This window comes from Pseudomonas sp. LAP_36 (assembly GCF_019456785.1).
GTDB lineage: Bacteria > Pseudomonadota > Gammaproteobacteria > Pseudomonadales > Pseudomonadaceae > Aquipseudomonas > Aquipseudomonas tritici.
In genome coordinates this window covers 113,127-169,574 of the sequence record NZ_JAHZMS010000007.1, presented here as the reverse complement: position 1 = coordinate 169,574, position 56,448 = coordinate 113,127, and the positions used below count along the sequence as shown (strand labels likewise).

Annotated in this window: 50 protein-coding genes and 2 riboswitches (2 of these 52 running past the window's edge); of the genes, 28 read left to right on the top strand and 22 right to left on the bottom strand. The window is 60.6% G+C overall.

Annotated elements, in window-relative coordinates:
- Positions 1–77, top strand: partial view of a transporter substrate-binding domain-containing protein gene (locus JBO08_RS21640; RefSeq protein ID WP_220074930.1) — the 3' end only. 637 nt of this gene lie to the left of the window's left edge; the window shows 77 of its 714 coding nt (coding positions 638–714); its start codon lies beyond the left edge, outside the window; the stop codon is at positions 75–77.
- Here the strand turns inward: JBO08_RS21640 and JBO08_RS21635 are convergent.
- Positions 63–425: an NUDIX hydrolase gene (locus tag JBO08_RS21635; protein WP_065876121.1), complete on the bottom strand. Its 363-nt coding sequence runs from the start codon at positions 423–425 to the stop codon at positions 63–65. The genes JBO08_RS21640 and JBO08_RS21635 overlap by 15 nt on opposite strands.
- Positions 426–550: 125 nt before the next feature.
- Between JBO08_RS21635 and JBO08_RS21630 the strand changes: the two genes are divergently transcribed.
- Together JBO08_RS21630 and JBO08_RS21625 are read left to right on the top strand one after the other, a co-directional pair.
- Entirely contained in the window at positions 551–1,531 is a 981-nt protein-coding gene (locus JBO08_RS21630) for a Gfo/Idh/MocA family protein (RefSeq protein WP_065876122.1), read from the top strand.
- Between the two features lie 36 nt (positions 1,532–1,567).
- Positions 1,568–2,197 (top strand): ribonuclease T2 family protein, encoded by a 630-nt coding sequence (locus tag JBO08_RS21625; RefSeq protein ID WP_220074929.1) that lies wholly within the window; start codon positions 1,568–1,570, stop codon positions 2,195–2,197.
- Here JBO08_RS21625 and JBO08_RS21620 read toward each other — a convergent pair.
- Positions 2,194–2,631, bottom strand: a complete 438-nt coding sequence (locus JBO08_RS21620; RefSeq protein ID WP_049708692.1) for an Rrf2 family transcriptional regulator — start codon at positions 2,629–2,631, stop codon at positions 2,194–2,196. The two genes, JBO08_RS21625 and JBO08_RS21620, sit on opposite strands and share 4 nt — an antisense overlap.
- A 142-nt stretch (positions 2,632–2,773) precedes the next feature.
- On the opposite strand from JBO08_RS21620, the gene JBO08_RS21615 reads away from it, so the two are divergent.
- Complete coding sequence (locus JBO08_RS21615) at positions 2,774–3,658, top strand: NAD(P)/FAD-dependent oxidoreductase (RefSeq protein ID WP_065891246.1); 885 nt, start codon at positions 2,774–2,776, stop codon at positions 3,656–3,658.
- 159 nt (positions 3,659–3,817) lie between these two features.
- The gene (locus JBO08_RS21610) at positions 3,818–4,405 is read left to right on the top strand and encodes a LysE family translocator (protein ID WP_049708689.1); all 588 of its coding nucleotides are present in this window, start codon (positions 3,818–3,820) and stop codon (positions 4,403–4,405) included.
- On the opposite strand, the gene JBO08_RS21605 is transcribed toward JBO08_RS21610, so the two are convergent.
- From JBO08_RS21605 to gloB, 8 genes are all read right to left on the bottom strand, one after another.
- Positions 4,347–5,240, bottom strand: coding sequence for an AraC family transcriptional regulator (locus JBO08_RS21605; protein WP_065891247.1), 894 nt, complete (start codon positions 5,238–5,240; stop codon positions 4,347–4,349). The genes JBO08_RS21610 and JBO08_RS21605 overlap by 59 nt on opposite strands.
- 201 nt (positions 5,241–5,441) lie before the next feature.
- Positions 5,442–7,043, bottom strand: a complete 1,602-nt coding sequence (locus JBO08_RS21600) for an ABC transporter ATP-binding protein (protein WP_220074928.1) — start codon at positions 7,041–7,043, stop codon at positions 5,442–5,444.
- 1 nt (position 7,044) lies between these two features.
- On the bottom strand, positions 7,045–8,064 hold the full coding sequence (locus JBO08_RS21595; protein ID WP_049708686.1) for an ABC transporter permease: 1,020 nt from the start codon (positions 8,062–8,064) through the stop codon (positions 7,045–7,047).
- Position 8,065: 1 nt separating this feature from the next.
- On the bottom strand, positions 8,066–9,142 hold the full coding sequence (locus tag JBO08_RS21590) for a microcin C ABC transporter permease YejB (RefSeq protein WP_049708685.1): 1,077 nt from the start codon (positions 9,140–9,142) through the stop codon (positions 8,066–8,068).
- Positions 9,143–10,987 carry an extracellular solute-binding protein gene (locus JBO08_RS21585; protein WP_065881667.1) on the bottom strand — a complete coding sequence of 615 codons (1,845 nt, stop codon included), beginning with the start codon at positions 10,985–10,987 and terminating at the stop codon, positions 9,143–9,145.
- The gene (locus JBO08_RS21580) at positions 10,984–12,813 is read right to left on the bottom strand and encodes an extracellular solute-binding protein (RefSeq protein WP_220074927.1); all 1,830 of its coding nucleotides are present in this window, start codon (positions 12,811–12,813) and stop codon (positions 10,984–10,986) included. Before JBO08_RS21580 ends, JBO08_RS21585 begins: the two co-directional genes overlap by 4 nt.
- Positions 12,814–13,047: 234 nt before the next feature.
- Entirely contained in the window at positions 13,048–14,457 is a 1,410-nt protein-coding gene (locus JBO08_RS21575; RefSeq protein WP_065876130.1) for a lytic transglycosylase domain-containing protein, read from the bottom strand.
- A gap of 98 nt (positions 14,458–14,555) precedes the next feature.
- Positions 14,556–15,323, bottom strand: coding sequence for a hydroxyacylglutathione hydrolase (gloB, locus tag JBO08_RS21570; RefSeq protein ID WP_065876131.1), 768 nt, complete (start codon positions 15,321–15,323; stop codon positions 14,556–14,558).
- Between the two features lie 65 nt (positions 15,324–15,388).
- On the opposite strand from gloB, the gene JBO08_RS21565 reads away from it, so the two are divergent.
- The 5 genes from JBO08_RS21565 (at position 15,389) to JBO08_RS21545 (ending at position 20,652) form a co-directional block, all read left to right on the top strand.
- Positions 15,389–16,147 carry a class I SAM-dependent methyltransferase gene (locus JBO08_RS21565; protein WP_065876132.1) on the top strand — a complete coding sequence of 253 codons (759 nt, stop codon included), beginning with the start codon at positions 15,389–15,391 and terminating at the stop codon, positions 16,145–16,147.
- Between the two features lie 30 nt (positions 16,148–16,177).
- Positions 16,178–16,630 (top strand): ribonuclease HI, encoded by a 453-nt coding sequence (gene rnhA / locus JBO08_RS21560; protein WP_010210917.1) that lies wholly within the window; start codon positions 16,178–16,180, stop codon positions 16,628–16,630.
- A 70-nt stretch (positions 16,631–16,700) separates the two neighbouring features.
- The gene (gene dnaQ, locus JBO08_RS21555) at positions 16,701–17,441 is read left to right on the top strand and encodes a DNA polymerase III subunit epsilon (RefSeq protein WP_175403081.1); all 741 of its coding nucleotides are present in this window, start codon (positions 16,701–16,703) and stop codon (positions 17,439–17,441) included.
- A gap of 371 nt (positions 17,442–17,812) precedes the next feature.
- Positions 17,813–20,068: an Orn/Lys/Arg decarboxylase N-terminal domain-containing protein gene (locus tag JBO08_RS21550; protein WP_065946421.1), complete on the top strand. Its 2,256-nt coding sequence runs from the start codon at positions 17,813–17,815 to the stop codon at positions 20,066–20,068.
- 8 nt (positions 20,069–20,076) lie between these two features.
- On the top strand, positions 20,077–20,652 hold the full coding sequence (locus JBO08_RS21545) for a GNAT family N-acetyltransferase (RefSeq protein WP_065876146.1): 576 nt from the start codon (positions 20,077–20,079) through the stop codon (positions 20,650–20,652).
- Between the two features lie 2 nt (positions 20,653–20,654).
- Here the strand turns inward: JBO08_RS21545 and JBO08_RS21540 are convergent, their stop codons facing one another.
- Positions 20,655–21,548, bottom strand: coding sequence for a LysR substrate-binding domain-containing protein (locus JBO08_RS21540; protein WP_220074926.1), 894 nt, complete (start codon positions 21,546–21,548; stop codon positions 20,655–20,657).
- Positions 21,549–21,657: 109 nt separating this feature from the next.
- Here JBO08_RS21540 and JBO08_RS21535 point away from each other — a divergent pair, with 109 nt between their 5' ends.
- Positions 21,658–22,002 (top strand): hypothetical protein, encoded by a 345-nt coding sequence (locus tag JBO08_RS21535; RefSeq protein ID WP_065876136.1) that lies wholly within the window; start codon positions 21,658–21,660, stop codon positions 22,000–22,002.
- 61 nt (positions 22,003–22,063) lie between these two features.
- Here JBO08_RS21535 and JBO08_RS21530 read toward each other — a convergent pair whose 3' ends face one another.
- Positions 22,064–22,300 carry a hypothetical protein gene (locus JBO08_RS21530; RefSeq protein ID WP_016979714.1) on the bottom strand — a complete coding sequence of 79 codons (237 nt, stop codon included), beginning with the start codon at positions 22,298–22,300 and terminating at the stop codon, positions 22,064–22,066.
- A gap of 227 nt (positions 22,301–22,527) precedes the next feature.
- On the opposite strand from JBO08_RS21530, the gene JBO08_RS21525 reads away from it, so the two are divergent.
- A complete protein-coding gene (locus tag JBO08_RS21525; protein WP_049708674.1) occupies positions 22,528–23,085 on the top strand; it encodes an NADPH-dependent FMN reductase in 558 nt (185 codons plus the stop codon).
- A gap of 128 nt (positions 23,086–23,213) precedes the next feature.
- On the opposite strand, the gene poxB is transcribed toward JBO08_RS21525, so the two are convergent.
- The 3 genes from poxB to JBO08_RS21510 all read right to left on the bottom strand — a co-directional run bounded on the left by poxB (position 23,214) and on the right by JBO08_RS21510 (position 27,327).
- Positions 23,214–24,938, bottom strand: a complete 1,725-nt coding sequence (gene poxB, locus JBO08_RS21520; RefSeq protein ID WP_065876137.1) for a ubiquinone-dependent pyruvate dehydrogenase — start codon at positions 24,936–24,938, stop codon at positions 23,214–23,216.
- A gap of 252 nt (positions 24,939–25,190) precedes the next feature.
- Positions 25,191–25,685, bottom strand: a complete 495-nt coding sequence (locus JBO08_RS21515; protein ID WP_048727764.1) for a DUF934 domain-containing protein — start codon at positions 25,683–25,685, stop codon at positions 25,191–25,193.
- Positions 25,669–27,327 carry a nitrite/sulfite reductase gene (locus JBO08_RS21510; protein WP_065881088.1) on the bottom strand — a complete coding sequence of 553 codons (1,659 nt, stop codon included), beginning with the start codon at positions 27,325–27,327 and terminating at the stop codon, positions 25,669–25,671. Before JBO08_RS21510 ends, JBO08_RS21515 begins: the two co-directional genes overlap by 17 nt.
- Before the next feature lie 410 nt (positions 27,328–27,737).
- Here JBO08_RS21510 and JBO08_RS21505 point away from each other — a divergent pair, with 410 nt between their 5' ends.
- Positions 27,738–28,799 (top strand): ABC transporter substrate-binding protein, encoded by a 1,062-nt coding sequence (locus JBO08_RS21505; RefSeq protein WP_065881086.1) that lies wholly within the window; start codon positions 27,738–27,740, stop codon positions 28,797–28,799.
- On the opposite strand, the gene JBO08_RS21500 is transcribed toward JBO08_RS21505, so the two are convergent.
- Together JBO08_RS21500 and metH are read right to left on the bottom strand one after the other, a co-directional pair.
- Positions 28,796–29,014, bottom strand: coding sequence for a DUF2970 domain-containing protein (locus JBO08_RS21500; RefSeq protein ID WP_065876141.1), 219 nt, complete (start codon positions 29,012–29,014; stop codon positions 28,796–28,798). The genes JBO08_RS21505 and JBO08_RS21500 overlap by 4 nt on opposite strands.
- Positions 29,015–29,220: 206 nt before the next feature.
- A complete protein-coding gene (gene metH, locus JBO08_RS21495; RefSeq protein ID WP_220074925.1) occupies positions 29,221–32,931 on the bottom strand; it encodes a methionine synthase in 3,711 nt (1,236 codons plus the stop codon).
- Between the two features lie 166 nt (positions 32,932–33,097).
- On the opposite strand from metH, the gene JBO08_RS21490 reads away from it, so the two are divergent.
- The 3 genes from JBO08_RS21490 (at position 33,098) to nfuA (ending at position 37,146) form a co-directional block, all read left to right on the top strand.
- Positions 33,098–35,389 (top strand): fatty acid cis/trans isomerase, encoded by a 2,292-nt coding sequence (locus JBO08_RS21490; protein ID WP_065910629.1) that lies wholly within the window; start codon positions 33,098–33,100, stop codon positions 35,387–35,389.
- 87 nt (positions 35,390–35,476) lie between these two features.
- A complete protein-coding gene (locus JBO08_RS21485; protein WP_220074951.1) occupies positions 35,477–36,502 on the top strand; it encodes an acyltransferase in 1,026 nt (341 codons plus the stop codon).
- 59 nt (positions 36,503–36,561) lie between these two features.
- A complete protein-coding gene (gene nfuA, locus JBO08_RS21480) occupies positions 36,562–37,146 on the top strand; it encodes a Fe-S biogenesis protein NfuA (RefSeq protein WP_065876144.1) in 585 nt (194 codons plus the stop codon).
- A gap of 252 nt (positions 37,147–37,398) precedes the next feature.
- Here nfuA and cobM read toward each other — a convergent pair whose 3' ends face one another.
- From cobM to JBO08_RS21460, 4 genes are all read right to left on the bottom strand, one after another.
- Positions 37,399–38,145 (bottom strand): precorrin-4 C(11)-methyltransferase, encoded by a 747-nt coding sequence (gene cobM, locus JBO08_RS21475; RefSeq protein WP_065876396.1) that lies wholly within the window; start codon positions 38,143–38,145, stop codon positions 37,399–37,401.
- 70 nt (positions 38,146–38,215) lie between these two features.
- On the bottom strand, positions 38,216–38,608 hold the full coding sequence (locus JBO08_RS21470) for a cobalamin biosynthesis protein (RefSeq protein WP_065876395.1): 393 nt from the start codon (positions 38,606–38,608) through the stop codon (positions 38,216–38,218).
- A complete protein-coding gene (locus tag JBO08_RS21465; RefSeq protein WP_065876394.1) occupies positions 38,605–39,309 on the bottom strand; it encodes a CbtA family protein in 705 nt (234 codons plus the stop codon). The genes JBO08_RS21470 and JBO08_RS21465 overlap by 4 nt, the downstream gene beginning before the upstream one ends.
- Before the next feature lie 11 nt (positions 39,310–39,320).
- The gene (locus JBO08_RS21460) at positions 39,321–39,509 is read right to left on the bottom strand and encodes a CbtB-domain containing protein (RefSeq protein ID WP_012723860.1); all 189 of its coding nucleotides are present in this window, start codon (positions 39,507–39,509) and stop codon (positions 39,321–39,323) included.
- A 95-nt stretch (positions 39,510–39,604) separates the two neighbouring features.
- Positions 39,605–39,819, bottom strand: a riboswitch (cobalamin riboswitch).
- Positions 39,820–40,203: 384 nt separating this feature from the next.
- Between JBO08_RS21460 and JBO08_RS21455 the strand changes: the two genes are divergently transcribed.
- The 5 genes from JBO08_RS21455 to JBO08_RS21435 all read left to right on the top strand — a co-directional run bounded on the left by JBO08_RS21455 (position 40,204) and on the right by JBO08_RS21435 (position 48,536).
- Positions 40,204–41,595 carry a M10 family metallopeptidase C-terminal domain-containing protein gene (locus JBO08_RS21455; protein WP_175406729.1) on the top strand — a complete coding sequence of 464 codons (1,392 nt, stop codon included), beginning with the start codon at positions 40,204–40,206 and terminating at the stop codon, positions 41,593–41,595.
- Positions 41,596–41,763: 168 nt separating this feature from the next.
- Positions 41,764–41,964: riboswitch (cobalamin riboswitch) on the top strand.
- 91 nt (positions 41,965–42,055) lie between these two features.
- On the top strand, positions 42,056–43,117 hold the full coding sequence (gene cobW, locus JBO08_RS21450; protein ID WP_065876393.1) for a cobalamin biosynthesis protein CobW: 1,062 nt from the start codon (positions 42,056–42,058) through the stop codon (positions 43,115–43,117).
- A 3-nt stretch (positions 43,118–43,120) separates the two neighbouring features.
- A complete protein-coding gene (gene cobN / locus JBO08_RS21445; RefSeq protein ID WP_065876392.1) occupies positions 43,121–46,882 on the top strand; it encodes a cobaltochelatase subunit CobN in 3,762 nt (1,253 codons plus the stop codon).
- Positions 46,882–47,880 (top strand): ATP-binding protein, encoded by a 999-nt coding sequence (locus JBO08_RS21440; RefSeq protein WP_065889697.1) that lies wholly within the window; start codon positions 46,882–46,884, stop codon positions 47,878–47,880. The genes cobN and JBO08_RS21440 overlap by 1 nt, the downstream gene beginning before the upstream one ends.
- Positions 47,881–47,933: 53 nt before the next feature.
- The gene (locus JBO08_RS21435; protein WP_065889699.1) at positions 47,934–48,536 is read left to right on the top strand and encodes a VWA domain-containing protein; all 603 of its coding nucleotides are present in this window, start codon (positions 47,934–47,936) and stop codon (positions 48,534–48,536) included.
- A 135-nt stretch (positions 48,537–48,671) separates the two neighbouring features.
- Here JBO08_RS21435 and JBO08_RS21430 read toward each other — a convergent pair whose 3' ends face one another.
- Entirely contained in the window at positions 48,672–49,619 is a 948-nt protein-coding gene (locus JBO08_RS21430; RefSeq protein WP_065876389.1) for a DUF1853 family protein, read from the bottom strand.
- 145 nt (positions 49,620–49,764) lie between these two features.
- Here JBO08_RS21430 and JBO08_RS21425 point away from each other — a divergent pair, with 145 nt between their 5' ends.
- From JBO08_RS21425 to zapE, 7 genes are all read left to right on the top strand, one after another.
- Positions 49,765–50,655, top strand: a complete 891-nt coding sequence (locus tag JBO08_RS21425; RefSeq protein ID WP_003217892.1) for an NAD(+) kinase — start codon at positions 49,765–49,767, stop codon at positions 50,653–50,655.
- Positions 50,652–51,626, top strand: coding sequence for a metallophosphoesterase (locus JBO08_RS21420; RefSeq protein ID WP_371913935.1), 975 nt, complete (start codon positions 50,652–50,654; stop codon positions 51,624–51,626). Before JBO08_RS21425 ends, JBO08_RS21420 begins: the two co-directional genes overlap by 4 nt.
- On the top strand, positions 51,623–52,492 hold the full coding sequence (locus JBO08_RS21415) for a rhomboid family intramembrane serine protease (RefSeq protein ID WP_065881589.1): 870 nt from the start codon (positions 51,623–51,625) through the stop codon (positions 52,490–52,492). Before JBO08_RS21420 ends, JBO08_RS21415 begins: the two co-directional genes overlap by 4 nt.
- A 14-nt stretch (positions 52,493–52,506) precedes the next feature.
- Complete coding sequence (locus JBO08_RS21410) at positions 52,507–52,767, top strand: YeaC family protein (RefSeq protein WP_049708657.1); 261 nt, start codon at positions 52,507–52,509, stop codon at positions 52,765–52,767.
- A complete protein-coding gene (locus JBO08_RS21405) occupies positions 52,764–53,594 on the top strand; it encodes a DUF2797 domain-containing protein (RefSeq protein WP_065876386.1) in 831 nt (276 codons plus the stop codon). Before JBO08_RS21410 ends, JBO08_RS21405 begins: the two co-directional genes overlap by 4 nt.
- A 14-nt stretch (positions 53,595–53,608) precedes the next feature.
- Positions 53,609–56,266 (top strand): aminopeptidase N, encoded by a 2,658-nt coding sequence (pepN, locus tag JBO08_RS21400; protein WP_065889701.1) that lies wholly within the window; start codon positions 53,609–53,611, stop codon positions 56,264–56,266.
- Between the two features lie 80 nt (positions 56,267–56,346).
- Positions 56,347–56,448 carry the 5' end (the start) of a cell division protein ZapE gene (zapE, locus tag JBO08_RS21395; RefSeq protein WP_065876384.1) on the top strand. It continues 1,002 nt past the right edge of the window, so only the first 102 of its 1,104 coding nucleotides appear in the window; its start codon is at positions 56,347–56,349; its stop codon lies beyond the right edge, outside the window.

Sequence of the window (56,448 nt, the reverse complement as noted above, 5' to 3'; positions counted from 1 at the left end):
AACGGCAAAAAGAGAATGGCAGGGTGAAGCGAGGATTGGTCGCCAGCGGGCAGAGCGCTGAACTACAGGCGACGTAGGAAGGATTTAACGATGTGCCGGGTGGCGTCGGTGGTGTCGAGTTCTTCCATCGCGCCGTAGGGATGCCACTGGCAATCGATTATTTCGTTGCAAGGTTTTGCATCGGCGATGTTCACAACGGATGCTTCGAAAACGTGGTGAACGGTGTCGCGGGCTTTCAGCTCCTGCAAGTAGAGCAAGCCGTCCACGTTCAATCCGGTTTCTTCTTGCAGCTCGCGTTCGGCGGCGCCGACCGGGCGCTCGTTGCGTTCTACCTTGCCGCCCGGCAAGGCCCATTTTGATCTGGCCTTACGCACGAAGAGGATATGCCCCTCGTGTTCGCAGATGACCGTGGCGCGTATTTTCATCGTTTAGCCCCGCAGCGCAATGGATGTCATAAAAGTGTAATGCAATTGTCATGCTAAGTGGTTATGGCGCTGACGTGTGGGGATGTGGATACTGCCCGATTGATCAAAACGGACGAGGAGAGCAGATGAGCACCGTACGCTGGGGCATGATCGGCTGTGGCAGTGTCACTGAATTGAAGAGTGGACCGGCTTTCTACAAAGCGCCAGGTTCTGCGCTGGTGGCCGTGATGGGGCGCCGTGAAGCTGCTGTGCGTGATTATGCGGCACGCCACGGTATTGCACGCTTTTATACCGACGCCCAGGCACTGATCAACGACCCCGACGTTGACGCGGTCTACATCGCCACGCCGCCCGACAGCCACCTCGAATACAGCCTGATGGTGGCCGCAGCCGGCAAACATTGCTGCGTCGAGAAGCCCATGTCGCTGAATGCCGAGCAGAGCGCATTGATGCAGCGCACCTTCGAACGCGCCGGTTTGCATCTGTTTGTCTCCTACTACCGCCGCTCGCTGCCGCGCTTCCAGCGAGTGCGTGACTGGCTGCGGGACGGACGCATCGGTGAGCTGCGTCACCTGAGCTGGACCTTGTGCAAACCTGCGGGGGCCGACGACGCCAGCGCCGCCAACTGGCGTACCGACCCGACGATTGCCGGTGGCGGCTATTTCGCCGACCTGGCCAGCCATGGCTTCGACCTGTTCCAGTACCTGGCCGGGGACATCATCGAAGTCTCGGGCTTCACCGCGCGCCAGGCCGGGCGCTATGCGGCCGAGGATGCAGTGACGGCGTGCTGGACCTTCAGCTCCGGCGCGTTGGGCATGGGCTGCTGGAACTTCGTCGCGGACCGGCGTGAAGATGTGGTCGAGATGATCGGCAGTCGTGGGCGCATCCGGTTCTCGGTGTTCGAGGACCAGCCCCTGCACCTTGAGGGCGAGACCCATGAGGTGCTGGAAATACCCTGCCACGCGCATATCCAGTGGCATCACGTATTGGCCATGAATGCGCATATCCGTGGCGAAGCCGAGCATCCGTCATTGGCCATCGAAGCGTTGAAGACCGATCGGATCCTGGACAAGGTGCTACAACGTAACCCCCATCATCCTGGGTAGTCGCGATAGGGTTTTCTTTTTCCAAGGAACAGACCGATGAAATATTGGATGATGGTGTGGCTGGTACTCGCCACAAGTGCAGTGGCGTCCCCGCGTAGTCAAGGCACGCCGGGGGAGTTTGATTTCTACGTGTTGTCGTTGTCATGGTCGCCAACCTTCTGCCTCACGCACCCGGACAATGAACAGTGTTCGGGCAAGGGCTACGGCTTTGTGCTGCATGGCTTGTGGCCGCAGTACGCACGGGGAGGGTGGCCGGCTTCGTGCTCAGCGCAATCGCAGTTGAGTCGCGAAGAAATCGAAAAGGGTGCTGCACTGTTCCCGACCCGTTCACTGCTCAAACACGAATGGGCCAAGCATGGCACCTGCAGCGGGCTGGAGCCGCTGGCGTATCTGGAAAAAACCGACGACGCGCTGGGTGTGGTGACGATTCCGCAGCAACTGCAGCCGTTCAATACGCCGCCATCGCTGCAAGCCCGTGAGATCGAGGCGCTGTTTCGCGAGAGCAACCCGCGCATGGGCAACCATGGGCTGGCGGTGATCTGCAAAGGCAAGGTGTTGTCGGAAGTGCGCGTGTGCCTGACCAAGGACCTGGCTTTCGCCGGCTGCCCGCGCAGCGTCAAAACCCAGTGCCGCGCCGGCGATATCCGCATTCCCGCGCAGCGCTAGGGCAGCATCGCGACGCGGTAGCGCTCGTCAAAATCCTCGGCCAACTGCGCCAGCGTGACCTTGCCCAGGCGTTCCAGCAGCAACGCCTGGGCTTGCTCGAAAGCCCCCGTGAGTGCCGCATTGACGGCCTGTTCCACCAGGCACTCCGGATGATCGGTGGACAGGCCGATAGCAAACAGCGACGGCGTGCCCAGGGCGTTGTGAATATCCAGCAGGGTGATTTCACTCAAGGGCTTGCCCAGGCACCAGCCGCCCTGGTGGCCTTTTTCCGAGCGTACGTAACCCTTTTCCTTGAGCAGCCCGAGCGTGCGCCGCACCACCACCGGGTTGGTGCCGAGCATCTGCGCGATGGTCTCCGAGGTGGCGCGCTCTTCATGGCGGCCCATATGGATCAACACGTGGAGCATGCGCGAGAGGCGGGTGTCGTTTCTCATCAAGGGATCTCTGATCAATTCGGCGGAAAGTATCGTTTGTAACCTGAAAAGTTGCGAGACCCTTGACGGGGTATTTTCACGTAACTTATGGTGTGTCGTGAAAGCGCTCGGATAACCGAGGGCACCACCTGGGGTTACTTTCATGATGTACGACGTGATTATCGTGGGCGGCAGCTATGCCGGGCTGTCGGCGGGCCTGCAATTGGCGCGGGCGCGACGCCAGGTGCTGGTGATTGATGCAGGGCAGCGGCGCAATCGCTTTGCGGCCACGTCCCACGGTTTTCTCAGCCAGGACGGCCAGGCGCCGGCGGTCATCGCCGCGCAAGGGCGCAGCCAATTAATGGCGTATTCGACCGTCACCTGGGTGCAGGGCAATGCGGTGCAGGCGGTGGCGCAGCCGGAAGGTTTCAGTGTGCGCACCGAACATCACGCTACGTTTCACAGTAAGCGCCTGATCCTTGCCACCGGCGTGGTCGACGACTTGCCTGACATCGAAGGCCTCGAAGAGCGTTGGGGCAAGCACGTGTTCCACTGCCCTTACTGCCATGGCTATGAGCTGGACCAAGGCCGCATCGGCGTACTGGCCACATCACCCCTGGCCATGCACCACGCGCTGATGCTGCCCGACTGGGGCACCACCACCTTGTTCACCAATGCTGTGTTTACCCCAGATGCCGAGCAGCAAGCGCAGTTGGATCGACGTAGGGTCAGCGTCGAACACGGCGCTGTACGGCGCATCCGCGGTGAGCGCGCCGACCTGGAATTGGATGATGGCCGGGTGTTCGCCCTCGATGGCATCTTCACCATGGCGCGCACTCGCATCAGCCCATTGGCGGAGCAACTGGGCTGTGAGCGCGTCGATGGCCCGACCGGCCGTTATCTGCACACCAATGAAATGCGCCAGACCTCCGTGCCCGGTGTGTTTGCCGGTGGTGATGTCTCCCTTGCCGCCGGTTCCGTCGCGCTGGCCGTGGCCGAGGGCGTGCGTGCCGGCGTGGGCGCGCACTTCTCGTTGATCGACGGTTGAGGCGCCCAGACGGCACTGGCACCGCGCCGGGCACGTGAAAGCCCGGGATCGGGAGTTGTTTGTCAAATAAGCCGGCGGGGGGCATTTTCTTCAATACCGCCGCTGTTTTGCCCTTTACCGTGATGCCATCTGCACCCATCACCCTAAAAGGGAACCTCCATGAGCTTGATCATTTCCATGGCTGCCTTCGCCCTGGCGACCTCCATCACACCGGGGCCGGTGAATGTCGTCGCGCTTAGTACAGGCGCACGCTTCGGTTTTGCCGCCAGCCAGAAACACGTGCTTGGCGCCGCCGTGGGCTTTACGTTGCTGTTGGTGTTGATTGGCCTCGGCTTGCATCAAGTGCTGCTGCGTTGGCCGATCCTGACCCAGTTGATCCAGTGGGGAGGGGTGGCGTTTTTGCTGTACATGGCCTGGAAACTGGCGGTGGACGACGGCCGGCTGGACGCCGACGGCACGGCCACTGCGCCGTCGATGCTCTATGGCGCGATCATGCAGTGGCTCAATCCCAAGGCCTGGCTGGCCTGCGTGGCGGGGATGGGCTTGTTTGTGGCGGATGGCGATACCGCACAGGTCTGGCTGTTTGCGGCGATTTACCTGGTGATCTGTTACCTGTCGGTCGCTTGCTGGGCCTACGCCGGCACGTTCCTGCGTCGCTACCTCAGCAACCCCCAGGGCGTGCGGCTGTTCAACCGCTCGATGGCCGCGTTGCTGGTGGCCAGTGTGGGTTATTTGCTGATGGCTTGAGGCGGTCACGGTACTGCCCCGGCGTGGCGGCGAAATGCTGTTTGAACGCGCGCTGGAAATGCGCCTGGTCGGCAAAACCTGCGGCCAGGGCCACATCGGCGATCAGCTCGCCCTGGCGCAATTGCGTACGGGCGAACTGGATACGCTGGTTGACCAGGAAGGCATGGGGCGTCAGCCCGTAATACTGCTTGAAGGCGCGGATCAGGTAAGACGGCGACAACTCGGCCGCCGCGCAGATATCTTCCAGTTTCAACGCCAGGGTGCAGTGTTCGCGGATGTACTCGGCGGCGCGCTCCAGCTTGTGGTTGACCTCGCGTACCGGGGTGTCGGAGGGGTTGAGGCGCTGTTGCACCTCGGTGAAGTAACTCACCAGCGCGCTCTGTTTTTGCAGGTGTTCAGCCTGTTCGTCCACCAGTATTCGATACAACGCCAGCAGGCCGTTGTACAGCAGCGAGTCACGCGTGTAAGGCGTATCAAAGGGCCGGTAACCCTGGTCCGTGCTGAAACCCAGTTGGTGCTGCAGGTCGGTCAGCCAAGGCGTGTCGAGGTACACCATCTGGTAGGACCACGGTTCATTCTCGATGGGATTGCACGCGTGGACATCACCGGGGTTCATCAACACCACGGTGCCGGCGCTGATCTCAAAGGTTTGCGCGCCGTAGTGGTAGTAGCTCCTTCCGGTGGTGATCGCACCAATGGAAAAGTGCTCATGAGCATGACGGGTGTAGGTGACCTTGCGCCCGTCGTCGATGGTCCGCGCTTCAATGAACGGCAAGCGCTCATCACGCCAAAAGCGTGGTGCGTGTGCGGGGTGAGCGGTGGTGTTCAGCGACATGGCGGTGGTTCCATCCCTTGAAATCGAGGCAAGATCATTGCACAGACCGCCAGGGTCGTCAGCCCGCAAATCGGTCAAAAATGTGGGAGCGGGCTTGCTCGCGAATGCGTTCGATCAGTGAATACATCGTTGGCTGACACACCGAGTTCGCGAGCAAGTCGAAGCGTCGAACCGCCGCTCCCACATGTCTATCTGTGTGCGTCAGGTGGGTACGAGGAAGGCGGCTTCCAACAGTTGTCGAGTATAGGCATGCTGCGGATCGGCAAAAATCGCCCGCGCATCGCCTTGCTCCACCACCTGCCCGTGCTTGACCACCATCAACTGGTGACTCAACGCCTTCACCACCGCCAGGTCATGGCTGATAAACAGGTAGGTCAGGTTGTACTTGGCCTGCAAACTGCGCAGCAGTTCCACCACTTGGCGTTGCACCGTGCGGTCCAGCGCGGAGGTGGGTTCGTCAAGCAGGATCAGGCGAGGCTTGAGCACCAGCGCGCGGGCGATGGCAATGCGCTGGCGCTGGCCGCCGGAGAACTCGTGGGGGTAGCGGTGCCGGGAATCCGGGTCGAGGCCCACTTCCTTGAGCGCTGCGATGATCGCCGCTTCCTGCTCGGCGGCTGTGCCCATCTTGTGGATGCGCAGGCCTTCGCCGACGATCTCGCTGACGCACATGCGTGGGCTCAGGCTGCCGAATGGGTCCTGAAACACCACCTGCATTTCCCGGCGCAACGGGCGCACCTGTTGCTGGGTCAGTTGATCCAGTTGCTGGCCTTCGAAGCGAATCCCGCCCTTGCTGGCGATCAACCGCAGAATCGCCAGGCCCAGGGTGGATTTGCCCGAGCCACTTTCGCCGACGATGCCCAGGGTTTGCCCCTGGGGCAGGCTGAAGTTAATGCCGTCCACCGCCTTGACGTAATCGACGGTGTTGCGCAAAAAGCCCTTCTTGATCGGGAACCACACTTTCAGGTCATCGACTTCCAGCAACGGCGGGCCGACTTCATTGGTCGCCGGCCCGCCGCTGGGTTCAGCCGCGAGCAGTTCCTGGGTGTACGGATGCTGAGGTGATTGGAACAGCGTCTCGCAATCGGCCTGCTCAACGATGCAACCCTTTTGCATCACGCACACGCGATGGGCGATACGCCGCACCAGGTTCAAGTCATGGCTGATCAGCAACAGCGCCATGCCCAGGCGTGCCTGCAACGCTTTGAGCAATTCGAGGATCTTCAATTGCACCGTGACGTCGAGGGCGGTGGTCGGCTCGTCCGCGATCAGCAACTCCGGCTCGTTGGCCAGGGCCATGGCGATCATCACCCGCTGGCGCTGGCCGCCAGACAGCTCGTGGGGCAGGGCCTTGAGGCGCTTGTGCGGTTCGGGAATACCCACCAGCTCCAGCAGTTCCAGGGTGCGCAGGGTGGCGGCCTTGCCGGTGAGCCCCTTGTGCAGGCCGAGCACTTCGTTGATCTGCTTTTCGATGTTGTGCAGCGGGTTCAACGAGGTCATTGGCTCCTGGAAGATCATCGCAATGCGGTTGCCGCGAATGTGCCGCAGGCTTTTTTCCTGGAGCGTCAGCAGGTCTTGCCCGGCGTAGTTGATGGTGCCGGATGGGTGCCGCGCCAGCGGGTAGGGCAGCAAGCGCAGGATCGAGTGGGCGGTCACCGATTTGCCCGAGCCACTTTCGCCGACCAGGGCCAGGGTTTCGCCGCGCTTGATATCAAAGCTGACGTTGTTCACCACACGGTGGTGATGTTCGCCCGTGACGAACTCGACAGAGAGGTCGCGGATTTCGATCAGATTGTCCTGATTCATCTCATTTCCTCGGGTCGAAGGCATCGCGAGCAGACTCGCCGATAAACACCAGCAAACTCAACATGATCGCCAGCACGGCAAAGGCACTCATGCCCAGCCACGGCGCTTGCAGGTTGGATTTGCCCTGGGCCACCAGTTCACCCAGCGACGGCGAACCGGCCGGCAAGCCAAAGCCAAGGAAGTCCAGCGCGGTGAGGGTGCCGATGGCGCCGGTAAGAATGAACGGCATGAAGGTCATGGTCGACACCATGGCGTTGGGCAGGATATGCCGGAACATGATCGCGCCGTTCTGCATGCCCAAGGCCCTGGCCGCGCGCACGTATTCCAGGTTGCGTCCGCGCAGGAACTCGGCGCGCACCACGTCCACCAGGCTCATCCAGGAAAACAGCAGCATGATCCCCAGCAACCACCAGAAGTTGGGCTGCACGAAACTGGCGAGGATGATCAACAGGTACAGCACCGGCAACCCGGACCAGATCTCCAGGAAGCGTTGCCCGGCCAGGTCGACCCAGCCGCCGTAGAAGCCCTGCAACGCGCCGGCGATCACGCCGATGATCGAGCTGAGCACGGTGAGTGTCAGGGCAAACAGCACCGACACACGAAAGCCGTAGATCACCCGCGCCAACACATCGCGGCCCTGGTCGTCGGTGCCGAGCAGGTTGACGCTAGAGGGTGGCGCCGGAGCTGGCACTTTCAGGTCGTAGTTGATGCTCTGGTAGCTGAACGGGATCGGCGCCCACAAGGTCCAGGCATCCTTGGCCTTGAGCAGTTCCTGGATGTACGGGCTCTTGTAGTTGGCCTCCAGCGGGAATTCACCGCCGAACGTCGTTTCCGGGTAACGCTTGAGCGCCGGGAAGTACCAGCCGCCGTCATAGTGCACGGCCAGCGGCTTGTCGTTGGCAATCAGCTCCGCGCCCAGACTCAGCACGAACAGCACCAGGAACAGCCACAGCGACCACCAGCCACGCTTGTTGGCCTTGAACCGCTCGAACCGGCGGCGATTGAGGGGGGACAGGTTCATCTCAATGCTCCCGGCTGGCAAAGTCGATACGCGGATCGACCAGGGTGTAGGTGAGGTCGCCGATCAGTTTCACGATCAGCCCCAGCAAGGTGAAGATAAACAGCGTGCCGAACACCACCGGGTAGTCGCGGTTGATCGCCGCTTCAAAGCTCATCAGGCCCAGGCCGTCGAGGGAGAAGATCACCTCCACGAGCAAGGATCCGGTAAAGAAAATGCCGATAAACGCCGACGGGAAACCGGCGATCACCAGCAACATTGCGTTGCGGAATACATGGCCGTACAGCACGCGGTGGTTGGTCAGGCCCTTGGCTTTGGCGGTGACCACGTACTGCTTGTTGATTTCGTCGAGAAAGCTGTTCTTGGTCAGCAGGGTCATGGTGGCGAAGTTGCCGATCACCAGTGCGGTAATCGGCAGCGCCAGGTGCCAGAAGTAATCGAGGATCTTGCCGCCCCAGCTCAGTTCGTCGAAGTTGTTCGACGTGAGCCCGCGCAACGGGAACCAGTCGAAATAACTGCCCCCGGCAAACACCACGATCAACAGGATTGCAAACAGGAACGCCGGGATTGCATAGCCAACGATGATTGCCGAACTGGTCCATACGTCAAAATGGCTGCCGTGCCGTGTGGCCTTGGCGATCCCCAGGGGGATCGACACCAGGTACATGATCAGCGTGCTCCATAACCCAAGGGAAATCGACACCGGCATCTTTTCCTTGATCAGGTCGATGACCTTGGCGTCACGGAAGAAACTATCGCCAAAATCCAGCGTGGCGTAGTTCTTGACCATGATCCACAAGCGTTCCGGCGCCGATTTGTCGAAGCCGTACATCTTTTCGATTTCCTTGATCAGCGCTGGGTCCAGGCCCTGCGCGCCGCGGTAGCTGCTGGAGCCGGCCACCGAGACCTCGGCGCCGCCACCGGCTATGCGGCTGGTGGCGCCTTCAAAGCCTTCAAGCTTGGCGATCATCTGTTCCACCGGCCCACCGGGAGCGGCCTGGATGATGACGAAGTTGATCAGCAGAATTCCGAACAGCGTGGGGATGATCAGCAACAGGCGACGAAAGATATAGGCCAGCATTTAATCGCCTCCGCTCGCCGAATCGGCGCTCGTGTTTGTGCTTGTGTCTAGGGTGACAGCCGGTTTGACGTCGGGTTTTGCCCACCAGGTGGCGGTGCCGACGTCGTAGCGCGGCGGGACTTTGGGGTGACCCAGATGGTCCCAGTACGCCACGCGGAAGGTCTTGATGTGCCAGTTGGGAATCACGTAGTAGCCGAACTGCAGTACGCGGTCCAGGGCCTTGGCATGGGCCACCAGGCTTTTGCGCGAATCGGCGTCGATCAGCTCTTCCACCAGTTGGTCGACGGCCGGGTCCTTGAGGCCCATGTAGTTACGGCTGCCGGGTTTGTCGGCGCTTGAAGACTTCCAGAATTCCCGTTGTTCGTTACCCGGCGAGGTGGATTGCGGAAAGCTGCCCACCAGCATGTCGAAGTCCCGCGAGCGAATGCGGTTGACGAATTGCGAGACGTCAACCCGGCGGATCACCAGGTCGATGCCCAGGTCGGCCAGGTTGCGCTTGAACGGCAGCAGGATACGTTCGAACTCGGTCTGCGCAAGCAGGAACTCAATGGTCACCGGTTTGCCGGTGGTGTCGACCATCTTGTCATCGACAATGCGCCAGCCGGCTTCCTGCAACAGTTGGTAGGCTTCGCGCTGCTGTGTACGGATCATGCCGCTGCCGTCGGTTTTGGACGGTTCAAACGCCTGGGTGAAAACTTCGGGCGGGATCTTATCGCGCAGGGGCTCGAGGATTTTCAGCTCATCCGGGCCGGGCAGGCCGGTGGCCGCCATCTCCGAGTTTTCAAAGTAGCTGCGGGTGCGCGTGTAGGCGCCGTTGAACAGCTGTTTGTTGCTCCACTCGAAATCCAGCAGCAGGCTGATGGCCTTGCGCACGCGCACGTCCTGGAACATCGGCTTGCGCATGTTGAACACAAAACCTTGCATGCCGGTAGGGTTGCCGTTGGGGATCTCTTCCTTGATCAAACGGCCTTCTTTGACTGCCGGGATGTTGTAGGCGTTGGCCCAGTTCTTCGCGCTGAATTCCAGCCAGTAGTCGAACTGCCCGGCCTTCAAGGCCTCCAGGGACACGGTGCTGTCGCGGTAGTAGTCGGTGATGCGGTTATCGAAGTTGTAGAAACCTTTGGCGACCGGCAGGTCCTTGGCCCAGTAGTCTTTGACCCGCTCGTAGCGGATCATGCGCCCGGCCTTGACCTCGGCCACTTTGTACGGCCCGCTGCCCAGTGGTATCTCGAGGTTGCCCTTGGCAAAGTCGCGGGTCGCCCACCAATGCTTGGGCAATACCGGCAATTGCCCGAGGATCAGCGGCAACTCGCGGTTGTTGGTGCGCTTGAACTTGAACAACACCTTCAGTGGGTCTTCGGCGATCACTTCGTCGACGTCGGCGTAATAGGTGCGGTAGATCGGCGAGCCGTCCTTGATCAACTCCTGAAAGGTAAACACCACGTCTTCGGCGCGGATCGGGTGGCCGTCGTGGAAGCGTGCCTCGGGGCGCAGGTAGAAACGCACCCAGCTGTTGTCCGGGGCTTTTTCGATCTTGCCGGCGACCAGTCCATATTCGGTGATCGGCTCATCCAGGCTTTGCATGGCCAGGGTGTCGTAGATCAGGCCCAGGTTGTCGGCCGGCACGCCCTTGCTGATGTAGGGGTTGAGGCTGTCGAAACCGCCCATTGCCGACTCGCGGAACGTGCCGCCCTTGGGCGCTTGCGGGTTGACGTAGTCGAAGTGCTTGAAGTCGGCCGGGTACTTCGGCGGTTCGTTGTAAAGCGTCAGTGCATGTTGCGGAGCGGCATGGGCGGCGGTGCACAGCAGCAGGCTGCCGAGCAGTGCGTTGCGCAAATACATCATTGGGCTTTCTCCGAAGCTTTCAGCCACCATGCGCTCAGGCCCAGGGTATAGGGCGGCGTGGTGACAAAGGCGAACCGGTTGCGGTAGGCCAGGCGATGATAGTTGAGGTACCAATTGGGAATGCTGTAGTGCTGCCACAGCAACACGCGGTCCAGGGCACGGCCGGCGGCCAGTTGCTCTTCGCGGGTCTGCGCCGCCAGCAGTTGTTCCAGCAAGTGATCGACAATGGGGTTGTTGATGCCGGCGTAATTCTTGCTGCCCTTGATCGCGGCCTGGCTGGAATGGAAGTACTGCCACTGCTCAAGGCCCGGGCTCAGGGTCTGGTTGAGGGTGATCAGGATCATGTCGAAGTCGAATTGATCCAGGCGCTGCTTGTACTGGGCGCGGTCGACGGTGCGCAGGCGCGCGTCGATGCCAATGCTGATCAGGTTCTCGACATAGGGCTGCAGGATGCGCTCAAGGTTCGGGTTGACCAGCAGGATTTCGAAGCGCAGCGGTTGCCCATCCTTGTTCAGCAGGCGCTGACCCGATAGCTTCCAGCCGGCTTCACCGAGCAGGGTGAGCGCATGGCGCATCGTCTCGCGGGGGATGCCGCGACCATCGGTCTGCGGCAGGCTGAACGGCTGGGTAAGCAGGCTGGCCGGCAACTGCTCGCGGTACGGTGAGAGCATCAGCCACTCACGGCCGGTTGGAACACCGGTAGCGGCGAATTCGCTGTTGGGGTAGTAGCTCAAGGTGCGTTTATAGGCATTGCTGAAGAGGGTGCGGTTGGTCCATTCAAAGTCGAACATCAGCCCCAGTGCTTCGCGCACCTTGGTCTGGCTGAAGGTTGGCCGACGGGTGTTCATGAACAGGCCCTGGCTCTGGGTCGGGATCTGGTGGGCAATCTGCGCTTTGATCACATCGCCACGGTTCACCGCCGGGAAGTTGTAGCCATTGGCCCAGTTCTTGGCCTGGTGTTCGATATAGATATCGAATTCGCCGGCCTTGAAGGCTTCGAAGGCCACATCGCTGTCGCGATAGAACTCCACTTCGACCTTGTCGTAGTTATAGAAGCCCTGGTTGACCGGCAGGTCTTTGCCCCAGTAATCCTTGACCCGTTCGAACACCAGTTGCCGGCCTGGGCTGACTTTGCTGATGCGGTATGGCCCGCTGCCCAACGGCGGTTCGAAGGTGGTGGCCTTGAAATCGCGATTTTTCCAGTAGTGCTGGGGCAATACCGGCAACTCGCCCAGGCGCAGGATCAGCAGCGGGTTGCCGGCGCGCTTGAACACAAAGCGGATGCGGTGACGATTGAGGATGTCCACCCGCGCCACTTCCTGCAGGTTGGTGCGGTATTGCGGGTGGCCTTCGGTGAGCAGGGTGCGATAGGAAAACGCCACATCATAGGCGGTGATCGGCTTGCCATCGTGGAAGCGTGCTTCCGGGCGCAGGTTGAACACCACCCAACTGCGGTCCTCGCTGTACTCCACCGACTGGGCGATCAGCCCGTAGCTGGAGGTGGGTTCGTCGCCGGAGGGCGCGTACTGGCCGGTACCGACCATCAACGGCTCGTTCAGCTCATTTATGCCGTATTGCAGGAAATTGGGGGTGGAAACCGGGCTGGAGCCCTTGAAGGTATAGGGGTTGAGCGTATCGAAGGTGCCAAAGGCCATTACCCGCAATGTCCCGCCTTTCGGCGCTGCAGGGTTTACCCAGTCGAAGTGGGTGAATTTGGCCGGGTACTTGAGCCTGCCGAACTGCGTATACCCGTGGCTCTCGGTAATCGTCGCGTTCGCACCAAAGCTCAAGGCCAGACTTATTAGTAGAAGGAGGGGACGCTTCAAGTCAGAGATCCGATCCAGGCGGCTTGGGCTTTATGATCGGTACAGTAACAGCTTGTTCCGGTTGGAAAAAGGCCGTTGGGAAGGCCCTTTGAGGGCTGGCGCGGTATTGAATGGTGTGAAGATCAAATGTGGGAGCTGGCTCGCCTGCGATAACATCACCTGGGTGTCATTGATACACCGCGGTGTCTGCATCGCAGGCAAGCCAGCTCCCACACAAGCCAGCTCTCATGCGGCTTATCTTGGTCCGGAAACCACCAGCATCTGCCCCGGCTTGAGCGCCTGGCCAGTGCGTGGGTTCCAACGCTTGAGATGTTGCATCTCGACGTTGAAGCGCTTGGCGACGATATACAGCGAGTCGCCTTTCTTGACCTTGTATTGCACCGGCTTCTTGCTACTGGCTACCGCGCGGCGGGTGTCCTGCATCACCAGGGTCTGGCCGACCTTGAGGGCCTGGCCGTTGAGCTGGTTCCAACGTTGCAGGTCATGCACGTCGACCTTGTTGGCCTTGGCAATCAGCGTCAGATTGTCACCCGTACGCACCTTGTAGCTGCGGGTACGCCCGGCAACCCGTGCGGTCTCAACTTCGTCGAACACCTGCTTTTTCGGACGCATCGCCAGTAATTCTTCCGGCTTCATCGTCGAAAGGGTGCTGGTGAGCAGTTGCGCCTTGGAACTTGGCACCAGCAGATGCTGCGGGCCGTCCAGGGTGGTGCGCTGTTTCAGGGCCGGGTTGAGCTGGAACAATTCGTCTTCGTCGATCTCGGCCAGCGCGGCAACCCGTGACAGGTCCATGCTTTGTTTGACTTCAACCACTTCGAAGTACGGTGTGTTGGCAATCGGGTTCAGGTTGACGCCGTAGGCTTCCGGCGCCAACACTACCTGGGACAGCGCCAGGAACTTGGGCACGTAGTCCTTGGTTTCCTGGGGCAGCGGCAAGTTCCAGTAGTCGGTCGGCAGGCCGAGCTTCTCGTTGCGCTCGATCGCCCGGCTCACCGTACCTTCGCCGGCGTTATAGGCAGCCAGGGCCAGCAACCAGTCACCGTTGAACATGTCGTGAAGGCGGGTCAGGTAGTCCAGGGCGGCGGTGGTGGAAGCAGTGATATCGCGGCGGCCGTCGTAGGCGCGGGTCTGGCGCAGGTTGAAGTAGCGCCCGGTGGAGGGAATGAACTGCCACAGGCCGACCGCATCGCTGCGCGAGTAGGCCATTGGGTTATAGGCACTTTCAATCACTGGCAGCAGCGCCAGCTCCAGGGGCATGTTGCGTTCTTCAAGGCGTTCGACGATGTAATGAATGTAGAGGCTGCCGCGTTCGCCGGCGTTTTCCAGGAAGGAGGGGTTGCTGGCGAACCACAGGCGCTGTTGCTCGATGCGCGGGTTGACGCCTACGCCGTCCTGCAATTGAAAGCCGCGTCGCATGCGTTCCCAGACGTCTTGTGGGACTTCGGGAGCAGGCTTCTCTGAAAGCCAGATGACGGGTTTCTGTTTGATCTTGGCGGTAAGGTTTGGCTTGGGTTGCACGGTGGATTGTGCGGTGAAATTGTTTGATTGGCAGCCCGCCAGCGTGGCGGACACAGCCACCGCCACAGCTTGAGCCAGGCGGGTCAATGCGTCTGAATGGTTGGATTTACGAATAGATGACGACATTGGCTGGAAGTAAGTTCCGGGCAAAAATGTCGGGCGATTCTAGAAAGCGCTTTGGTTCCGGTCAACCATTCAGAAATTACGTATCAGATTGCTTCCTGTTAGAACTTATCTTTCCAGGCCCTCAAGCTAGCAAACACCTCGGCCCCAGAGCGGTTGTCGCGCCCATTCCGTTCGTCCGCTTTTTGTTTAACGGATGTTTCAGAGGTGCGCAGAAAGGGGTTGGTGCGCCTTTCCAGGGCCAGGTTGGAAGGCAACGTGATCTCGCCGCGGGCCCGCAGTTGAAGGACGTTTTCCACGCGTTCGGCGATATCGGCGTTGTGGGGTTCCACCGCCTGGGCAAACTTGAGGTTACTTTGTGTGTATTCGTGGGTGCAGTACACCAAGGTATCGGCAGGCAGCGCGGCCAGACGCTCAAGAGAGGTATACATCTGTTCTGGCGTGCCTTCGAACAGGCGCCCGCAACCGGCGGCGAACAGGGTGTCGCCACAAAACAGCACGCCTGGGTGATAAAAGGCGATATGGCCCAGCGTATGGCCAGGCACTGTATAAATGTCGAAGTCCCAGCCGAGCACCGTGATGCGGTCATTGTCGTTCAACGCTACGTCCCGCGCCGGGATCATCTCGTTGGCCGGGCCGTAGACCTTGGCGTCGGTAGCACCTTTGAGCTGTTCGACACCGCCGACATGATCATGGTGATGATGGGTAATCAGGATGTCGCTGAGGGCCCAGCCAGGGTTTTGCTCGAGCCAGGCCAGTACGGGCGCGGCGTCGCCGGGGTCGACCACGGCGCAGCGCTGGGTGCGGGGGTCTTGTAACAACCAGATGTAGTTATCGGTGAAGGCGGGCAGGGCAGTGATCTGTATCATTCTTCGATTCGCCAAGCTGAACACATTGGTGCATCTTAGAACGTCTAGGCGAGTTGGAGAATGCAATGACTGATAAAGCGTTCGCCCAGGCCGATCCTGAGTGGCTGGCCCTGATCAGCGCAGCCCGTGAATGGCTGTCCGGACCCATCGGGCAATTTCTGCTGGACGAAGAACGGCGCATGCTCGAAGACGAGTTGGGCCGGTTCTTTGGTGGCTACCTGGTGCATTACGGACCATCAGCCGAAACGCCACCCACCGCGCCCCAGGTGCAACGCAATGTGCGCCTGGGCGCACCGCTGCCGGGGGTGGAGATTGTGTGCGAGGAACAGGCCTGGCCGTTGAGCGAGCACGCCGCCGACGTGGTGGTGTTGCAGCATGGCCTGGATTTCTGCCTGTCACCCCACGGTTTGTTGCGCGAAGCAGCGAGCAGTGTGCGCCCCGGTGGCCATTTGCTGATTGTGGGCATCAACCCCTGGAGCAGTTGGGGCCTGCGCCATGTGTTTGCCCATGACGGCCTGCGCCAGGCGCGCTGCATCTCGCCGCAACGGGTGGGGGACTGGCTGAACCTGCTGGGCTTCGCGCTGGAGAAACGCCGCTTCGGGTGCTATCGTCCGCCGCTTGCTTCGACCAAGTGGCAAGGCCGCCTGGCTGGCTGGGAGCGCCGCGCAGGTGCCTGGCAGCTGTCGGGCGGCGGCTTCTATTTATTGGTCGCACGCAAGATCGTGGTCGGGCTGCGGCCGGTGCGTCAGGTACGTCGCGAGCCTATCGGCAAGCTGGTGCCGATGCCGCTGGCCAAGGTCAGCCGTGAGCAAAGCGATACGTAACTTCTTTTTTGAATTCAGACCGAGCAACCGATGACCGATAGCGTAGAACTCTTCACCGATGGCGCCTGCAAGGGCAACCCGGGCCCTGGCGGCTGGGGCGCACTGCTGGTGTGCAAGGGCGTGGAGAAGGAATTGTGGGGCGGTGAACCCAACACCACCAACAACCGCATGGAGCTGATGGGCGCCATTCGTGGCCTGGAAGAACTCAAGCGCCGCTGCAACGTGCTGCTGGTGACCGACTCGCAGTACGTGATGAAGGGCATCAACGAGTGGATGGTCAACTGGAAGAAGCGTGGTTGGAAGACCGCGGCCAAGGAACCGGTTAAAAATGCTGACCTGTGGCAACTGCTCGATGAGCAATGCAATCGCCACGACATCACCTGGAAGTGGGTGCGTGGTCACATTGGCCACCCTGGCAACGAACGTGCCGACCAACTGGCCAACCGTGGCGTGGACGAAGTGCGCGGCTACAAGCAGAGCTGATGCCGGCTCACGTGTTAACATCGCGCCCTTTGATTCACACCACACCGTTGAGAGCTGAACCCTGATGGCCATCCGATCTGTTGTACTCGATACCGAAACCACCGGCATGCCGGTGACTGACGGCCACCGGATCATTGAAATCGGCTGTGTCGAACTGATGGGCCGCCGCCTCACCGGGCGTCACTTCCACGTCTACCTGCAACCGGACCGGGACAGTGACGAAGGCGCGATCGGCGTCCACGGCATCACTGACGAATTCCTCAAGGGCAAGCCGCGCTTTGCCGAAGTCGCCGATGAGTTTTTCGATTTCATCAATGGCGCCCAGCTGATCATCCATAACGCAGCGTTCGACGTCGGCTTCATCAATAACGAGTTTGCCCTGATGGGGCAGACGGATCGCGCCGACATCTCCAAGCACTGCTCGATCCTCGACACCCTGATGATGGCCCGTGAGCGTCACCCGGGCCAACGCAACAGCCTCGATGCCTTGTGCAAACGTTATGGCGTCGATAACTCCGGCCGTGAACTCCACGGCGCCTTGCTCGACTCCGAGATCCTCGCCGACGTTTACCTGACCATGACCGGCGGGCAGACCAGCCTGTCCCTGGCCGGCAATGCGTCCGATGGCAATGGTTCGGCGGAAGGTTCGGGCAACCGCCCTTCGGAAATCCGCCGCTTGCCGGCGGATCGCAAGCCGACCCCGATTATCCGCGCCAGTGAGCAGGACCTGGCCGAGCACGCGGCGCGGTTGGAAGCGATTGCCAAGTCGGCGGGTGCGCCGGCGTTGTGGACCCAGCTGACCCAGCAATAACCCCAAGACTGAACACGGTCCAATGTGGGAGCTGGCTTGCCTGCGATAGCCATAGGTATCTACACATCTAGCGCAGAGCCTCGGCGTAGCAGCTGTCGAGCCTTGGCGAGGCTGCGTCAGCGGTGTGTCAGACAGACCGCAAACGCAGCCTCGCCAAGGCTCGACAGCTGCTACGCAATATCACATTTAGAATGTGTAGATACCTATGCTGCGATAGCGGTGGGCCAGCTGGCCTGACTGTTGCTGATACACCGCCATCGCAGGCAAGTCAGCTCCCACGCTTGATCTCCATTGCTTTCAAAATCTTCATTCGCGTCATCGCCCCCAAGCTTCTACCCTTGAGTGCATAGCCCTCAGGACTCCACGCCCCCATGTACAAAGACCTGAAGTTCCCCATCCTCATCGTGCACCGCGACATCAAGGCCGACACCGTCGCCGGTGACCGGGTCCGAGGTATCGCCCGGGAGTTGGAACAAGAGGGCTTCAGTATCTTTTCCGCCGTGGACTACGCCGAAGGCCGGCTGGTGGCTTCTACCCATCATGGCTTGGCCTGCATGCTGATCGCCGCCGAAGGTGCTGGCGAGAACACCCACCTGCTGCAAAACATGGTCGAACTGATCCGCCTGGCGCGGTTACGGGCGCCGAACCTGCCGATCTTTGCCTTGGGCGAGCAAGTCACCCTGGAAAACGCGCCGGCCGACGCCATGAGCGAACTCAACCAACTGCGCGGCATTCTCTACCTGTTCGAAGACACCGTGCCGTTCCTTGCCCGGCAAGTCGCCCGCGCGGCCCGCACTTACCTGGATGGCCTGTTGCCGCCGTTCTTCAAAGCGTTGGTGCAACACACCGCCGACTCCAACTATTCCTGGCACACCCCCGGCCATGGCGGTGGCGTGGCCTATCGAAAAAGTCCGGTGGGGCAGGCGTTTCATCAGTTTTTTGGGGAAAATACCCTGCGCTCGGACCTGTCCGTCTCGGTGCCGGAACTGGGCTCGCTGCTGGATCACACCGGCCCGCTGGCCGAAGCCGAAGCCCGCGCGGCACGCAATTTTGGCGCCGACCACACCTTCTTCGTGATCAACGGCACGTCCACCGCCAACAAAATCGTCTGGCATTCCATGGTCGGCCGCGATGACTTGGTGCTGGTAGACCGCAACTGCCACAAGTCGGTGTTGCACTCGATCATCATGACCGGCGCGATCCCGTTGTACCTGTGCCCGGAGCGCAACGAACTGGGGATCATCGGGCCGATTCCCCTGAGCGAATTCAGCCCCGAGTCGATCCGCGCCAAGATCGACGCCAGCCCGCTGACCCGTGGCCGAGCGCCGAAGGTCAAGCTTGCGGTGGTCACCAATTCCACCTACGACGGCCTGTGTTACAACGCCGAGCTGATCAAGCAGCAATTGGGCAACAGCGTCGAGGTGCTGCACTTTGACGAAGCCTGGTATGCCTATGCGGCGTTTCACGAGTTCTTTGCCGGGCGCTACGGCATGGGTACGTCGCGCACGCCGGACAGTCCGTTGGTGTTCACCACTCACTCCACCCACAAACTGCTGGCAGCCTTCAGCCAGGCCTCGATGATCCACGTGCAGGACGGCGGTGCGCGCCAGCTGGACCGTGATCGTTTCAACGAAGCGTTCATGATGCATATCTCAACCTCGCCGCAATACAGCATTATCGCTTCGTTGGACGTGGCTTCAGCGATGATGGAAGGCCCGGCCGGGCGCTCGCTGTTGCAGGAAATGTTCGACGAAGCCTTGAGTTTCCGCCGTGCCCTGGCCAACCTGCGCCAACACATTGCCGCCGAGGACTGGTGGTTTTCCATCTGGCAGCCGCCGTCGGTGGCGGGTATCGATCGGGTGGTGACCGCCGATTGGCTGTTGCATCCTCAGGACGATTGGCATGGCTTTGGTGATGTGGCCGAGGACTACGTGCTGCTGGACCCGATAAAAGTGACACTGGTGATGCCCGGCCTGACCGCCGGCGGCGCTCTGAGCGACTGCGGGATTCCTGCTGCGGTGGTCAGCAAATTCCTGTGGGAGCGTGGCCTGGTAGTGGAAAAAACCGGGTTGTATTCCTTCCTCGTGCTGTTCTCCATGGGTATTACCAAAGGCAAATGGAGTACCCTGCTCACCGAATTGCTGGAGTTCAAGCGCAGTTACGACGCCAATGTCAGCCTGGCCAATTGTTTGCCATCGGTCTTTGCACAAGGGCCGGCGCGCTATCAGGGCCTGGGTTTGCGCGACCTGTGCGATCAATTGCACAGCTGTTATCGCAGCAATGCCACCGCCAAACACCTCAAGCGCATGTACACGGTGTTACCGGAAATTGCGATGAAACCGGCCGACGCCTACGACCAATTGGTAAGAGGTGAAGTCGAAGCGGTATCGATTGACGCCTTGCCAGGGCGCATCGCAGCAGTAATGCTGGTGCCGTATCCACCTGGCATTCCATTGATTATGCCGGGCGAGCGGTTTACCGATTCTACGCGCTCGATCATCGACTACCTGGCCTTTGCCCGGACGTTCGATAGCAGTTTTCCCGGTTTTGTCGCCGATGTTCATGGGTTACAACACGAAGATGACGGCAGTGGTCGTTGTTACACCGTCGATTGCATCAAGGGTTAAGAATGTTTATGCAAGCTGTAATGAACCCGAAGTATCCGGGGCTCAGTGTACGGGTCGCTGACGAAGGTTTTGATGCCTACGTGTGGGGCAATGACTTCAGCTTTGAGGTCAGCGCCTATGGGCAGCCGCAGATGGGCGCGCGGGTCGATCAATGGCCCGTGGAGCGCATCGTGCCGTACCGCAAGTGCTATGGCATTGATCCGGAGGAGTTCGCCAGTTTTCGCGATGCGCCCGACAGCGCGATCTTCATGGCCTACCTGGACGACCGCCCGGTCGGGCATATCGTGGTCAGTACCAATTGGAACGGCTATGCCCATGTCGATGAACTGGCGGTGGTCTTGCCCGCACGGCGTCATGGGGTGGCCAAGGCATTGCTGGATGTGGCGCAGTTCTGGAGCCGCAAGAAAAACCTGCCCGGCATGATGCTGGAAACCCAGAACAACAACCTCGGCGCCTGCCGTTTGTATGAACGTTGTGGCTACGTAATGGGGGGCATTGACCACCTGCGCTATCGCGGCATCGATCCGCAAACCCGCGAAGTGGCGATCTTCTGGTATCGGTTATTCAAAAGCGAAGTCAAATAGGCTTAGCCCACCAACAGGCCTTCAGCCTTCTGCGTCACGATCTCCAGCAGTGCATTCAGCGCCGGGGAAGTCACGCCATCCTTGAGGGTCAGCGCATACAGGTTGACCATGATCGGCGGCGACACCGGGCACGCATCCAGCCCGGCTTCACGCGCGCCAAACGCGGTGAACGGGTCAACCACCGCCAAGCCTTCTCCCGCTTCCACCATGCTGCGCATCATTTGATAGGTCTGTACGCGCGTCTGCACCACCGGCAGCGGGCGCAACGCTTGCAGCTTGGCGTCCAGCTGGCGGCTGAGCGGGTCCTGGCCCTCCAGGCCAATCATCGATTGCCCCGCCAGGTCCTGCAGCGCGATGTACTTTTGCTTGGGTTTGAGCCAGCCATGGGGGGCGAGCAATTGCAGCTTGCCCTGGGCCAGTACGGTGCTGTGGATCTGTGGGTGTTCCGGGTCATGCAGGCTTAAACCGACGTCAGCCTCGTGCAGCAGCAGGCTCCTGACGATCTCCCGTGTCGGCTGGCTCGACAGGTTGCACGGTGTGTCCTGGAAGCGTCGGCGCAGCACCGCAATACTGTGCGGCAACAGTTGGTTGGCCAGGGGCGGCGTGCACAGGGCGCGGAGGGTCGGGGCGCGATGGTGTTTCAAGCGACTGGCCAGGCGTTGCACCGGCTCCAGCGCCTCGTACACATGGGCGATTTCCGCCTGCAGCTCCAGGGTTTCCCGCGTCGCCTGCAATCGCCCACGGACGCTGGCGAACAGCATAAAGCCCAATTGCGCCTCGGCTTCCTTGAGCGCCGCGTCCACGTCGCCCACGGGGAGTTGCAACCACTCGGCGGCCAAGCCTGGGTGTCCGGTCTGCAAGATGGCCTGAATCACTTCGATATGACGTAAACGCATCGCCGGAGTCTATGTGCAGCGCGCCGCGTATTCAATAGAATGGCTACACTGATCATCAATGACCACAGCCGGCTACCGGCATTAACAACAAAAACAGGTCTGGTCTCAAATGCCTCTACCCTCGATATTCCTCGGGGTAACGGCCAAGCAACTGCTGGTTCTGGTGACCGTAGGGTGCGTGGCTGCTTATCTCTTCAATACCCAAAGCGAAACCACGCCGGAAAACCTGGCACTTGAAACGTTTATCCGTTCCCAGGAACAGGTGGCCGAACAGGTGGGGGCAGTCCTTGGCATTGAGTTGGTCAGGCAGGTGGACGCGCATCCCGGTTACAACTCGGCGGGCTACCAGCGTTCGATGTTTGCGGTGGAAGGCGAGCGTGGGCGGGTAGTGGTGACGTTGAAAAAGGTCGAGGGGGAGCAGGGCATTGAAGTCACGGAGATCCGCCGCCCGTGATCACCCCAGCCCAGTCAATGCCATCAATGGCCAGGACTGAGCAGGTGGATAGGGCGAGATCTTATGAAGCGAGGGTGGTTTGCGATTCGCGCACGAGAATGGTGCCCGACTGAATCAACTTGAATTCGTCGCCTTCCAGTTTCTCTACACGGTCGCCAATGGCCAGCTTGTAGGTGGTGGTAGGTGCCGAGCCAGCCAGGTCGCCTTGCGCCGGGTTGGATTCCTGGAACTCATGCACCGAATACACGCGTCCTTCTGCGTCTCTGGCATGAAACTGTCCGACTAGTACTGCTGCCATCTGTTTAGAACCTCTGGAGATAAACACTCGATTTGCGGTTCTGTAGACCGTTATGGAGCGGGGTAGTTTACTTACGGAATAAAAATACTATTCGCTGATCTTTTTGGACGCTTCCTACACGTTGTAGGGCGATGCAAACGTCCGGAGGAGGAGCAAAACCTTCTGGTGAACATGCCGCGAAGACTTTATAACTACAAGTTCCTTTAGTCAGACGTCGAGAAACCCCAATGAGCAAGGTCTACACGGTAGCCGTCCTGGTTGGCAGCTTGAGAAAAGACTCGATTAACCGCAAGGTTGCCCTGGCATTGGCCGAACTGGCCCCTGCCAACCTGAAGTTGAACATCGTGGAAATTGGCGATTTGCCGCTCTACAACGAAGACATCGACGGCGCTGCACCGCCCGCAGCCTACAGCACTTTCCGCCAACAGGTGAGCTCATCCGACGCGGTGCTGTTTGTGACCCCGGAATACAACCGCTCCGTGCCCGCTCCGTTGAAGAATGCCATCGACGTGGGTTCTCGGCCGTACGGGCAGAGTGCCTGGAGCGGCAAGCCGGGTGCGATCATCAGCGTGTCGCCGGGGGCCATTGGTGGCTTTGGCGCCAATCATCATCTGCGCCAGTCCCTGGTGTTCCTGGATGTGTGGTGCATGCAGCAGCCGGAGGCCTACTTGGGTGGCGCTGGCAGTGTGTTTGATGAGGCGGGCAAAGTGTCGGAGAAGACCAAGCCGTTTTTGCAGGCGTTCATTGATGCCTACGGCAAGTGGGTGGAAAAACAGAAGGGCTGAGAACGCTGAAGATCCAATGTGGGAGCCGGGCTTGCCCGCGATAGCGTCAGCGCGATGCAGCAGTCAGATCGCGGTGATGCTATCGCAGGCAAGCCAGCTCCCACATTCGGACTGTGCCGACCTTTTGATCAGCGTAGCCAGTTAGTCCGCGCCAGTTCAATCACTTCATCACCGCGCCCGCTCATCACCGCCTTGAGCATATACAGGCTGAACCCCTTGGCCTGTTCCAGCTTGATCGTCGGTGGCATCACCAACTCCTGCGTCGCCGTGACCACATCCACCAACACCGGGCCGTCATGGGCCAGGGCGCGGCGCAACGCCGGTTCGAGGTCTTCGGATTGCTCCACGCGAATGCCTAGAATGCCCATCGCGTTGGACATGGCGGCAAAGTCCGGGTTTTTCAGTTCGGTGCCGGCATCCAGGTAACCCGCCGCCTTCATTTCCATGGCGACAAAGCCCAGGGACGAGTTATCGAACACGATGACTTTGACCGGCAGATTCAACTGCGCCAACGAGATGAAGTCGCCCATCAGCATGGCGAAACCGCCGTCACCGGACATTGAAATCACCTGGCGACCCGGGAAGGCTGCCTGCGCACCAATGGCCTGGGGCATGGCATTCGCCATCGAACCGTGGTTGAACGAACCGATCAGGCGGCGTTTGCCGTTCATCTTCAAATAGCGTGCCGCCCAGACAGTTGGCGAGCCGACGTCGGCAGTGAAGATCGCATCATCATCAGCCAGCTCGCTGAGCAGGCGCGCCACGTACTGCGGGTGGATTGGCCGATTGGCTTTCGACGGTTGAGCAAGATCGTCCAGCCCCTGGCGGGCCTTTTCGTAATGCTTCAAGGACGTTTCGAGAAAGCTGCGATCGGTCTTGCGTGTCAGGCGCGGTAGCAACGCGCCAATGGTTTCACTGACGTCAGCGGCGATGCCCAAGTCCAGCGTGGCACGACGGCCCAGCGCCTGCGGGTTGCGGTCAACCTGGATGATCTTCGCGTCAGTCGGGTAGAACTGACGGTACGGAAAGTCGGTGCCGAGCATGATCAAGGTGTCGCAGTCGAGCATCGCGTGGTAACCGGAGCTGAAGCCGATCAGGCCGGTCATGCCCACGTCGAACGGATTGTCCCACTCCACGTGCTCCTTGCCGCGCAGCGCATGCACCACGGGGGCGCCGAGTGCGTCGGCCAGGGCGACCACTTGGTCATGTGCGCCGGCACAGCCGCTGCCGCAGAGCAGGGTGGTTTTATGGCTGCTTTCAAGGATTTCGGTAAGGCGTTGCAGGTCCTGTTCAGCCGGCAACGTGCGTGGCGCGTGCAGAGCGGGCCAGGGTTTGAGCGTGTCTTCCACTTCCAGCAGCGAAACGTCGCCCGGAATCACTACCACCGCGACGCCGCGATTGAGGATCGCCGAGCGCATGGCACGGTGCAGCACGTGGGGCATTTGCTCGGGGTTGGTTACCAGCTCGATAAAGTGGCTGCACTCCTTGAACAGTTCCTGAGGATGGGTTTCCTGGAAGTAGTTAAGGCCGATCTCCGAAGACGGAATCTGCGCGGCAATCGCCAGTACCGGCACATGGTTGCGATGGCAGTCAAACAGGCCATTGATCAAGTGCAGGTTGCCCGGCCCGCAGCTGCCGGCGCAGACCGTCAGCTCACCCGTGGCCGCGGCTTCGGCACCGGCGGCGAACGCGGCCACTTCTTCGTGGCGCACGTGCATCCACTCGATGCTGTCCATGCTGCGCAGGGCGTCGGTGAGGCCGTTGAGGCTGTCGCCGGTCAGGCCCCAGATGCGCTTGATGCCCGCCTGTTCAAGGGTGGTCGCCAATTGCTGGGCCAGGTTGATTTTCGCCATGAAGAACTCCAATCGTCAGTGAGGTTAAAAACTGCTGATCAATAGGGGACAGTTCGATCACGGCGAATGCTCCGCCTTTAATGTGAAGATTGCGTCAGAGAGGGACTTCACCGCCGATCCCCTGTGGGAGCCGTCGAGCTTCAGCGAGGCCGCGATAGCGGTGGGGCAGGCGGCGAGGATTCGTTGATGAACCTCATCGCCAGTGCCCATAAAAAAGCCCTGGCATGCCAGGGCTTCTTCTTTCGCTAAGACTCAGCGACGACGAAACAACGGCAACGGTTCATCCGTTGCTGCCTGGTACGTCACGGAGAAGTCCTTGAGGCTTTCCAGCGCTTCGTACGGGTCTTTGTCGGCGCGCAGGGCGAAGGCATCGAACCCGCAGCGACGCAGGTAGAACAGTTGGTCGCGCAGTACGTCGCCAATGGCGCGCAACTCGCCCTTGTAACCGTAACGGTCACGCAACAGGCGCGCGTTGGAGTAGTTGCGACCGTCGGTGAAGGCCGGGAAGTTCAGGGCGATGACTTGGAAGTGTTCCACGTCGTCGCCGATCTCTTCGGCTTCTTCATCGGCGTCCAGCCACACACCCAGGCCGCCGTCGCGGGCCTTGAGGGCGTGGCCGTGTTCGCGCCACAGCGCCAACGGCACGATCAGGTCGTCGCAATTGGAGATGCCGTCGAAGCTCGCGTCCTTGGGCAGCAGGTGCCAGGTTTCGTCGAGGACCTCGTTGTTCTTAATGATTCGCTGCATAGACGCGCTCCTTGAACAGGTCAATGCCGATGCGCTGGTAGGTGTCGATGAAACGCTCATCTTCGGTGCGCTGTTCGATGTACACATCGATCAGTTTGCCGATCACCTCGGGCATGGCTTCCTGGGCGAAAGACGGGCCGAGGATCTTGCCCAGGCTCGCATCGCGGCTGGCGCTGCCACCCAGGGACACTTGGTAGAATTCTTCGCCTTTCTTGTCCACGCCCAGGATGCCGATGTGGCCGACGTGGTGGTGACCACAGGCGTTCATGCAACCGGAGATGTTCAGGTCCAGCTCGCCGATGTCGAACAGGTAGTCCAGGTCGTCGAAACGACGTTGGATCGATTCGGCGATCGGGATCGACTTGGCGTTGGCCAGGGAGCAGAAATCGCCACCCGGGCAGCAGATGATGTCGGTCAGCAGGCCGATGTTCGGCGTGGCGAAACCACCTTCGCGCAGCTCGCCCCACAGGGTGAACAATTGGCGCTGCTCAACGTCCGCGAGAATGATGTTCTGCTCGTGGGAGGTGCGCAGTTGGCCAAAGCTGTAGCGCTCGGCCAGGTCGGCGACGGCGTCCAGCTGCTTGTCGGTGATATCGCCCGGTGCAACGCCGGTAGGTTTCAGCGACAGGGTCACCGCGACATAACCCGGCTTCTTGTGCGCCAGGGTGTTGCGGGTACGCCAACGGGCGAAACCTGGGTGCTGCTGGTCGAGTGCCGCGAGCTCGGCGTCCTGATGCGTCAGGGCCTTGTACTCGGGATCAACGAAGTGTTTGGCTACGCGGTGCACTTCGGCTTCGGTCAGGGTGGTCTGGCCGCCGCGAAGGTGTTCCATCTCGGCGTCGACTTTCTGGGCAAACACCTCAGGGGTCAGCGCCTTGACCAGGATCTTGATCCGGGCCTTGTATTTGTTGTCACGACGGCCATAGCGGTTGTAGACCCGCAGGATGGCGTCGAGGTAGCTCAACAGGTCCTGCCACGGCAGGAACTCGTTGATAAACGCGCCGACCACCGGGGTCCGGCCAAGGCCACCACCCACCAGTACGCGGAAGCCCAGCTCACCGGCCGCGTTGTGCACCGGCTCCAGGCCGATATCGTGCACTTCGATGGCCGCGCGGTCCGAAGTCGAGCCGTTGAGGGCGATCTTGAACTTGCGCGGCAAGTAGGCGAATTCAGGGTGGAAAGTGGTCCACTGACGGATGATTTCGCACCAGGGGCGTGGGTCGATCAGTTCATCGGCTGCAACGCCGGCGAATTGGTCGGTGGTCACGTTACGCAGGCAGTTACCGCTGGTCTGAATCGCGTGCATCTGCACGGTCGCCAATTCAGCCAGGATGTCCGGCACATCTTCCAGCGCCGGCCAGTTGAACTGGACGTTCTGGCGGGTACTGATGTGGGCGTAGCCTTTGTCGAAGTCGCGGGCAATCTTGGCCATCATGCGCGTCTGGCGCGACGTCAGTTGGCCATAGGGCACGGCCACCCGCAGCATCGGCGCAAAGCGCTGCACATAGAGGCCATTTTGCAGGCGCAGAGGGCGGAACTCTTCTTCGCTCAGTTCACCTGCTAAGTAGCGTCGGGTCTGATCACGGAACTGCTTGACGCGGTCCTCGATGATGCGCTGATCGTATTCGTCGTATACGTACATATAGGTCCTGTTCTCGGCAAATCTGCGCGCACGGCCGCGCACTCCCAACGGAGCCGGCGCACGATACCAGTTTGCGTTTATGCGCAAAAGTGATGTTTGAGTATATGCAAATAACCAGATCGCCTAATGAGGGCCATTATCGAGATACCCACATTTGTCATGCGGGCAATCATCAACTTTACTGTGAGCGTGTTTGACTGCAATCACCTATAAAACCGACAAGAGGCGATGCGATGAGCAATCCTACAAAAGCCCGTAAACCCGACAGTACCGTTGATGCCTGGGCCATTCTGTTTTTGATCATCCTGGTGGTGGGAACTGCCGTGTTCTGGGTGAGCCACCAGTAAACGGCCTCGATTGACTGTCGCATTGACACTATCATGGCGGTCAATGTTCTAGGTTTGATAACCATGTTGAAGGTGCTGATTGCGTGTGTCTGGTGGCTGGGATCGGCGTATGGGGCAACGGCCCATGCCACGTCGGTTGTGTTTCTTAACCCGGGCATGTCGACGGAAACCTTCTGGGTCAGCTACACGCAATTCATGCAGGCCGGTGCCAAGGACCTCGGCCTGCATTTACGCGTGCGCTATTCCGAGCGCGATACCCAAAACACGCTGATCCAGGCCCGCGAGGCGCTGCAAGGCAACGAGCGGCCGGATTACCTGGTGCTGGTGAATGAACAATACGTTGCCCCGCAGATTCTGCGCATGGCCCAGGGCAGTGGGGTCAAGCTGCTGATGGTGAATAACGCGCTGACTGCCGACCAGGTGCAAATGCTCGGCCACGACGTCGATTGGCTCGGCAGCATCGTTCCCGACAACGAGCAGGCCGGTTACCTGATGCTCATTGATCTACTGCGCCAGCACGGCCCTGTCGCACCAGGCGAGAGCATTGAGTTGTTGGCCTTCTCCGGCGTCAAGAACACCCCGGCCGCGCAGCTGCGTGAACAGGGCCTGCATCGCGCCTTGGCCGAGCACCCCGAGGTGCGGCTGCGCCAGTTGGTCTATGGCGAATGGAGCCGTAAGCGCGCGTTCGAGCAAGCCACGCAACTGTTCAAGCGCTACCCGAAGACCGCGCTGGTGTGGTCGGCCAACGATGAGATGGCACTGGGTGCCATGCAGGCGCTGCAGGGCCGCGGGCAAATGCCGGGCAAGCACGTGTTGTTCAGTGCGGCCAACAACTCGCCGGAGATCTTGCAGGCGCGGTTGGACGGCCGACTGAGTACGCTGGTGGCCGGGCATTTCACCCTGGGCGGGTGGGCGATGGTGTTGATTCATGATGATGCCAAGGGCGTGAATATCGGTGCATACGGTGGGCGCGACCGCCAGGAGGCGTTATTCCAGCTGATTGATGCCGCCCAAGCGCAGCGCTTATTGGGGCCCACAGCGCGAGTTGATTTCCACGCACTGTCTGCCGTCGGCAAGCCGGTGCCCTACCGTTACCCCTTCAGCCTGCAACTGCTGCTGCGCTAGACCCCGGCCAGGAGCAGCACCAGCTTGACGATGCCGAACAACGCTAAGGCAAACACCGCTGTGAACAGAATGCCCAGCACCACAAAGTGGCTGGGCTTGCCGTGGGTAAAGTCGCGGGCGCGGTTCTTGCCACTCTGCACGCCAAAGGCGGCCGCCATGACGCTGTGCAGCATCTGCCAGAAAGTAGGGGGCTTGTTGTTGACTGGATCGTCCATAAATCCCTCGACACAAGGTGTGTGAGGGACAGCATAGCTGACGATGTTTAGATCTGTAGTGAGCGGGCTTGCCCCGCGCCGGGTGGCGAAGCCGCCCCAATCCAGCCATCTCGTTTTACCTGAAAGAACGCGGTGGCTATGTTGGGGCGGCTTCGCCACCCGGCGCGGGGCAAGCCCGCTCACTACAGAACCTGGGGGGCGGTCAATCAGTTGTCGTAACCCAGGTTCGGCGCCAGCCAGCGTTCAGTCACAGCAAGCTCCTGGCCTTTGCGTGCGGTGTAGCTCGTCACCTGGTCCTTGTCGACCTTACCCACGGCAAAGTACTGCGCCTGCGGATGGGCGAAGTACCAGCCGCTGACGGCTGCCGCCGGAAACATCGCGTAGTGCTCGGTGAGGAATACGCCGCTGCGGCCGGCCTGCATTTCGCGGGCCTCGGGATCGAGCAGTTGGAACAGTTGGGCTTTCTCGGTGTGATCCGGGCACGCGGGGTAGCCCGGGGCAGGGCGGATGCCGCTGTATTGCTCCTTGATCAGCGCTTCGTTATCCAGTTGCTCGTCCCTGGCGTAACCCCAGTAGTCCTTACGGACTTGTTGGTGCAGCCACTCGGCGCAGGCTTCGGCCAGGCGGTCGGCCAGGGCCTTGACCATGATTGAGTTGTAGTCGTCGCCAGCGTCCTGGTAGGCCTTGGCGACTTCTTCGGCACCGATGCCGGCGGTGGTGATGAAACCACCGATGTAGTCGGTTACACCGCTGTCTTTTGGCGCCACGAAGTCGGCTAGGGAGAAGTTCGGCTTGCCGTCGGTCTTGATGATCTGTTGACGCAGGTGATGCAGTTGGGCAATCGGCTGGCCGTCGTCGCCGTAGACTTCCAGGTCATCATCCTGCACCTGGTTGGTCGGCCAGAAGCCGAATACCGCGCGGGCGCTGATGAGCTTTTCGTCGATCAGCTTGGCGAGCATTTCCTGGGCGTCGGCGTACAGCGCGGTGGCCGCTTCACCCACGACTTCATCGGTAAGGATGCGTGGGAATTTGCCGGCCAAGTCCCAGGAGATAAAGAACGGGGTCCAATCGATGTACTCGGCCAGCACCTTGAGGTCGATATTGTCCAGCACCCTGGAGCCGGTGAACGTCGGTTTGACCGGGGTGTAGTTGCTCCAGTCGAACTGTGGCTTCTTGGCGATGGCCGCCGGGTAGCTCAGGCGTTCGGTCCGCGCGCTGCGGTTCGAGGTGCGCTCACGCACGTCGATGTATTCCAGGCGGGTTTTCTCGACGAAACCGGCCTTGAGTTCCTTGGACAGCAATTGCGTGGCCACGCCCACGGCGCGCGAGGCGTCGGTCACGTAGATCACCGCGTCGTTGCTGTACTTGGGCTCGATTTTCACCGCCGTGTGCGCCTTGGAGGTGGTGGCGCCACCGATCATCAGCGGCAGGTGGAAGTCCTGGCGCTGCATCTCACGGGCGACATGCACCATCTCGTCCAGGGACGGCGTGATCAGGCCTGACAGCCCGATGATGTCGCATTTCTGCTCCTTGGCCACCTGCAGGATCTTCTCCGCCGGCACCATCACGCCGAGGTCGACGATGTCATAGCCGTTGCACCCCAGCACCACGCCGACGATGTTCTTGCCGATGTCGTGCACGTCGCCTTTCACGGTGGCCATCAGGATCTTGCCCTTGGCTTCCGGCTTGTCGCCTTTTTCCAGTTCAATGAACGGAATCAAGTGGGCCACGGCCTGCTTCATCACACGGGCGGATTTCACCACCTGGGGCAGGAACATTTTGCCGGCGCCGAACAGGTCGCCGACGATGTTCATGCCGGACATCAACGGGCCTTCGATCACTTCGATCGGGCGCGCGAATGACTGCCGGGATTCCTCGGTGTCGTCGACGATGTGGGTGGTGATGCCCTTGACCAGCGCATGTTCCAGACGTTTGTTGACCGGCCAGCCGCGCCATTCTTCGGTCTCGGCTTCCTTGACGCTGCCGTCGCCTTTGTACTTGTCGGCGATGGCGAGGAGCGCGTCGGTACCTTCCGGGGTGCGGTTGAGCACCACGTCTTCCACGGCGTCACGCAGCTCGGCCGGGATCTGGTCGTAGATCTCCAACTGGCCGGCGTTGACGATACCCATGGTCAGGCCGTTGCGGATCGCGTACAGCAGGAACACCGAGTGGATCGCCTCACGCACCGGGTTGTTGCCACGGAACGAGAACGACACGTTGGACACGCCGCCGGAGGTCAGCGCATACGGCAGCTCGTCACGGATATAGGCACAGGCGTTGATAAAGTCGACGGCGTAGTTGTTGTGCTCTTCGATACCGGTGGCGACCGCGAAGATGTTCGGGTCGAAGATGATGTCTTCCGGCGGGAAGCCGACTTCATTCACCAGGATGTCGTAGGAGCGTTTGCAGATCTCTTTCTTGCGCGCTTCGGTGTCGGCCTGGCCGGCTTCGTCGAACGCCATCACCACCACGGCGGCGCCATAGCGCTTGCACAGCTTGGCGTGGTGAATGAACTGCTCGACGCCTTCCTTCATGCTGATGGAGTTGACGATGCCCTTGCCCTGGATGCACTTCAGGCCGGCCTCGATCACTTCCCACTTGGAGGAGTCGATCATGATCGGCACGCGAGAGATGTCCGGCTCGCCGGCAATCAGATTGAGGAAGGTCACCATGGCCTTCTTCGAATCGAGCATGCCTTCGTCCATGTTGATGTCGATCACCTGGGCGCCGGCTTCCACCTGCTGCAGGGCGACTTCCAGTGCTTCGGTGTAGTTGTCTTCACGGATCAGGCGGGCGAAACGTGCGGAACCGGTGATGTTGGTGCGCTCGCCGACGTTGACGAACAACGAGCTGCGATCAATCGTGAACGGCTCCAGGCCCGACAGGCGGCAGGCCTTGGGGATGTCCGGGATCTGGCGCGGCGCATAACCGGCCACGGCTTTGGCAATCGCTTCGATGTGGCCGGGTGTGGTGCCGCAGCAGCCGCCGACAATGTTGAGGAAGCCGCTTTGGGCGAACTCTTCGATGACCTTGGCGGTTTCCGACGGCAGTTCGTCGTACTCACCGAATTCGTTGGGCAGGCCGGCGTTGGGGTGCGCGGACACATGGGTGCTGGCTTTGTTCGACAACTCTTCCAGATACGGGCGCAGTTCGCTGGCGCCCAGGGCGCAGTTGAGGCCCACGGAAATCGGCTTGGCGTGGCTGACGGAGTTCCAGAACGCTTCAGTGGTCTGACCCGACAGGGTGCGGCCGGAGGCGTCGGTGATGGTGCCGGAGATCATGATCGGCAGTTCGATATTCAGCTCTTCAAACACACCCTGCACGGCGAAGATCGCCGCCTTGGCATTGAGGGTGTCGAAGATGGTCTCGATCAGGATCAGGTCGGCGCCGCCCTCGATCAGGCCTTTGGTGGCTTCGGTGTAGTTTTCCACCAGTTCATCAAAGGTCACGTTGCGGTAGCCGGGGTTGTTCACGTCGGGCGACAGCGAGCACGTACGGCTGGTCGGGCCGAGCACGCCAGCCACGAAACGCGGCTTGGCCGGGGTTTCCAGGGTCTTGGCATCAGCGACCTTGCGCGCCAGGCGTGCGCCTTCTACGTTGAGCTCGTAGGCCAGGTCTTCCATGCCGTAATCGGCCATGGAAACGCGGGTGGCATTGAAGGTGTTGGTTTCGAGGATGTCGGCACCGGCATCCAGGTAGGCTTTTTCAATACCGCCGATCACGTCCGGACGGGTGATCACCAGCAAATCGTTGTTTCCCTTGACGTCACTTGGCCAGTCCGCGAAGCGTTTGCCACGGTAGTCCTGTTCTTCCAGCTTGTAGCTCTGGATCATCGTGCCCATACCGCCATCGAGGATCAGGATACGTTCCTTGAGGGCTTGGTGAAGGGCTTGCAGACGAGCGCTACGATCGGACATGGGACTACTCTGGTCAGGCATTTCGGAGGGCGTGAATCATAGCAAACCTGTGCCGATTTGGAGCATGCACGGGTTTTACATGAATATCGTTCATGTTGGCTGGGGGGGATGGCCCGGTAGAATCACCGCCACTTTTCGCCGCACGCATTGAATTGGGACCGGATCCATGTCATTTCGCCTCATCACTAGCGCCGTCCTGGCACTGGTTGCCTGCACTGCTCAGGCCGACGGACCCGCCCCGGCGATTTCGTATACCCGCGACATTCAACCGATCTTCACCGAGAAGTGCGTGGCCTGCCATGCCTGCTACGACTCTGCCTGCCAGCTCAACCTGGGCAGTGCCGAAGGCGCGGTGCGCGGTGCGAGCAAAATGCCGGTATATGACGGCGAGCGCAGCCAGGCGGCGCCGACCACCCGCCTGTTTATAGATGCCTCTGGCAAGGCGGCCTGGCAACAGAAGGGCTTTTACTCGGTGCTGGACGCGCAGGGCAGCCAGGCTGCATTGATGGCGCGCATGCTCGAACTGGGGCACAACGCTGCACTGGCACCCAATGCCAAGTTGCCTGAAGACATCGTCCTGGGCCTGAACCGCGCGAACATGTGCGCAATGCCCGGCGAATTCAACGCCTACGCCGGCGCCCACCCCAAGGAAGGCATGCCACTGGCCGTCACCGGCCTGACCGAGCAGCAGTACCAGACGCTGCAACGCTGGCTCGCGTCCGGCGCGCCTATTGATGAACAAAGCCTGGCGCCGAGTGCCAGCGAAGCCTTGCAGGTGCAGCAGTGGGAGAACCTGTTCAACAAACCGGGCGCCCGCGAAAGCTTGGTGGCACGCTGGTTATTCGAGCATTTGTACCTGGCGCATATTTACTTCGAGCATGGCGAGCCGGGGCATTTCTTCCAGTGGGTGCGGTCGCGCACCCCGAGCGGGCAGCCGATTGATCTGATCAATACCCGTCGCCCCAACGATGACCCCGGTACCCAGGTGTATTACCGCCTGTGGCCAGTGCAGGGCGTGATCGTGCACAAAACCCACATCACTTACCCCTTCAGTGCTGCGAAAATGGCGCGCATCAAGGCGCTGTTCTACGCCGGCGACTGGCAGGTCAGCGCCTTGCCGGGCTACGGCCCAGCCCGTCGCGCCAATCCATTCGAAACCTTCGAGGCCATCCCCGCCAAGGCGCGTTACCAGTTCATGCTGGATAACGCCGAATACTTCGTGCGCACGTTCATTCGTGGGCCGGTGTGCCGTGGGCAGATTGCCACGGATGTGATCCGCGATAACTTCTGGACCCTGTTCCAGGACCCGGACCACGACCTCTACATCACCGATGCGCGTTATCGCGGCCAGGCCACGCCATTACTGGCCATGCCGGGACAGAATGACGATGTGGGCAGCGTGCTCAGCCTGTGGCGGGCCTACCGCGACAAACGCAATGAATACGAGGCCCTGCGCCGTGACAGCTATGCTGACCTGCCGCCGCCAAGCTGGTCGAGCCTGTGGGCGGGCAATGATGATGCCTTGCTGAGCATTTTCCGCCACTTCGACAGCGCCTCGGTGACCAAAGGCCTGATCGGCGATGTGCCGCAGACGATGTGGCTGTTCGACTATCCGCTGCTGGAGCGCACGTATTACCAATTGGCGGTGAATTTCGACGTGTTCGGCAATGTCTCGCACCAGGCCCAGACACGGTTGTACTTCGACCTGATCCGTAACGGCGCCGAGCAGAACTTCCTGCGCCTGATGCCCGCCGATACCCGCGAAGACTTCCTCGACGACTGGTACCAGAACAGCGGCAAGATCAAGCTCTGGCTGGACTATGAGGCCATTGATGATGACAAGCCCACGGGTTTGCACCTGAACGAAAACGACCCGAAGCGCGACTTTGCCAACCAGTTGTTGACCCGTTATGCCAGCTTGAACGCCAGCCCGGACCCGTTTAACCGATGTGTGAGTGCGTATTGCTCGCGCAGCGGTATTGATCCGGTCTTGCAGGATGCGGAGCAGGCGTTGAGCCGCTTGACCTCACGCCCGGCCGCCGGGCTCAAGGTGATCGATCAATTGCCCGAAGCCACGATGTTGCGCATTCAAACTGCCAGCGGCAAGCGCGAGATCTACAGCCTGCTGCGCAACCGTGCCCACAGTAATGTCGCGTTTTTGCTGGGCGAAGCCTATCGCTACCAGCCGGGACTCGACACCTTGACCCTTTACCCCGGCGTACTCAGCAGTTACCCGAACTTCATGTTCAATATCCCCGCCCAGGAAGTGCCCGAGTTCGTGGCTGAAATGGAGCGGGCCAAAGATGCCAATCGTTTCGAAAAGATCGTCGACCGCTGGGGCGTGCGGCGCAGTCATCCGTTGTTCTGGCAGTACTTCCACGATCTGTCGCAGTACCTCCACGAAGTCGCGCCCGTGGAAGAGGGTGTGTTGGACATGAACCGTTATGAGAACCTATAACTACAGGCACTGATCCAGTCATCTCTCCAGGCGGGCGTTGAAGCAATCGGATATCTACTGTGCGGGGTTCTAAAAGGTAGTCCGATGATGTTGATTTCAGTGCAGTTTCTTCGCGCCTTGGCTGCGTGGCTGGTGGTGGGTCATCACTTTATGCAGCTGTTTTTCAACTTTGAGGTGCACAACGCGCTGGAGTACCTGTTCGTCGAAAAAGGCGGCGCAGGGGTGGATGTGTTCTTTGTCATCAGCGGCCTGGTGATCTTCCTTGCGACCGCAGACAAAGCCCTGACACCTTGGCGTTTCATGCTCATGCGCGTGGCACGGATCGCGCCGGCGTATTGGTTCTATACCTTGCTGCTGGCCCTGCTCACCCTGGCTGTGCCCTCGATGTTCCCCGATGTTCAACTCGCGCTGGGCCATGTGCTCCTGTCGTTGCTCTTTATCCCTGCCCAACACCCGGCAGGCTACGGCGTCTATCCGCTGCTGGATGTCGGCTGGACCCTGAACTTCGAGATGCTGTTCTATGGCCTGTTCGCCGTCGCCTTGTGGGTTCGTGGGGACTATCGGTTGTGGGTGGTGGCCGTGCTGTTGTACCTGGTGTGCTACCTCATCGGTCCCGCCCTGGACTTGGCCGACGGTTTTTACAGCAATGATATTGTCCTGGAGTTTCTGATGGGTATCGTCATCGGCATGCTGTATCGCCGCGGCCTTTGCCGGGTCAGGGCGTGGGTGCCGTTGTTAGGGATGGTGGTGGCATCAGTGGCGCTTTATCACGGGGCGGATGTGCCCCGTGCGTTGGAATGGGGCGTGCCCAGCGCGATCCTGGTCATCAGTTGCGTGGCACTGGAGCCTTACTTCCAAGGCTCACGCGTGTTGAAACTGATGGGGGACTGCTCTTACTCGGTGTATCTGATCCACGTGCTGGTTCTGTGCGCTGGGCTATGGGTGGTCAAGCGTACGGGAATAGATCCCTATGCGATGCTGCCTGTTTGCATCGTATTCACGGCGGTTTGCGCCTTCGCGAGCTACCAATGGCTGGAAAAGTCGACCTATCGCACGCTCAAGCGTTGGTTCGGCATTGAGGAATCGGCAGTCCTTTCCCGACAAAAATACTAGGACTTTGTACCTCTGTAATAATTTGGCGTAAACTGCCGGCAAGCCTGTGAGGAGTTTCCATGACTGCCATAACCATTACCGACGCCGCCCACGATTACCTGGCTGACCTGCTGTCCAAGCAGAACACCCCAGGTATCGGTATTCGCGTCTTTATCACCCAACCCGGCACCCAATACGCCGAGACTTGCATTGCCTACTGCAAGCCAGGGGAAGAGAAGCCTGAAGACACCGCCCTGGGGCTGAAAAGCTTCACCGCGTACATCGACGCCTTCAGCGAAGCCTTCCTCGACGACGCCGTGGTCGACTACGCCACCGATCGCATGGGCGGCCAACTGACCATCAAGGCGCCGAACGCCAAGGTGCCGAACGTCAACGCCGACAGCCCGGTGAACGAGCGCATCAACTACTACCTGCAAACCGAGATCAACCCGGGCCTGGCCAGCCACGGCGGCCAGGTCAGTCTGATCGACGTGGTGGATGACGGCATTGCCGTGCTCAAGTTTGGCGGCGGCTGCCAAGGCTGCGGCCAGGCGGACGTGACCCTGCGCGAAGGCATCGAGCGCACCCTGCTGGAGCGTGTCCCAGAGCTCAAGGGTGTACGTGACGTGACCGACCACACGCAGAAAGAAAACGCCTACTACTGAGTAAGGTGTTCACTGCGGACAAAAAACGGCGCCCCGTGAGCGCCGTTTTTTTATTGTTTAAATTCAATGTCTTGAGATGCCTATCTAACAAAGCAAATCAACTGTGGGAGCGGGCTTGCTCGCGAAAGCGGTATATCAATCACCTCATTCTGTGAATGGCATACCGCTTTCGCGAGCAAGCCCGCTCCCACAGTTTTAATAGTGTTTATTCATATAAATCAATATGTTGTATCTGTAATTTAATTTGGCTTGTTAAGATCGGTAAAGATGCGCATGCCCTGCGCGATACAGCGAAGACTCACTAAAACCGTCACTGCCCAACACCCGACCCACCACAATCAACGCCGTCCGCCGAAATCCCTTCTCGGCCACCTTCCCGGCAATATCGCTCAGCGTCCCAACGACCCAATCCTGGTCCGGCCACGTCGCGCGGTGCACCACGGCAATCGGGCAATCTGCGCCATAGTGCGGCAGCAGTTGCGCGACGATTTTCTCCAAGTGATTGACCCCCAGATGGATCGCCATGGTGGTGCCATGTCGCGCCAGGCTGTCAAAGTCCTCGCCAGCGGGCATGCTGGTTTTATCCGCATAACGGGTCAGGATCACACTCTGGGCGATGTCCGGCAGGGTCAGCTCGGTTTCCAACAACGCTGCACAAGCCGCCACTGCGGTGACGCCGGGAATGATCTGGAATGGAATGCCCAGCTCACGCAAATGGCGGATCTGCTCGCCAATCGCTCCATACAGGCTTGGGTCGCCAGAATGCACGCGTGCCACGTCCTGGCCTTTCGCATGGGCGGTCTTGATCAGGTCGATAATCTGTTCAAGGTGCAATTCGGCACTGTTGACCAACTGTTCTGCCTGGTGGCCTTCGAGCACTGCCGTCGGCACCAGCGAGCCGGCATAGATGATCACCGGGCAACTGCGGATCAGCCGCTGGCCTTTGACGGTGATCAATTCCGGGTCGCCGGGGCCTGCGCCGATGAAGTAGACGGTCATGGGAATATCCTATGGAAAAACGCACGAGCATGAACAACGCTCATGATCGGAACGGGCGATTATCAGGTTTTCAGCCGGCGCAAGCCAATGCGAAGGTGGCCTGGGCGGTTTGCTTGCGGCTAATCAACAGGCGGGCAGGGGCGTTGGCGAGGTATTCAGCCAGGGCCAGGGCGGCGCTTTCGGCAATGCCGTAGCAGCCCGTATGGGCAAACGCGATCGCGGATTTGTGGCTCAGCTGTTCTGCATAACCCGCCAACTGATCAGCGTCGAAACACTGGAATGGCAAGTTCAACAGATCGGCCAGGGCTTGAAGGCCAGGTTCATCGCGCTTGCGGTCGATACTGGCCAGCGCGGTGATCCGTTGAAGCTCGATACCGCCCTCGGCGAGGGCGCTGTCGAGCAGGGCCCGCAGGGTGTGAACGTCACAACCCCGCTGGCACCCCAGGCCGACCACTAAAATCATGCTGGGTATTGATCATCACGATTGCGGCGGAACAGCCAGGCGCTGATCAGGCCCAGCGCCAGCCAGAAGGCGACATTGGTCAACTGCGAAGCAATCTTGAACTGCGCTTCCAAGGCTTCGGGGGCTAGCATCGAATGCACTTCCGGCTGCGGCGCGCCGATCACGTGTGGCACGACCAGAATCGCTACGCCCAGCGCTTTGAGCAGCCAATTGCGGCCGAACACGATCAGCGTTATGCCCGCAGCGGTGGAGGCGGCGGTGCCCACCCACCAGATCTGCCGTTGTGCGAGATCAGCGGCAGCAGTGCCTGGCAGCTCAGGCGGTAGGCCCATTGTCGGCGCCAACACGAAGGTCGCGTAGCCGGCCAAACCCCAAAGCAGGCCCTGGGCAGTGCGGGTGGGTGCGCGCAGGGTATAGAGGCCGGCGAGCATCAGCGCGAAACCGACAGCCACCACCAGATTACCGCCGGTGGTAGACAATACGCGCTGCCAGCCGTCTTCCGGTTCCCAGGCTTCGGCGTCGTGGGTGTGCGCGGCATTACCGGCTGCGTGCTCATGCACCACTTCAGTCGCGGCCGGGGCCTTTTCAAAGGTTTCCGCCTGCAGAATTAATGGGGCGACCCAGAAGCTTTGCAGCAGGGTCAGCAGCAGGGCAGCCAGAAGACCGGTGAAACCTGCAGTTTGCGCAATACGCTTGATCATGTCGGCAGGTCTCAGTGGCACGGGAACGCGGCGCTGTGGCGGGTATCGTGGGCAGCGTTATGCACCGCCTCGATGTGCGAGAAACCGGCGAAATACACCAGGCACGCGCCCAGGATCGACGCGCCGATTGCGGCGGTCAGGCGTTGGCTCAAGGTAGAGGTGCTGCTGGCGGAGTGCGAAGTGCTGCTGATGATCGACATGGCGCGTCCCTTTCAGGTGTCAGGGTGAAACGAGCGCATGAAAACCCCGCGAGCCAGGCACGCAGGGTTCTGAACAGCGCCCGCCCACCGCGGGTTTGTTATCTGATTTTTCGGGCCGGTCTCCGGGCTTGCGAGGGGCGGCTCTTGAAAGAGCCCAGCCTGATAAGCATCTCCTTCCCATGCACAGCACAGTGGATTTGACGCTTCGCTCGCTTACCGTTGCGGGGGCAGCACCGGACTTGCCATAGATCTATGGCGCACCGGTTTCCCGTTTCACCCTGTGAAGGGCACCCGAAACAAGATGTGTAGGAGAGCATGGAGAGAACGCTCCCGTCAAATGAGGACTGCGCCGCCTTGATGGCACGAGAGGTGAAAATGTCTGACGCCGGAGTTTCTATTGGCGGGCTGATGCAGGGGCTTATCCTCCCATGTGTTTCATAAGTTTCGCCTGTTGTTCATCCTGTTGCTGAAATCTAAAAATATATTGTGTAGATATTTGAGTTTAAGTTGAATTTTGCTTTTTTTTCAGTCGGCCATTGGGCGGCCAGATGCCGTGGAGTAATGTTAAATTGTTATCGTTGCCAGTTATTGTATTTCCAGATTTTAAAGATTGCCGGGTTATTCAGGAACGGGTTGAGTGATTTTTTCCAAATTGTGCTTGTGATCGAGGTTTATCTCCGTCGAATAATTAAATATGGTGGTGATTTTGAAAATAACTAATAGCCAGCAGCCTTCCTATAATCCGTCCGCCGGCCTTCAGCGAGCCGGTTCCTCAGATCCCACGTTGCGCAGCGCCGACCCGCATATAAGGCGGAACTTTGCCAAACCGATCTTTACCGTGGATCAAGTTGCTCAGCAGCTCACTCGAGAAAATGTGAAATGGGCTGACAGAAACGGTGATGGTGTCACGGCAATCTCCTTTTCATTCAACAAATTGACGAGAGGGGATAGAGAGTTCAATACCACACAGAAAAACCAAGCCAGACTGTCCATGCAATCTTGGGCCGATGTGGCGAATGTGTCGTTCGAAGAACGTACCGGCCGTGGCGAAGGACGCTTGGCTTTTTCCAACAACGAGGGCCCCGCGGTTGCTTTTGGCCAGTACCCAGGCCAAGACGGTAAAGTGTTCATCAATCCCCACTATGGCACCAATACTTCTCCTGCACTTCATAATCATGGCCGATATACACTAACCCATGAAATAGGCCATACGTTGGGTCTTGCGCACCCCGCAGACTATGACGCTTCTAATTCTACCTCTCCCAGTTACGCTCGCAGTGCCGTTTATGCGCAGGATACTCGTGGTCATACTGTCATGAGCTACTTCGACGCTCACGAAGGTGGTCAGAACCATAAAGAAAATTACTCTGCTGCTCCATTGATGGGTGATATTGCTGCTGCCCAGCGTTTGTATGGTGCCAATTACAGGGCGCGCAATTCAGACACCACTTACGGTTTTAACTCCAATTCGGGTCGAGACTATTATCAACTCAATAATCCCAATGATACGGCACTCTTCTGCGTGTGGGACGGTGGCGGTAACGATACGTTGGATTGTTCCAAGTATCGCCAAAACCAGACTATCAACCTCAACCCTGAATCCTATTCCGATGTTGGAGGCTTGCGGGGGAATGTTTCTATCGCCAAAGGCGTTACGCTGGAGAACGCAATCGGCGGTTCTGGCCATGATGTGATCATCGGTAATCATGCAGACAACATGCTCAAGGGGGGAGCGGGCGCTGATTGGCTCAGGGGGGGAGGGGGGGCAGATACCTTTGTCTACGACAACGTCAGCGACTCCACACTGGAACGCCCTGACCAGATCATGGACTTTGTGAGTGGCACCGACAAAATCGACATTTCGGTCTTGTTGAAAAACGCCGGTATTACCGCGTTAACGTTTGTAAAGCGGCTGTCGGGTGAGCCGGGTCAAGCTGTTCTGCATTACAACCGCAACACCAACGAGTCGAGGTTGGCTATCGATCTGACGGGCAACGGCCGTTTTGACTTTTTCCTCAAAAGCCGCGGTCCGATAAATACACCCGATATTGTCAGTAACGTCCCGATTATGTGGCGTTATTCCTGAAAAAGAGCTTCCAAGAGGCCGGATTTTTCCTGATGAGGGTGCGAGCTGAATGCGCGTTACGGCGGCATTCCCCGCCATTTGTTCGCGGGCATATGGCGGGTTTGTTATTCGTGTTTCGTGATATTCAAGCAATCGCTACACCGACATTGACCGGCTGTCACTCACTGCGTAGCCTTGTACCTTCGAGGTTCTTCGGCCCAGGCCGAAGCTAAGAAGGGAACGCGGTCCAAGCCGCGGCTGCCCCCGCAACTGTGAAGGGTTTATCTGACTGCCACGCCACTGCCGATACGGCGGGAAGGCGCAGCCAGCGCCGGTCGCAAGACCCGCAAGCCCCAAGCCAGGAGACCTGCCTCGCAACCGATTTTCAATTCAACCGGGCGGGGTGATCCGGTGACGAAATCCGCTGCTGCGCGCCGTCGCAGGGCCTATCGTCCCGTATGCCCGCCCCAAAGGGCATCCGATGAAAACACTGGCCAAACTCCCTGTCACCATCGTTACCGGCTTTCTCGGCTCGGGCAAAACCACCTTGCTGCGTCATATGCTCGACAACGCCCAGGGCCGTCGCATTGCCGTGATCGTCAACGAGTTCGGTGAACTGGGCATTGACGGTGAAATCCTCAAGCAGTGTTCCATTGGTTGCACCGAAGAAGAAGCCAGCGGCCGCGTGTACGAATTGGCCAACGGCTGCCTGTGCTGCACCGTGCAGGAAGAATTCTTCCCGGTGATGCGCGAACTGGTCGCCCGTCGCGGTGACCTTGACCATATCCTGATTGAAACCTCCGGCCTGGCCCTGCCAAAGCCTCTGGTGCAAGCCTTCCAGTGGCCGGAAATCCGCAGCGCCTGCACCGTTGATGCGGTGATTACCGTGGTCGACAGCCCGGCCGTGGCCGCTGGCACGTTCGCGGCATTCCCGGATCAAGTGGATGCCCAGCGCAAACTCGACCCGAACCTGGACCACGAATCGCCACTGCACGAACTGTTCGCTGACCAACTGGCCAGCGCCGACCTGGTGATCCTCAATAAATCCGACCTGATCAGCCCTGAAGACTTGGCCCGGGTGCGCTTGGAAGTCGCCGAAGAGCTGCCGCCGGCGGTAAAGATCATCGAAGCCAGCAGCGGTCGCGTGCCGTTGGACGTATTGATTGGCCTGGGCGCTGGCTCTGAAGAGCACATCGACGGTCGTCACAGCCATCACGATCACCACCACGAGGGTGAGGACGATCATGACCACGATGCCTTCGACTCCATTTCCATCGACCTGCCGCAGGCTGACGAAGCGCTGCTGCTCGATGCGCTGACCCAATTGGTCGTGCAACACGGCATCCTGCGCGTCAAAGGCTTCGCCGCTATTCCGAACAAGCCGATGCGCCTGCTGATCCAGGGCGTGGGCACGCGTTTCGACAAACACTTTGACCGCGCCTGGGGCGCCGACGAAGCCCGCATAACGCGGCTGGTGCTGATCGGCCAGGCGCTGGACGCGGCGGGCCTTGAAGCGCAATTGCGCGCCGCCCTCAGCGTTTAACCCATGCACCTGCTCAGGACCCAGCCCGGTGGTTTCGTCTCGGACGACAATATTGCCGACCTTGGCCAAACCCCCGCTGAACTGGTGATCCTGTGCAGCGGCGATTCGAGCCTCGCACTGCTGGCCGAAGCGGCCCAGCACTTGCCGGACGATTACCCGACGTTTCGCCTGGCCAACCCGATGCAGGTGCAGAATCATGCCTCGGTCGACTTGTACGTCGATGAGGTGTTGCGCCACGCCAAGGTCATCCTGATTTCGCTGCATGGTGGCATTGGTTATTGGCGTTACGGCATCGAGCGTCTGGTGGAGTTGGCGGAACGCGGCGTGCAACTGATCCTGGTGCCGGGGTGTGATCGCCCGGACCCTGAGCTCAGCGGCTTGAGCACTGTTGGCGCACAGGCGCGTGACCGCCTGTGGCACTTCCTACGCCAGGGCGGCCTGGCTAACGCGCTGGATTTTTACCGCTGCCTGGCCAGTGCTTACCTGGGCCGCGACTATGCCTGGGCTGAACCGCAAACCCTGCCGCGCACGGCGATTTATCACCCGCGCAACGCCAATGCTCGCCTGAATGATTGGCAGGCGGATTGGAACGCTGATTGGCCGGTGGCGGCGGTGCTGTTCTACCGCTCGCATTTGCAGGCGGCCAATACCGGCTTTATTGATGTGTTCTGCCAACGCTTGCAGGCGGCGGGGTTGAACCCGTTGCCGATGGCGGTGGCCAGTTTGAAAGAGCCCGGCTGCCTGACGGTGGTCGAGGATTGGCTGGATGAGGTCGGCGCGGCGGTGATCCTCAACACCACCGGTTTTGCCCAATCCAGCCCCGAAGCGCCGCACGTGCGTCCGTTTCGCCGCAATATCCCGGTGATCCAGGCGATCTGCGCCCAAGACAATCAGCCCGGCTGGGAGGCCAGTGCACAAGGCCTCGGCCCGCGCGATCTGGCGATGCACATTGCGTTGCCGGAGCTGGACGGGCGCATCATCAGCCGGCCGATCAGCTTCAAGGACCTGGCCTGGCGCAGCGAGCGCAGCCAGTCGGATGTAGTGTGCTATCGGGCAGCGCCCGAGCGTATGGATTTCGTGGCTGAGCTGGCGCGGCGCTGGGTCGAACTCGCGCGGGTGCCGAATGCGCACAAGCGTATCGCATTGATCCTCGCCAACTACCCGACCCGCGATGGCCGTATCGGTAACGGCGTAGGCCTGGATACGCCTGCAGCGGCGCTGAATATCCTGCGTGCCCTGCAGGCCGAAGGCTATCCGCTGCCGGACACCTTGCCCGACAGCGGCACTGCACTGATTCATCAACTGCTGGGCGGTGTCACCAACGACCTGGACAGTCTCGACCTGCGTCCGTGCCATCAAAGCCTGGGCCTGGACGACTACGAGACACTGTTCAGTCGCTTGCCCGAGGCCAATCGCCAAGCGGTGATGGAGCGCTGGGGCACGCCTCATAACGATCCGATGTTCCGTGAAGGTCGCATGATGATCGCCGGTCTGCGCCTAGGGCTGACCTTCGTCGGTATCCAGCCGGCACGAGGTTACCAGGTGGACGCCAGCGCGGTGTACCACGACCCGGACTTGGTGCCACCCCATGGCTATCTGGCGTTCTACTTCTGGTTGCGCCATACCTACGGCGCCCACGGCGTGATCCACGTGGGCAAGCACGGCAACCTGGAGTGGCTGCCGGGCAAGGGCGTGGGCCTGTCGGAAAACTGCTGGCCCGATGCGCTGCTGGGGCCGCTGCCGAATATCTACCCGTTTATCGTAAATGACCCGGGCGAGGGCGCCCAGGCTAAACGACGCACCCAGGCGGTAATCATCGATCACTTGATGCCGCCGCTGACCCGCGCCGAAACCTACGGCCCGTTGCGTGACCTGGAGTTGTTGGCCGACGAGTATTACGAGGCGCAACTGCTCGATCCACGCCGCGCCCTGGAATTGCAGAAAGACATCCTCAAGCTGGTGCGCGAAACCCGTATCGACCAGGAGCTTGAGCTGGACAAGGACGCCGACGCCGCCATCTGGCTGCCGCGCCTCGATACCTACCTGTGCGACTTAAAGGAATCGCAGATCCGCGACGGCCTGCACATCTTTGGCGAGTCGCCTGAAGGCCGCTTGCGTATCGACACCTTGCTCGCCTTGCTGCGCATCCCGCGTGGTGACGGCCGAGGTCCGCAATCGAGCGTACTGCGGGTGTTGGCCAAGGCTTTCGAGCTGGACTTCGACCCACTCGACTGCGCCCTGGCCGAACCCTGGACCGGGCGTCGGCCCGACGTGTTGCTGAACATCGATGAGCAGTTGTGGCGCACCGCCGGCGATACCCGCGAGCGCTTGGAGTTGTATGCAGCGCGGTTGATCGAACAGGCGCTGGAAGGGCCGCTTGAACAGTTGGAAGCGCCCGGTTGGGAGGAGGTGAAGGCGGTGATTGAAAGTCTGCGCAAGGTGGTGGCGCCGTGCCTGGACGCCTGTGGCCCGGCAGAAATGCGCGGGTTGCTGGACGCCTTGAGCGGCCGCTTCGTGCCTGCCGGCCCCAGTGGCGCACCGAGTCGTGGGCGTTTGGATGTGCTGCCGACCGGACGCAACTTTTTCACCGTCGACGTGCGCAACCTGCCGACCACTACGGCCTGGCGCATCGGCTTCCAGTCGGCCAACCTGATTCTTGAGCGGCACCTGCAAGACCATGGCGACCACCTGCGCCAGCTCGGCCTGTCGGTGTGGGGCACCGCCACCATGCGCACTGGCGGCGACGATATCGCCCAGGCCATGGCGCTGATGGGTGTGAGGCCGGTGTGGGCGACGGGCAGCCAGCGCGTGGACGACTTTGAAATCCTGCCGATCAGCCTGTTGGACCGTCCGCGCGTTGACGTCACGTTGCGCGTGTCTGGCTTTTTCCGTGACGCCTTCGCCAACCTGATCCGCCTGTTCGACGCGGCGGTGCAGGCGGTGGCCGCGCTGGACGAACCAGACGACATGAACCCGCTGGCGGCCAAAGTGCGCAGTGAACGTGAGGCGTTGCTCAAGTCGGGCATGGACGCCGAAGCCGCGGCGAAACAGGCCGGCTGGCGCATCTTCGGCGCGAAACCCGGCGCCTATGGTGCGGGTGTGCAGGGCGCGATCGATGGTCGCCTGTGGCAAAGCCGCGAAGACCTGGCCGAGGTCTATTTGAACTGGGGCGGTTACGCCTACGGCGGCTCCGATGAGGGCACCGCCGCCCGCGAGCAATTCGCCCAGCGCTTGAGCCAGGTGCAAGCGGTGTTGCAGAACCAGGACAACCGCGAGCACGACCTGCTCGACTCCAATGATTACTACCAGTTCCAGGGCGGCATGCTCGCCGCCGTGGAAACCCTGAGCGGCGAAAAGGCCGCCAGTTACCACGGTGACCACAGCCAACCGGACCTGCCGAAGATCCGAACGCTGAAGGAAGAGCTGAACCGGGTGATCCGTTCCCGCGCCGCCAACCCCAAGTGGATCGACGGCGTGAAGCGCCATGGCTATAAAGGTGCGTTTGAAATGGCCGCGACCGTGGACAATCTGTTCGCGTTCGATGCCACCACCGCGCTGATCGACGATCATCAATACGCCTTGCTCGCCGACGCCTACCTGCTGGACCCTGACACCCGGGCCTTTGTGCAACAGCACAATCCCGACGCCCTGCGTGATATGACCGAACGCATGCTGGAAGCGCAGCAACGTGGCCAGTGGCAAGAGCCGGGGGCTTATAAAGAAGCGTTGGAAAACCTGTTGCTGGATATAGAAGAAGACAGCTGATGACTGATATTCCACATTTTCCGCTGTCCGCCGTGGTCGGCGCCGACGACTTGAAGTTGGCCCTGTGCCTGACTGCCATCGACCCGAAGATCGGCGGCGTGCTGATCGAAGGCCCACGCGGCATGGCCAAGTCCACCTTGGCGCGGGGCCTGGCGGACCTGCTGGCCAGTGGTCAATTCGTCACCTTGCCCTTGGGCGCTACCGAAGAGCGGCTGGTGGGGACGCTGGACCTGGACGCCGCATTGGGCGAAGGCCGCGCGCAGTTTTCCCCCGGCGTCTTGGCCAAGGCTGACGGCGGCGTGCTGTATGTCGATGAAGTCAACTTGCTGGCCGATCACCTGGTGGACCTGCTGCTCGACGTGGCGGCCAGCGGCACCAACCTGATCGAGCGTGACGGCATCTCCCATCGCCATTCGGCGCGTTTTGTACTGATCGGCACCATGAACCCGGAGGAGGGCGAGTTACGCCCGCAACTGCTCGACCGCTTCGGTTTCAACGTGGCTTTGAGTGGGCAGACCCTGCCAGCCGAGCGCGGGCAAATCATCCGTCGTCGCCTGGATTTCGACAGCGACCCGGCGGCGTTCTGCGCGCACTGGGCAGCGCCCCAAGCCGCCCTGCGCGAGCGCTGCACCCAGGCGCGGGCGCGACTCGACACTATCGAACTGGATGACCAGGCACTGGCGCAGATCACCGAGCGGTGCTTTGCCGCCGGTGTCGATGGCTTGCGTGCGGATCTGGTTTGGCTGCGCGGCGCCAGGGCGCATGCGGCATGGCGCGGGGCGAATGCCATCGCCGAGGAAGACATTGAAGCCGTCGCCGAGTTTGCCCTGCGCCATCGCCGCCAGGCACCATCGCCGCCGTCCAATGCGCCGAGCGAAGGGCAGTCGCCAACGTCCTCCGACTCGTCGCCGGGTCAAGGCCAATGGGGTGACATGCCCGCACCGGCCCTGCCCACGGGCGCACGCCGGGATGTGCCCACCTGGCAAAAAAAGCCCTAGGCATTCGCCCTCGACCTGACGCGGGGGCGGATGCCCGGCCCAAGGCAGGGCGGCTGGATAGAGGCAGGCACGGTAAGGCACGGAGTGCGAAACAGGGTTCGATCAATTGGCCGGGCACTTTGCTCGATGGCCGGCCGCAATCGCGAGAAGATCTACGGTTTCACCTGCGCAGTCGCTCGGCCCATGAATTGTGGCTGGTGATTGTCGATGCGTCGGCGTCGACCCGGCGCCATCGTGCGCTCACCGATGCCAAAGGTTTGCTGGCCCAGTTGTTTGATGACGCCTACCGCCAACGCGCGCGGATGGCCTTGTTGACGGCCAGCGGGCAATCGCCCAAATGGCAGGTACAGGGGCTGAAAGCGGCGAAGGGTTTGGCCGGATGGCTGGACCAGTTGGGGGCGGGCGGGGGCACGCCGTTGCTCGCGGCGCTGACTGAGGCTGGGCATTGGCTGGCGGTGCGACGTGAGCGGTTTCCGACTGAGGAGCAGCGGTTGTTGGTGATTACCGATGGCCGGCTTAAGGATGTCGCAGGACTGCCGTTGCTGGAGTGCTCGGGATTGTTGATAGATATCGAGCGTGGGCCGATCCGGTTGGGCCGGGCTCAGGAATTGGCGGCCGGGTTGCAGCTGGATTATCGGCATATCGATAGCGTGTAGTGAGCGGGCTTGCCCCGCGCTGGGCTGCGAAGCTGCCCCAAAATCAGGCACCACGGTTTTCCTGACAAAAAACGGTTGCCTTATTGGGTCTGCTTCGCAGCCCAGCGCGGGGCAAGCCCGCTCACTACAAATCCTTCAGCCTGCCCCCGGCACATTCGGCCAAAGATCCGCCACCAGAAACAGCCGCTCAGCCTCTTCCCAATCCTCACCCACCTGAACCAGCCGCACTAATAGCTGCGCTGGCGCCATCGGATCCAAGTCCGCCAGCCAACCCTGCATCTGCTCTTCACTCCATACGTCATCCACCGGGTAATGCGCCGGCGCCAGCCATGCATGCCGAGGCAGGGGTTGCCAGCGGCCGGGTGCGCTGGCGCTGACAAATGCCCGCCAGTCGCGCTGATGCAACCAGCGCCCACGCAAATGCTGCGGGTGGGCACCCACGGGTGCCTGCGCTTCACCGGGCCAGGGATACAGCAAATACCCGCCCAGCCACAAATGCGCATCGAACTGCTGGATATCCAGCGCCGCCAACACCTCGCGGCTCTCCGCCCGCGCCGAGATTGGCAATTGGTGCTGGGCCAGATGCGCCAGCTTGCGATCCAGCCGATCATGACAGCCCGGCCCCAGCCACTGCGCCGTGTCCTGGCCGTCGCCGTCCTGCGGCCCCAGATAGAGTTTGATCGCCAGTTCCAAGTGATGCACGCCATCGCGGTCGCGCAGCAACATATCCAGCTCGCCGAGGGTATGCCCGGCGCGACGGATCGGCAGGTTGGCGGCCAGCAACTCCACGCCCGGCGCGTGCTGCACGGCGAACTGCCATAACCGCTCGTAATAAAGCCCAAGACGACGGGTACGGGCCAGGCTCAGCCAGTGTTGCAAGGGGCTGCTGTCGTGATCGAGTGCACGTAACCATTGTTCGAGCAGGTGCGGCGCTTGCACCCAGTCACTGCCGGCCAACGGGTGGCGTTGCGGCCACGGCGTCTGCGCCAGCATTGGCGGGGCGAGCATCACCCACGCCAGGTCGCGCACTTCAGGGTGGCGCAGCTGGCGGGGCAGGGTGTGCAGATCTGGGAACACAGTCATGGTCCGAGCATAGCCTTTTAACGGTGGCGCAGGTGGCTGAGAACCGTTGTCATCAAGGGTTCATGGCGACAAAGGATTTTGCCTGGGGCGGCCTTTCGCCCATAATCGTTTTTTTTTGCCCCACCCCAAATCCCGCAGGAGCCCCATGGAGCAATTTCGCAATATCGGCATTATCGGTCGCCTGGGCAGTACCCAGGTGTTGGACACCGTCCGCCGGCTGAAAAAATTCCTGCTGGAACGCCACCTGCATGTGATCCTCGAAGACACCATCGCCGAAATCCTCCCCGGCCACGGCCTGCAAACCTCGTCGCGCAAGATGCTCGGCGAAGTCTGCGACATGGTCATCGTGGTCGGTGGCGACGGCAGCCTGCTCGGCGCCGCCCGGGCCTTGGCGCGGCATAATGTGCCGGTGCTGGGGATCAACCGGGGTAGCCTGGGGTTTCTCACCGATATCCGCCCGGATGAGCTGGAAGTCGAAGTGGCCAAGGTGCTCGACGGCCACTACCTGGTGGAAAACCGCTTTCTGCTGCAGGCCGAAGTGCGCCGCCACGGCGAAGCCATCGGCCAGGGCGATGCGCTCAATGACGTGGTGCTGCACCCCGGCAAGTCCACGCGAATGATCGAATTCGAACTGTATATAGACGGCCAGTTCGTGTGCAGCCAGAAGGCTGACGGCCTGATCGTCGCCACGCCGACCGGCTCCACCGCCTACGCGCTGTCGGCGGGTGGCCCGATCATGCATCCCAAGCTGGATGCCATTGTGATCGTGCCGATGTATCCCCATATGTTGTCCAGCAGGCCCATCGTGGTCGACGGCAACAGTGAGCTGAAAATCGTGGTGTCCAAAGACATGCAGATCTACCCGCAGGTGTCCTGTGACGGTCAGAACCATTTCACCTGCGCGCCCGGTGACACCATCACCGTGAGCAAGAAGGCACAGAAGTTGCGGTTGATCCACCCGCTGGACCACAACTATTACGAAGTGTGCCGCACCAAGTTGGGCTGGGGCAGCCGCTTGGGGGGTGGAGGCGACTGATGCTCGATCCCGCGCGTAGCTACGACCTGATTGGTGACGTGCACGGTTGCGCCCATACCCTTGAGCACTTGCTCGAGCGGCTGGGGTACCACAAGCAGGGCGGCACCTGGCGTCATCCTTCGCGTATGGCGGTGTTCCTCGGCGATATCATCGACCGTGGCCCGCGTATCCGCGAGGCGTTGCATATCGTCCACGACATGGCCGAGGCTGGCCAGGCGCTGTGCATCATGGGTAACCACGAGTTCAATGCGCTGGGCTGGAGCACGCCAGCGCCGCCGGGCAGCGGCAAGCAGTTTGTGCGTGAACACAACCCACGGCATGCACGGTTGCTCCAGGAGACGCTGACCCAGTTCGAACACCACCCGGCCGACTGGCACGACTTCCTCGGCTGGTTCTATGACATGCCGCTGTTTGTCGACGCCGGGCGTTTCCGCGTGGTCCACGCGTGCTGGGATGACGGGTTTATCCAGCCGCTGCGCGCGACCTTCCCGGACGGCTGCATCGACCAGCACTTCCTGCAGGCCGCCGCTGTCCCGGGCAGTTTTGCCTGCAATGCGTTCGACCGCCTGCTGCGCGGCACCGACATGCGCCTGCCGGATGGCCTGACGCTGACCGGCGGCGACGGCCTGACGCGCTCGTTCTTCCGCACCAAGTTCTGGGAAGACGACCCCAAGACCTACGGCGACATCGTGTTCCAGCCCGACGCACTGCCGGAGCCGGTAGCACGCACGCCGTTGTCGTCCACTGAAAAGAATTCCCTGCTGCGCTACGGCGTCGACGAGCCTTTGCTGTTCGTCGGCCATTACTGGCGCAGCGGCAAACCGGCGCCGATCCGCCCGAACCTGGCCTGCCTGGACTACAGCGCGGTGCTGTACGGCAAGTTGGTGGCGTACCGCCTGGATCAGGAAACCCGCCTGGATCCGCGTAAATTTGTATGGGTCGACGTTGAGCGGCCCGAGGTCATTACATGAGTACTGTGGCTGTATTGCGCCTGCCGCTGAGCGTCGACCTGGGTGGCTTCGTGAAGTTGCTGCAACGCATGCAAGTGCCCCATCGCATCAGCGAGGAAGCGGGCGAGCAAGTGTTATGGGTGCCCGAGACCATCAGTGACGACGTGCGCGTGCTGTATCAGCGCTTTCCTGCGGGTGATCCGGACCAGCAATTGGATATTCCTGAACAGGCGCCGGTCAAGCGCCCGGGTTTTGTCGAGCAATTGCGGCATAGCCCGGTAACGGCGTTGGTGCTGCTGGCGAGCATCATCGTTGGCGCGGTGACCTTGCTTGGCGAAAACCTGCAAGCCATGAGCTGGCTGACGTTCCTGCCGTTTCGCATTCTCGGCGAGTACATCCAGTTCACGCCGCTGGCCGAGACACTGGCCTCGGGCCAATGGTGGCGGCTGGTTACGCCGATGCTGATCCACTTCGGCATCCTGCACCTGGCCATGAATGGCATGTGGTATTGGGAGCTGGGCCGGCGCATCGAAGCGCGCCAGGGCAGTATCAACCTGCTGGGGCTGACGCTCTTGTTCAGCCTGGTCTCCAACTACGCTCAATACGCCTATGGCGGCCCCGGGCTGTTTGGCGGTTTGTCCGGCGTGTTATATGGCCTGCTTGGGCATTGCTGGATTTTTCAACTGCTGTCGCCGAACCCGGCGTATCGCCTGCCCCGTGGCGTGCTGGCGATGATGCTGATTTGGCTGGTGCTCTGTATGTCCGGGCTGATCTCGATGATCGGCTTCGGCGAAATCGCCAACGCTGCCCATGTCGGCGGCCTGGTTATCGGTTGCTTGACCGGCTTGCTGGGCGGGTTGTACAGCCGCCGCAAATCGTCTATTTGATAAGGAAGAGCCTCATGTCCTCTTTTGCTGAAATGATTGAAAACATCACCCCGGACATCTACGAGAGCCTCAAGCTCGCCGTGGAAATCGGCAAGTGGTCCGATGGCCGCAAACTGTCCCCTGAACAGCGTGAGCTGTCCCTGCAAGCCATGATCGCCTGGGAACTCCAGAACTTGCCGGAAGACCAGCGCACCGGCTACATGGGGCCGCAGGAATGCGCGTCCAAATCCGCGCCGGTGCCGAACATCCTGTTCAAGTCGGACGCGATCCATTGATTGAAATTGGACGTGGTGCAGTCAGCAAGATGTCGGCGCAACTCGGTGAGCCGACCGTTCAATACGCGTTTCGCCTGGGCGATGCCGAGGTGCCAGTCAACCCGTTGATCGGCACGCACATTCGCCTGGAATACTTGGGTGCCATCCATTGCAGCCATTGCGGCCGCAAGACCAAGACCAGCTTCAGCCAGGGGTATTGCTACCCGTGCATGACCAAGCTGGCCCAGTGTGACCTGTGCATCATGAGCCCCGAACGTTGCCATTACGATGCCGGCACCTGCCGCGACCCAGGCTGGGGCGAGAAATTCTGCATGACCGACCACGTGGTCTACCTGGCGAATTCGTCGGGGATCAAGGTCGGCATCACCCGTGCCACTCAACTGCCGACGCGCTGGCTGGACCAGGGCGCGAGCCAAGCGCTGCCGATCATGCGCGTGGCGACCCGCCAGCAATCCGGTTTCGTCGAGGACGTGCTGCGTAGCCAAGTGGCCGACAAGACCAACTGGCGCGCGCTGCTCAAAGGCGATGCCCAGCCTGTCGACCTCAAGCACGTGCGCGACGAACTGTTCGCCTCCTGCGCCGAGGGCCTGCTGAGTTTGCAGGAACGCTTTGGCTTGCAGGCCATCCAAACGATTGCCGACATCGAACCGATCGAAATCCGCTACCCGGTCGAGCAGTATCCGACCAAGATCGTCAGCTTCAACCTGGACAAGAACCCGATTGCCGAAGGCACGCTGCTGGGGATCAAGGGCCAATACCTGATCTTCGACACCGGCGTAATCAACATTCGCAAGTACACGGCCTATCAGCTCGCCGTGCATCAGTAAAAAGGATGCCACCCATGCGCACCGAACAACCGAAGATGATTTACCTGAAGGACTATCAGGCGCCGGACTACCTGATTGACGAGACGCACCTGACCTTCGAGTTGTTCGAGGACCACAGCCTGGTCCATGCGCAACTGGTGATGCGCCGCAACCCGGAGCGCGGCGCCGGTTTGCCGCCGCTGGTGCTGGATGGCCAGCAACTGGAGCTGTTGAGTGTCAACCTGGCCGATCAGGAACTGACGGCCGATGATTATCAACTGACCGACAGTCACCTGACGGTGCATCCGCAGAGTGCGACGTTTACCCTGGATACCACGGTAAAAATCCACCCGGAAACCAACACCGCCCTGGAAGGCTTGTACAAGTCCGGCAGCATGTTCTGCACCCAGTGCGAAGCCGAAGGCTTCCGCAAGATCACTTACTACCTTGACCGCCCGGACGTGATGAGCACGTTCACCACCACGGTGATCGCCGAGCAACACCGCTATCCGATCCTGCTGTCCAACGGCAACCCGATCGCCAGCGGCCCCGGCGAAGACGGCCGCCACTGGGCGACCTGGGAAGACCCGTTCAAGAAGCCTGCCTACCTGTTCGCCCTGGTGGCCGGTGATTTGTGGTGTGTTGAAGACACCTTCACCACCATGACTGACCGCACTGTGGCGCTGCGCATCTACGTCGAGCCGGAAAACATCGACAAGTGCCAGCACGCCATGACCAGCCTGAAAAAATCCATGCGCTGGGACGAAGAAACCTACGGCCGTGAGTACGACCTCGACATCTTCATGATCGTCGCGGTGAACGACTTCAACATGGGCGCCATGGAAAACAAGGGCCTGAATATCTTCAACTCCAGCGCCGTGCTGGCCCGCGCCGAAACCGCCACCGACGCCGCGCACCAGCGGGTGGAAGCGATCGTTGCCCACGAATACTTCCACAATTGGTCGGGCAACCGCGTGACCTGTCGTGACTGGTTCCAGCTGTCGCTCAAGGAAGGCTTCACGGTATTCCGTGATTCGGGCTTCTCGGCTGATATGAACTCCGCCACGGTCAAGCGCATCCAGGATGTGGCGTACCTGCGTACCCACCAGTTCGCCGAAGACGCCGGCCCCATGGCTCACGCCGTGCGCCCGGACAGCTTTATCGAAATCTCCAACTTCTACACCCTGACGGTGTACGAAAAGGGCTCGGAAGTGGTCGGCATGATCCACACCCTGCTCGGCGCCGAAGGCTTCCGTAAAGGCAGCGACCTGTATTTCGAACGTCATGACGGCCAGGCTGTGACCTGCGACGACTTCATCAAGGCCATGGAAGATGCCAACGGCGCCGACCTGACTCAGTTCAAACGTTGGTACAGCCAGGCCGGTACGCCACGCCTGGCGGTGAGCGAGTCCTACGACGCAGCGGCCAAGACCTACAGCCTGACCTTCCGCCAGAGCTGCCCGGAAACCCCGGACAAGGTAGAGAAACTGCCGTTCGTGATCCCGGTGGAATTGGGCTTGCTGGACGGGAAGGGCGCGGGTATCGCCTTGCGCCTGGCCGGTGAAGCGGTTGCGGGCGGCACGTCGCGTGTGATCTCGGTGACCGAGGCCGAGCAGACCTTCACTTTTGTCGATATCCCTGAGCAGCCTTTGCCTTCGCTGCTGCGCGGTTTCTCGGCGCCGGTGAAGCTGAGCTTCCCGTACAACCGCGATCAACTGATGTTCCTGATGCAGCATGACAGCGATGGCTTCAATCGTTGGGATGCCGGTCAGCAGCTGTCGGTGCAGGTCTTGCAGGAGCTGGTTGGTCAGCATCAACAAGGCCAGGCGTTGAAGATGGATCAGCGCTTGATCACCGCGCTGCGCAGCGTGTTGAGCGACGAACGCCTGGACCAGGCGATGGTGGCGGAAATGCTATCGTTGCCGGGTGAAGCCTACCTGACCGAAATCAGCGAAGTGGCGGATGTGGATGCCATCCACGCCGCCCGTGAGTTTGCGCGCAAGCAACTGGCCGACAACCTGCATGAAGAACTGTGGCTGCGCTACCAGGCCAATCGCGAGCTGTCCAAGCAAACGCCGTATGTGGCTGCGGCTGAGCATTTTGCCCGTCGCGCGTTGCAGAACATCGCGCTGTCGTACCTGATGCTCAGCGGCAAGCCGGAAGTCCTGGCCGCGACGCTTGAACAGTTCGACAGCAGCGACAACATGACCGAGCGCCTGACCGCGCTGGCGGTGCTGGTGAATTCGCCGTTCCAAGCGGAGAAGGCCCAGGCGCTGGCCGTGTTTGCCGAAAACTTCAAGGACAACCCGCTGGTCATGGACCAGTGGTTCAGCGTTCAGGCCGGCAGCACCTTGCCGGGTGGGCTGGCGCGGGTCAAAGCGTTGATGGAACACCCAGCGTTCACGTTGAAGAATCCGAACAAGGTTCGCGCCTTGATCGGCGCCTTTGCCGGGCAGAACCTGATCAACTTCCACGCAGCGGACGGCTCGGGTTATCGCTTCCTGGCGGACTTGGTGATCGAGCTCAATGCCTTTAACCCGCAGATCGCTTCGCGCCAATTGGCGCCACTGACCCGTTGGCGTAAATACGACAGCGCGCGCCAGGCGCTGATGAAGGCGGAGTTGGAACGCATTCGTGGCTCTGGCGAGCTGTCGAGTGATGTGTTTGAGGTGGTCAGCAAGAGCCTTGCCTGAGTCACTGCACTGAAGGAAAAAACGGCCTGTCGGGCCGTTTTTTACGGCTGTAGATTTCTCCGTAGGTCATAATGGCGGGCATGACTTCTGACTCGCCCCTCGCTGCCTACCAATACGCCATTGCCCAACAGGGCTTCGTTGCCGACGACGCCCAGCGTCGCGCGGTGGACGCGTTACAAACC

What these genes read in the sequence shown, in the direction of transcription:
- cobN (WP_065876392.1), top strand. Translation starts at nt 43,121, where the DNA reads ATGCACCTGCTCAGGACCCAGCCCGGTGGTTTCGTCTCGGACGACAAT.
- JBO08_RS21590 (WP_049708685.1), bottom strand. Translation starts at nt 9,142, where the DNA reads ATGCTGGCCTATATCTTTCGTCGCCTGTTGCTGATCATCCCCACGCTG.
- JBO08_RS21585 (WP_065881667.1), bottom strand. Translation starts at nt 10,987, where the DNA reads ATGATGTATTTGCGCAACGCACTGCTCGGCAGCCTGCTGCTGTGCACC.
- JBO08_RS21615 (WP_065891246.1), top strand. Translation starts at nt 2,774, where the DNA reads ATGATGTACGACGTGATTATCGTGGGCGGCAGCTATGCCGGGCTGTCG.
- JBO08_RS21485 (WP_220074951.1), top strand. Translation starts at nt 35,477, where the DNA reads ATGTTGATTTCAGTGCAGTTTCTTCGCGCCTTGGCTGCGTGGCTGGTG.
- JBO08_RS21500 (WP_065876141.1), bottom strand. Translation starts at nt 29,014, where the DNA reads ATGGACGATCCAGTCAACAACAAGCCCCCTACTTTCTGGCAGATGCTG.
- rnhA (WP_010210917.1), top strand. Translation starts at nt 16,178, where the DNA reads ATGACCGATAGCGTAGAACTCTTCACCGATGGCGCCTGCAAGGGCAAC.
- JBO08_RS21415 (WP_065881589.1), top strand. Translation starts at nt 51,623, where the DNA reads ATGAGTACTGTGGCTGTATTGCGCCTGCCGCTGAGCGTCGACCTGGGT.
- cobW (WP_065876393.1), top strand. Translation starts at nt 42,056, where the DNA reads ATGAAAACACTGGCCAAACTCCCTGTCACCATCGTTACCGGCTTTCTC.
- JBO08_RS21565 (WP_065876132.1), top strand. Translation starts at nt 15,389, where the DNA reads ATGACTGATAAAGCGTTCGCCCAGGCCGATCCTGAGTGGCTGGCCCTG.
- JBO08_RS21465 (WP_065876394.1), bottom strand. Translation starts at nt 39,309, where the DNA reads ATGATCAAGCGTATTGCGCAAACTGCAGGTTTCACCGGTCTTCTGGCT.
- nfuA (WP_065876144.1), top strand. Translation starts at nt 36,562, where the DNA reads ATGACTGCCATAACCATTACCGACGCCGCCCACGATTACCTGGCTGAC.
- JBO08_RS21535 (WP_065876136.1), top strand. Translation starts at nt 21,658, where the DNA reads ATGCCTCTACCCTCGATATTCCTCGGGGTAACGGCCAAGCAACTGCTG.
- JBO08_RS21510 (WP_065881088.1), bottom strand. Translation starts at nt 27,327, where the DNA reads ATGTACGTATACGACGAATACGATCAGCGCATCATCGAGGACCGCGTC.
- JBO08_RS21545 (WP_065876146.1), top strand. Translation starts at nt 20,077, where the DNA reads ATGCAAGCTGTAATGAACCCGAAGTATCCGGGGCTCAGTGTACGGGTC.
- JBO08_RS21440 (WP_065889697.1), top strand. Translation starts at nt 46,882, where the DNA reads ATGACTGATATTCCACATTTTCCGCTGTCCGCCGTGGTCGGCGCCGAC.
- JBO08_RS21525 (WP_049708674.1), top strand. Translation starts at nt 22,528, where the DNA reads ATGAGCAAGGTCTACACGGTAGCCGTCCTGGTTGGCAGCTTGAGAAAA.
- JBO08_RS21625 (WP_220074929.1), top strand. Translation starts at nt 1,568, where the DNA reads ATGAAATATTGGATGATGGTGTGGCTGGTACTCGCCACAAGTGCAGTG.
- JBO08_RS21630 (WP_065876122.1), top strand. Translation starts at nt 551, where the DNA reads ATGAGCACCGTACGCTGGGGCATGATCGGCTGTGGCAGTGTCACTGAA.
- JBO08_RS21460 (WP_012723860.1), bottom strand. Translation starts at nt 39,509, where the DNA reads ATGTCGATCATCAGCAGCACTTCGCACTCCGCCAGCAGCACCTCTACC.
- JBO08_RS21515 (WP_048727764.1), bottom strand. Translation starts at nt 25,685, where the DNA reads ATGCAGCGAATCATTAAGAACAACGAGGTCCTCGACGAAACCTGGCAC.
- JBO08_RS21530 (WP_016979714.1), bottom strand. Translation starts at nt 22,300, where the DNA reads ATGGCAGCAGTACTAGTCGGACAGTTTCATGCCAGAGACGCAGAAGGA.
- poxB (WP_065876137.1), bottom strand. Translation starts at nt 24,938, where the DNA reads ATGGCGAAAATCAACCTGGCCCAGCAATTGGCGACCACCCTTGAACAG.
- JBO08_RS21505 (WP_065881086.1), top strand. Translation starts at nt 27,738, where the DNA reads ATGTTGAAGGTGCTGATTGCGTGTGTCTGGTGGCTGGGATCGGCGTAT.
- JBO08_RS21610 (WP_049708689.1), top strand. Translation starts at nt 3,818, where the DNA reads ATGAGCTTGATCATTTCCATGGCTGCCTTCGCCCTGGCGACCTCCATC.
- JBO08_RS21550 (WP_065946421.1), top strand. Translation starts at nt 17,813, where the DNA reads ATGTACAAAGACCTGAAGTTCCCCATCCTCATCGTGCACCGCGACATC.
- JBO08_RS21540 (WP_220074926.1), bottom strand. Translation starts at nt 21,548, where the DNA reads ATGCGTTTACGTCATATCGAAGTGATTCAGGCCATCTTGCAGACCGGA.
- JBO08_RS21430 (WP_065876389.1), bottom strand. Translation starts at nt 49,619, where the DNA reads ATGACTGTGTTCCCAGATCTGCACACCCTGCCCCGCCAGCTGCGCCAC.
- JBO08_RS21635 (WP_065876121.1), bottom strand. Translation starts at nt 425, where the DNA reads ATGAAAATACGCGCCACGGTCATCTGCGAACACGAGGGGCATATCCTC.
- pepN (WP_065889701.1), top strand. Translation starts at nt 53,609, where the DNA reads ATGCGCACCGAACAACCGAAGATGATTTACCTGAAGGACTATCAGGCG.
- JBO08_RS21425 (WP_003217892.1), top strand. Translation starts at nt 49,765, where the DNA reads ATGGAGCAATTTCGCAATATCGGCATTATCGGTCGCCTGGGCAGTACC.
- JBO08_RS21410 (WP_049708657.1), top strand. Translation starts at nt 52,507, where the DNA reads ATGTCCTCTTTTGCTGAAATGATTGAAAACATCACCCCGGACATCTAC.
- JBO08_RS21600 (WP_220074928.1), bottom strand. Translation starts at nt 7,043, where the DNA reads ATGAATCAGGACAATCTGATCGAAATCCGCGACCTCTCTGTCGAGTTC.
- cobM (WP_065876396.1), bottom strand. Translation starts at nt 38,145, where the DNA reads ATGACCGTCTACTTCATCGGCGCAGGCCCCGGCGACCCGGAATTGATC.
- JBO08_RS21595 (WP_049708686.1), bottom strand. Translation starts at nt 8,064, where the DNA reads ATGAACCTGTCCCCCCTCAATCGCCGCCGGTTCGAGCGGTTCAAGGCC.
- JBO08_RS21575 (WP_065876130.1), bottom strand. Translation starts at nt 14,457, where the DNA reads ATGTCGTCATCTATTCGTAAATCCAACCATTCAGACGCATTGACCCGC.
- JBO08_RS21620 (WP_049708692.1), bottom strand. Translation starts at nt 2,631, where the DNA reads ATGAGAAACGACACCCGCCTCTCGCGCATGCTCCACGTGTTGATCCAT.
- JBO08_RS21455 (WP_175406729.1), top strand. Translation starts at nt 40,204, where the DNA reads ATGGTGGTGATTTTGAAAATAACTAATAGCCAGCAGCCTTCCTATAAT.
- JBO08_RS21490 (WP_065910629.1), top strand. Translation starts at nt 33,098, where the DNA reads ATGTCATTTCGCCTCATCACTAGCGCCGTCCTGGCACTGGTTGCCTGC.
- JBO08_RS21470 (WP_065876395.1), bottom strand. Translation starts at nt 38,608, where the DNA reads ATGATTTTAGTGGTCGGCCTGGGGTGCCAGCGGGGTTGTGACGTTCAC.
- gloB (WP_065876131.1), bottom strand. Translation starts at nt 15,323, where the DNA reads ATGATACAGATCACTGCCCTGCCCGCCTTCACCGATAACTACATCTGG.
- metH (WP_220074925.1), bottom strand. Translation starts at nt 32,931, where the DNA reads ATGTCCGATCGTAGCGCTCGTCTGCAAGCCCTTCACCAAGCCCTCAAG.
- JBO08_RS21605 (WP_065891247.1), bottom strand. Translation starts at nt 5,240, where the DNA reads ATGTCGCTGAACACCACCGCTCACCCCGCACACGCACCACGCTTTTGG.